Origin of the sequence: Pseudomonas sp. NPDC088885 (genome assembly GCF_044750025.1) — a bacterium.
In the GTDB taxonomy this organism is placed as follows: domain Bacteria; phylum Pseudomonadota; class Gammaproteobacteria; order Pseudomonadales; family Pseudomonadaceae; genus Aquipseudomonas; species Aquipseudomonas rustica.
On the sequence record NZ_JBIVJB010000001.1, the window covers coordinates 402,004 to 455,493 of the forward strand.

Genomic DNA, 53,490 nt, shown 5'->3' on the forward strand with positions numbered 1-53,490 from the left:
CATCGCCATCGCCCACCGACTGTCGACCATTGCGGCGATGGATCGACTGATCGTCATGGACGACGGGCGCATCATCGAACAAGGCAACCACACCGAACTGCTGGCCAAAAACGGCATCTATGCGCGGCTTTGGCACCATCAGAGCGGCGGGTTCCTCGGTGAGGATCAAGGGATTGCCGAGGCGATGGATCAGGATTAAGCGTGAATGGCCCGTAGCCGACAATCGCTACGGGCCACTGTAATGAATGAGCAACGCGATAAACGCCACGAATGGCGCGATCAGAATCACCCCACCCACCGCGACCGCCCAGCCCCAGGCAAATCCACTCTCGCCCTTGAAGCGGCCACCACTGAGCAATCTCAGCACAAACACGCCGATGCGGTGAGCTATCAAATCCAGGATGAAGTCCATTTTATCCTCGCCAAAATTCGCTGCTGCGCTGAGCGTAGCTGACCCGCCAGTGCTTGAACCGCAGACAATTCCAAACTTTTCGCCGCGCCAGGCGTCTTCTCTCTAACACGGCCAACTCGGCCCTCCTCCCCCAACCAGCTGTTCACAGCTAAGGACTGGCGATGACTCTGTTCATTTTTCTACTGGCCTGCGCGGCGGCCGCGACTACCGGCGTGATTTTCAAACCGGGCGAATGGTATGCGTCGCTGAACAAACCGCGTTTCACCCCGCCCAACTGGGCATTTCCGCTGGCCTGGACGGTGATTTATCTGTTGCTGGCCTGGGCCGGTTATCGCTTGACGCTGATTCCTGGCAGTCAGGTGGTTTTGGCGTTGTGGGCGGCGCAGATTGCCTTGAATACGCTGTGGACGCCGGTGTTCTTTGGCGCGCATCAGGTGTTGGCGGCGATGGTGATTCTGGTGCTGCTGTGGCTGGTGGTGGCGGTAATGGTGGTGATGGCGCTGCGGCTGGATGTAATCACTGGTTTGATCCTGTTTCCGTACCTCGTGTGGTTGTGCGTGGCGGCGGCGCTGAATTTCTCCATTCTGCGTAATAACCGTTGATGGGCGGCTTCAGGTCGACTCGAAAAGCACCGTGGCCGCAGGGCGAGCGGGAGTTGGCGGAGGTGCACGCCTTCAATAAAAAACTCGCCTGGTTGCCGCGTTTTCGCATTCGTAATCGGCTTACGCCGAGGCTGATTCAGGGGCTGCTGCGGGTGAGTCAGGTCGGGGGCGGTGCTGCTAAATTGCGCGAGCATGGGCTTACCGCTGAGCGAAAACTGATTGAGGGCGGCAGCGTAGCGGTGCCGGTTCGGATTATCCGCCCCAAAGGCCAGCCGAAAGGTGTGGTGCTGGATTTTCATGGCGGCGGTTGGGTCATCGGCAACGCGCAGATGAACGACAACTTCAACATCGCCATGGTCAACACCTGCGACGTCGCGGTGGTGTCGGTCGATTATCGTCTGGCCGTGTCGACGCCGATTGATGACCTGCTCGAGGATTGTCTGAACGCCGCGCGCTGGTTGCTCAATGAGGACGAGTTTGCCGACCTGCCGGTTATCGTCGTCGGCGAATCGGCGGGCGGTCATCTGGCGGCAGCGACTTTGCTGGCACTGAAACAGTCACCGCCATTGCTGCAACGTATCTGCGGGGCGCTGTTGTACTACGGCGTTTATGACCTGACGGGAACGCCGAGTGTGCGCAATGCGCGGGCAGATACGCTGGTGCTGGACGGGCCGGGGATGGTTGAAGCGCTTCGCATGCTGACGCCGGACTTGACCGATGAACAACGGCGTCAGCCGCCACTTTCACCGCTCTACGGCGATTTCAGCGGCATGCCGCCGGCGTTGCTGTTTGCCGGTGAGCTGGATCCTCTGCGTGACGACACGCTCGACATCGCTGAACGCTGGATCAAATCGGCACCGGTCGAAGTGTACCTGCTCCCATCCTCGCCGCACGGTTTCATTCACTTTCCGACAGCGTTTGCGCAGAGAGTGCTGGCGTACAGTCGTGAGTGGATCACGGCGCGGATCGCGGATAGCGCCGCCGATGTAGAAGGCATCGCCAACCATCCCGCGACTCAAAGGACAACACAGTAACGGTGGTGAGGGAGTCTGCTCCCTCACCACATGACGAGCCTTAAGTGCCGCTTTTAACTTTGCTCCACACCCGCGTACGCACCCGTTCGATCTTCAGCGGCAATGGCTGCGACGGGAACAGCGTCGCCAGTGTCGCGGCTGGCGGATAGATGTCCGGATTGTTCCGCAGGTTCTCATTGACGAAGGCCAGCGCCGTTTTGTTGCCATTCGGATAGCTCAGGTAGTTCGTGCTTTTCGCAATGACCTCAGGGCGCAGCATGTAATTGATGAATTGCATGCCCTGCTCCGGGTGCGGCGCGTCTTTGAGCAGGACGAGGTTTTCAATCCACACCGACGAGCCTTCGCGCGGAATGCGATAGGCCAGTTGTCGGCCATTCTTCGCCCGCTCGGCACTGGTTTTTGCGTCGTACACGCCGCCCGACCAGGCAACCACCGCGCAGATGTTGCCGTTGGCCAGATCGGTGATGAAGCGTGACGAGTCGAAATAGGTGATGTAAGGGCGGATTTTCAGCAGCAGCGCTTCGGCTTTCTCGTAGTCGGCGGGGTTGGTGCTGTCCGGCGGCAGGCCGAGGTAGTGCAAGGTGATCGGGATGATCTCGCTCGGCGAGTCGAGCATCGCCACGCCGCACTGGCTGAGCTTCTTGATGTTTTCTTCCTTGAAGATCAGATCCCAGGAATCCGCTGGCGTCTCGTCACCGAAGATTTTCTTCACCTGATCGACGTCATAACCAATCCCCGTGGTGCCCCACAGATACGGGATCGAGTAGCGGTTGCCGGGATCGTTTTGCGCGACTTTGGCGAGAATGTCCGGATCGAGGTTCGAGCGATTGCTCAACTGGCTGTTGTCGAGTTCCTTCAAGACGCCGGCCTTGATCAGGTTGGGCAACGCGCTGTTGGTCACCACAGCCACGTCGTAGCCGCTGCGGCCGACCATCAACTTGCTTTGCATGACATCGGCGCTGTCGAAGGTGTCGAGCAGCATCGGTGTGCCGGTTTCTTTCTCGAAGTCTTTTGGCGCTTCCGGCGCGATGAAGTCGTACCAGTTGTAGAAGTTCACCGTGGGGCCCTGCGCCGAACTGACGGCCGCCACCAAGCCGCAAACGGTGAACACGCCAAGGTGCAGCAAACGCTTGAGTTTCATAGGAGCTCCTGGGGAATCGGCCAGCGCTTGGCCGTTCGCCGCGACATTGTTGTTATGGATAGCGCAAGGTTCAGGGGATCAGCAGCTCGCGGCGACCGTCCGGGTGTTCGGTGATGTCAGCGGCGAGTTTCAAACGTTTCTCGGCGCGATAATCGTAGAGCGCGCGGGCCGTGGCGATGCGCGTCATGTCCAGTTCGATGACATGCCGGCATTCCTCCGCGCCAGCTTCGAACAGACGCTGGCCGAACGGATCGACGACGGTGCTGCCGCCGGCAAACACTTCGCCAACGCCATCACCGACGCGATTGACCATGGCGGCGAACAGCTGATTTTCCTGAGCTCGGGCGGCCACGGCGGTGTGGTGAACGTGGCCGTAGGGCTGCATGTTGCCGTCGGTGATCAGGATCAGTTCGGCGCCGAGCGCGGCCAGTGCGCAGGCGCTTTCCGGGAACTCGATGTCGTAGCAAATCAACAAACCGATGCGCACGCCCCGCCATTGCACGGTGGCGAAGCGGTCGCCGGGCAACACCAATTCAGGCTCGCCAACCCATAGATGGGTTTTGCGATAACTCAGGGCGATGCCTTCTGGGGTGATGAACAGTGTGGTGTTGTAGAGGCGCTCGCCGGCGCGTTCGATCAGGCCAACCACCACCGCGATATCGCGTTCGCGGGCAGCGGCGCAGATCGTCTTCACGTTTGGCCCGCTGAGGTTTTCAGCGAGTTGGGCGATGTTGTCATGGCCGAGAAAACCGGTAAGGTACGCCTCGGGAAACACCACGATGTCGGTGCCCGGCTGGCAGTCGGCGATCGTTTGCAGAATGCATTGCAGATTGTGCGCGGCGTCGCCATCGCGTCCTGCCAGCTGTACGAGTTCTAGTTTCATTGTCAGACCTTTCGGAAAATAGCGTCCTGGCCAGGAAGCAAGGCTTTGTCAAAGGTGCGACCAGTATGCGGATCGTGGCGAAACTTCCTATCACGCTGAGGGAGTACCCCCAAAGGGTTAGATACCGATCCATGCAGGAGCTGCCGAAGGCTGCGATCTTTTGATTCACCCAACACCCGGCTATGATCCGACGTGCCCCTCTGCCAAGAATCAGCCCCTATGCCCGCCACACAAACCCGCCCTACCCCAGCGCCCTTGCTGCAACCCGGTGAAACCGTGGTGCTGTTCGATGGCGTGTGCAAACTGTGCAACGGCTGGGCGCGTTTCTTGATTCGTCATGATCAGCAACGCCGCGTGCGGCTGGCGGCGGTGCAATCGCCCGAGGGTCAGGCGCTGCTGGCGTGGGCGGGTTTGCCGATTGATCAGTTCGACACCATGGCGGTGATTCGTGACCGGCATTACTGGGAGCGTTCGGAGGCCTTTTTCGAAGTCATCAGCCAGTTACCCGGGCGCTGGCAATCGCTAAGGCTGTTGCGCGTCATTCCGCGTGCGTTACGCGATTGGGCCTACGACGGCATTGCGCGCAATCGCTATCGACTGTTCGGCAAGTACGACACCTGCCTGTTGCCCAGTGCCGATCACGAACGGCGTTTCCTCAAAGCCTTCAACGCAGGCGTAACCCACCGCATCGCGTTATCGGAGGATATTCAAAAGCCTTATTAACCCGCACGAACCTTGGTTTCTGCCGGCGAACCGCTATACCCAGTGACTCATGTCACGACAAGGATCAATACCATGGAAGATTTCACCGCCAGCAACCCCGATTACGACAAGCACGTGCCCGCCGCTGTGCTCAGCATGCCGGCGGCGAAACTGCTGGGTTTTCACTTCAACTACCTCAAACCCGGTCACTGCGAAATCGAGCAGCCGACGCGCAAAGAACTCACTCAGCACAATGGTTTTTTTCAGGGCGGGATCATTGGTGCGCTGGCGGACTTTGCCGGCGGTTCGGCGGCAGGCACCTTGCTGCCGCCGGGCTGGATCAACATGACCACGGACTTCACGGTCAAGTTGATCGCGCCCGCCGACGGCGAAAAACTGCTCGCCCGAGGGCGCGTGATCAATGCCTCGAACAACACCACCGTGGCGGCGGCTGATCTGTTTGCGGTCAAGGATGGCAAGGAAACGCTCTGCGCCACCGCGCTGGTGACCATGCGCAATCTGCCGTACAAGGGCTGATCACTGCACCCGCGCCGCCACCCATTTGCGGTACTGACGGGTGCGCAAGGCATTGGCAATCTGCTGCTGAATCAACGCGCGCAACGGCGACACCTTAGGATCGGGGGTTCGGTTCTGGCTGAGTTTACGCAACTGGAACTTGACCACCGCCATGTTGGCCAGCGAGGCCATGGCTTTGTTCTTCCAGGTAATCGGCGGCAATTCGGGCGCGCTGTCCTGCCCTTGCAACCAGTCACGCGGCAGGTTCGGATCGATGGCCAACGCTGTGCCGATGCCGACCATGTCCACGCCACTCTGCACGACCATTTCAGCAATCGAACGACGACGCACGCCACCGGTGACCATCACTGGCATCTTCGCGACGGTCTGAATGTCGCGGGCGAATTCGACGAAATACGCTTCGCGCGCCAAGGTACGACCATCACGCGCGTCGCCCTGCATCGCCGGCGCTTCATAACTGCCACCAGATAACTCAACGAGATCCACGCCCAGATCGTTGAGCAACGCCACCACTTGCCGCGCGTCCTCGGCACTGAAGCCGCCGCGCTGGAAATCGGCGGAATTGAGTTTCACCGCGACGGCATAAGACGGAGAGACCACTGCGCGCACGGCTTTGACGATCTCGAGCAATAGTCGCGCGCGGTTTTCCAGTGAGCCACCCCATTCGTCTGTGCGCTGATTGGTCAACGGCGAAAGGAACTGGCTGAGCAAATAGCCGTGCGCGGCGTGAATTTCTACGCCAGTAAACCCGGCCTGCTCACCGAGTCGTGCGGTAGTGGCGAAACGCTGAATCACGTCGGCAATCACTTCCGGCGTCATCGCATGGGGCGTAGCGAAGTGTTTGGACAGGCTGCCCAGTTCCAGCGCAATCGCTGACGGTGCCCAGGTTTTCTGCCCGAGGTTGGCCTGCATCTGTCGGCCCGGATGGTTGATCTGCAACCAGAACTGCGCGCCACCGGAACGACCGATCTGCGCCCAGCGCTTGAACTTGGCCAGTTGCTGTTCGTCCTGCAACACCACGCCACCCGGCCCGGTCATCGCACGGCCGTCGACCATCACATTGCCGGTGATGATCAGTCCAGCGCCGCCGTCGGCCCAAGCTTGGTAGAGACGCATGAGTTCGGTTGAAGGCGCCTGATCGGCGTCGGCCATGTTCTCTTCCATGGCGGCTTTGGCGATGCGGTTTTTGACGGTGGAGCCGTTGGGAAGTGACAGGCTGTCGAACACGTTCATGGGCAATCCTCGTTTAACGTGGGATCACCATAAGATTGAAGTCAACTTTAAGGTCAACCGCTTTTTTTGGTGTCGATCAAACATCAGGCGTTAACGGGAAGACTCAACCGCGGCCTTGCGCATGCGCTTGAGTAATAGCTGCGCATTGTCCGCGCAGCCAACGTTTTCTGGCTTGCTCTCGATGCCTTCGATCACCTGTAGCAATTGCGCTTTGTTGTGCGCCAGCCGCTGCTGAAGCACTTCGATTTCCGCAACCTTGCGCTTGAGCCCTACGAGCATTTCTTCTGGGCGCCAGTCATCGGCCCCTGTCGGCAGCAACTGGCGAACTTCATCCAGCGAAAACCCCGCCGCCTGCGCACCGGTGATGATCTGCAAAATCCACTCGGTTTCCGGCGCGTAATCCCGATAACCGTTGGCCTTGCGCGCAACGGACTTGATCAGCCCGCTCGCCTCGTAGAAGCGGATGCGCGACGTCGCCAGACCGCTGATTTTTGCCAGTTCACCGATTTTCATGTTTCACCCGAGCAGCGTTTGACCTTGAAGGGCACTTTAAACCTTTGGCGGTTTTGTGGCCAAGGGCTGAAAGGTTGTGGCCCTGCTCAAATCGCTCTCGCGGGCCCGAAATTGGCTCCTGCAGTTTGCCGCGCGTGTCTGATGCAGCGAACTTTTTTCAAGCTTTCATTTCACGATAAAGACTATAAGTAACCGTTCTAAAAAACTGTAATTTATGACAGTGACAGGGTGGATTTCGAAAAATTATTCTTGACCCACAAATCACCTCCCCCCGTCACACAAGGAAGTAAATCATGTCAACGGAAATAAAAAAAACAGAAGCCAAATATGATTGGCATGTAGTAGAAATGAATGTTTCTGTTCATGGTTACTCAGGCGACTTGAAGTTGCGCTACCGTAGGGTCGGCCCCGAATTTACTGTTGATACACTTGAGTACCGAATCAACAAAGGTGGTCATACTGGGGGGAACAAAGCCAATATCAATTTCAAAGTAACAGGTGGCAATGGTGCAACTATCATCACCGATTCTCCTGATAGCATGATTCAGGATGGAAACTGGAGACCGTATGCTCGAAATGTAAAACTTAATGTAGGTAACGCGACGACGGCCATCATAGAAGTTGAATTTATATTTGACAGAACAGCAGGCGCGGACCCTCGTGGGATGGCAATCAGACACCTTACAATTTAGTTGCATCAAAATCTTTCCAAGCAGGCGACCACCTGTAGGAGTGAGCCTGCTCGCGATAACGCAATGCCTGTACCCAAAGATGCCGGCTGACTCACCGTATCGCGAGCAGGCTCACTCCTACACAGCTTGCGTCAACGACGCAGCCCCCCCGTGGGAGCCGGGCTTGCCCGCGAAGGCGATAGCACATTCAGCATCAGTGTTGCAGGACGACCGCTTTCGCGAGCGAGCCCGCACACAGTGGGTGCACCCTAAAAATTAATCTTGAACCCCAACATAGCGTCGTACCCATGACTGTCGCCATCAAACCCTTGGCGATACCCCGCCGAAGCGGTAAACGTCGTGCGCCGATTCGCCTGATAATCCACCCCGACATTCACCTCGCCCCACGTGCCCTGAATATCCGACTCGAACGGGATGTAACCCGTCTCTGAAGAAAACTCGGTCTTCGGCTGCCCCTTGAATTCGTGCCACACACTCGGACGAATCCACGCATTGGTGCGCCGTGCGCTTTTGTCGACGCCTTCGGTGTCCCAATCCTTGGCGATGCGCACACCCGCGCGGCCAATCAATGAGTCGACGTCGCGGAAGCGGATTTTTGCGCCGGCGTCGTCGCTGCTATCGAGGTCGACGTAGCTGTAGATCGCCTGCAATTGCGGTTCGATGTACCAGTTTTTGTCGAACTCATACGGGTAGCCGTTCTCCAGCGAAGCGGTGTAGCCCCAGCCCCGCGTTTTCAGTTTCGGCAGGTTGCTCGGTTTGGCTTCGACGTCGAAGCGATTGACCTGGAACACGCCATCCAGATACCAACCGGACGGGCCGAAGTGCGTCCAGTAGGCGCCCAAACCATAAGCACGCAAGGTGTCCTCCCCGGCGTTGCGACGGGTGTAATGGCTGACGCCCGCGTCGATGGTGCCCGCCGACAGCGAGATACCGGCCTGCTCATGACTGCCGTCAGTTCTGACCTTGCGATAGAGGTCAGTGCCGACCTGAAACGCCGTCAGGTCATAGTTGTATTCAGGCGTGTTGCCCAGGGCGTTTTTGCGATCGCCATCCTGCTTGCCGCTGCGATAAATCACCCGGCCCCAGCCCATGGACGGTGTCGTCGTCGATTCATCTTCCTTGGGCAGTGGATCGCCGGCGTTCAGGCGTTCTTCGCCCACGCGCTCGTGCAGGGTGTCGACCATCGTCCGCCCGTAAACCAGCGCCAATGCGGGTACCGCACCGTACAGAGAAACTTCCGGGCGATAGTTGGGCACCGGGGCAGGTGAAGGTGCAGGTGTTGGATCGGGGTCTGGCGTCGGGTCGGGATCGGGCGTTGGATCCGGATCTGGAGGCGTCGGAGGCGCAGGCGGCTCTGGCGGCCCATCCGGCACGGGCGCATCGGAACGCAGAAACCAGCTGTTGCGCGCACTGCCATCATCGCCGCCCTGCTGCAGGCGATACTCATACGGCCCGGCGACCACGCGGCTGGCCAGGCGAAACGCGTTGGCATCACCGGCCCCGGCGCTGTTGTTGAGCGCCTCGACCACCGCGATACCGTTGCCCTGCGTCACCGCGCCCTGCCCGCCAACATTGCGCACCGCAAGCCCCGTGGCGCCGCCGCTGCCGGTCGCGATCGAGTCGACCACCAACATGTCAGAACGACTGTCGGCACCTCCCGCATTCAGCGTGGTATTGAGCAGCAAGCGACCGCCATTGGAGACGAACACCCCGCCACCGTTAGTGCCCGGCGTGGATGCGCCGCTGATCAGCAGCACATTACCGACGGTGTTGCCGCCGCCCGGAAGATCGAGGGTGCCGCTGTTGGTGAAGCGATTAACGCCGAGCAACTGCCCCTGCACCGCACCGCTCGCGGTCGGCGTGTTGAACGTCTGCCCAAACGGCAGATACGCACCGCTGGAATTGAAATTGACGATACCGCTCGCCGGTTGCTCTGCCAGACGGATCACGCCGCTGTTGTCGATACTGTTGGCGCCCGAAGTACCGAGGTTGCTGGCCGCCACTCCCCACGTGTCCCGCGTGCCGCTGCCGGTTGAATCGGTAAAATTGCGCAGCGTCCAGGTGCCGCGGTTGGCCACCGTGCTCGCCGCACTCACAGCGTTCACCGAGCCGTTCATCTGCCCAATGTTGTCGAGGGTAAATGTCGTGCCGGGCGTGGTCGCATCGCCGCGCACCGCAACATCGCTGAGCGCACCGATGACGCCTGTGTTGTTCAGCGATTGCGTCGCACCACCCAAGGCGATACCGCTGCTGTCGGCCCAGCCCCCCTGAATCGTTGCGCTGTTGCTGACGTTGGCCACGCCGCCATCGGTCAACGCGGCGATGCCCGATGAATTCGTCCCTCGCGAGGTGATCGCTCCGCTGTTCGTGACCGAAACATTCGCCGCACCCGACGCTTCAGCCAGAATCCCCTGACTGTTGCTGGCGCCCTGCGTTTGAATCGAGCCGGTGTTGACGATGGTCTGTGTACCGTCGCCGGACAAGGTGCGAATGCCACGCTGCTGATCACCGCGAGCGATCAGTTGCCCGCTATTGCTGATATTCACTGTGCCCGCGCCCGTGCCGCCGTTGAACGCGCTACCGGCAAGAATCGCCGCGCCAGCCCCGTTGACGTCAATCAGCGTCCCGGTGAACACCGCGCTGACATTTCCGCCCAGCGTCAGCGCCTGCAATCCAAAGGAGCCAATGCCACTGCCGTCACCCGTCCCCGCGTCGGAGTGCGTGATGATCGTGCCGCTGGCGGCGATGTCTACGGTTCCTGTTGGGGCTTGAGTCGTGGCGTAAATACCGTTGGCATTGCTGTTGAAGGTTTCGATTCGATCGCCAGAATAGTTGACCCGGACGTTGCCCCCCGTTGAGTCCACCCGAATGCCGCCCGCGCCAAAACCGCTGGCGGTGATGTTGCCGGAATAATCGATCAACACATTATTCTGTTCGGCGCTGACGATGATGCCGTAAGCGCGATTGGTGCTCTGCGCGCCGAGCACGGTGAGATCGCCACTGCCCGTGACGGTGACATCGCCGGTACCGCGCTTGATGATATAGATCGCCCGCGCACCGACATTACTGGCGATGTTGCCGACGTTGATCGACGCATTGTTTTCGATACTGATCGAACCCAGCCCACCAGTATTGTCGTTGGCGTAAATCCCGTGGCCACCGCCGCCGGTGGTAGTAATGGTGCCGTTGTTGACGACATTGATACTGCCAACGGTCGAAATCGCACGAATGCCGAAGCCGTTGAGGCCGTCGGTATTGATCGTGCCACTGTTGCTCAGAAGCGTATTGCCAGCGCCGCCTTCAGTGAAGATGCCGAAGGCGTTCATGCCCAGTCCCTGAACACTGGCCGCATTCACCACGGTGGTGTTGCCATTGATCGCGCGGGTATGCACCCCGGCGTGGTTGCCGACGCCAGCGGTCGGCAAGGTGTCGTCGATGATCGGCAGACCGGCCGACAGCGCATCGTCGTTGTTCACCAGAATGTTCACCCCGGCACCGACGTTGACGTTGTTGTCGCCGCTGCCCGTGGCCTTCGTCCAGATTCCGTTACCCCCCAGCAGGGTGATCTGCCCATTGCCCTGGTGGCTGACATTGATCGCCCCGCCGCCGCTGCCGTTGACGTCGATGCCGTCATGCTCGTTGCCGACGACCGTGTTGAGGATGTTCAGGGTGGTGCCGGACGTCACCGTGACCGTCGAAGAACCCGCGCCGGCATTGGTGATCGCCAGCGCATCGAGGCCGCTGCCGCCGATGTTGACGGTGTTGGTGCCGCCATCGACGGTCAGCGTCGCGTTGCCGGTTGTGCCAATGACATTGGAAAACACTGCGTTGGCGGCGGTCGGTGGTGTGCTGTCGACGGTCGTGCCGCTGAGGCTGAGCGCCGAGTTGCTGTTGTTGCCGCGAACGAGCACGGAAGAGCCGGCCGTGGTGGTGATGCTCGTGCCCGCTTGCGTGCTGATCGTGGCGTCGATACCGGCAGTCGGCATGCAGGTTTGCGAGACGTTATAGGCGCCAGCAGCCAGCGGCCCACAGGCCGCGTAAGCATCGGTCAGGGTCAGGGCATTGGCCATGGCGACCAGCAAGGCACTGCGAAGAAAGTGCGGGGCATGCCCGCCGAATGGATGCACACAAGCGCTTTGCATGAAAACCTCCTTGTCCCAGCGTTTTCCCCCGTGGCAGGCGACTGACGGCACCACCGGAGTCTTGCGTGGTAAATACAGCTTTAAACCTTAGTAGCTATTTCGAAAGATGGCGGAAAACCCGTGGCCTGCGCAGTGTTTCTGCACGGCTTTATCCATTCAGCTGACTTTTTGATCCACAGCAATATTTGCCCGCCAGCGCCGCCGTAATCTGTCTTTGCTGGAAGACAGCCGTGCTGTGCGCACGTCACAGGCCTTGGGCCAAGGTGGCGACAAATGAACAAAAAACGCATCGTCTGGGGGAGCATTCTCCTGGGGTTTCCGTGTGTCTTGCTTCCCGTATTGTTGATGGGCTATCTGGCTTGGGTGCTCAATCTGCACGCCGCGCAACAACGTCTGGAAACCCTCGCGGCCGTCGCCTCCAGTCGGGCCAGCGGCACGTTCAACGAAGCCGCCGGTGCATTGAAAACCATCGCCGGATCGCACCTCGTACCCTGCACGCCCGAGAGCATTGATGAGATGCGTTTGCTGACCATCAATACCTTCTCGGTGAAGTCGGTCGGTTATGTCGAGCAAGAGATTTACGCCTGCGGTTCCTGGGGCCCGGTCGGACACCACGCAACGCCATGGCCGGAGGACTTCACCACCACCGACGGCGTGCGCGTGTCGCTCGGTGTGCAGTCACGCATCGTCCCGGCCAAGCCGATGATGGCGCTGCAATACGCGGCGTTCAATGTGCTGGTCGACCCCGCACAATTTCTTCATGTGATGCTCGAAGAGGATATGCACCTGACGGTCGGCACCGCTGCCGGCCAGTTGGTCAGCGCCTCGCGACCGGGAGCGGAGCATTTTCTCAGCCGCGTGCACTCGGGTTCGCATTCGGCTCTGGACGGAGGTTACCTCTACACCCTCGTGCACAGCGGTGACTGGGTGGCGATTGCCGCGATCTCCCGGCATGAATTGATGCAGGGGCTGGTTCGCCGGGAAATGCTGCTGTTGCCCATCGGCGGTTTGCTCGCCGGCCTGCTGGTGTTGCTGATTGTGCGCCGCACACGCCAACGCCTGTCGCCGCTGGCCGAGCTGAAACTGGCGGTGCGTAATCGCGAATTCGTCGTTCACTATCAACCGATTGTCAGCCTCAGCGATGGCGCCTGTGTCGGTGCCGAAGCCCTGTTGCGCTGGCAGCATCCCGACGGTTCGATGGTCTGCCCCGACGCGTTCATCCCGCTGGCCGAACGCAGTGGCCTGATTCTGCCAATCACCGATCAAGTCATCGATTCGGTGATGCGCGACATCGGCCCCTTGCTGGTCAAGGAGCGCAGCCTGCACGTGGCGATCAACCTCGCCGCCAGGGACGTCAGCAGCGGGCGCTTCCTGCCCGGGCTGGAGGCTGCGCTGCACAAGGCTGGTGTGCAGCAGAATCAGATCTGGCTGGAGGCCACCGAACGCGGTTTCCTCGACATCGACGCCGCCCGCGCCACGGTCAATCACGCCCGCGAACTGGGTTATCTGGCCGCGATCGACGACTTCGGCACCGGATTCTCCAGCCTGCAACACCTGCAACGGCTGCCGCTGGACGTGCTGAAAATCGACAAGTCGTTCGTCGACAACATTGAACAGGATGCAGCGACCGGATCGGTCACCGGCCATATCATCGAAATGGCCAAGAGTCTGCAATTGAAGATCGTCGCCGAAGGCATCGAAACCGAGGCACAACGGGATTACTTGCGCGCCAATGGTGTGCACTTCGGTCAGGGCTGGCTGTTTGGCAAAGCGATGCCGGTCGAGGATTTTTTGCGCTTTCAACACGCGCGGGCAAACGTGGTCAGCGACCACGCTGCGCTGGAGTCGACCGTGTGATCAGGCATTCCACAAAATAAATGAACCCAGCGCACCTCTTGCCACCTAACGCATAGACCATCAGGAGGTAGCCAATGCATATCGAAACCGTGTGGATCGTACTGGCGGCAGTTCTTCTGCTTATCGAGCTTTGGGCCATCAATCGGGTGCGCAAAAGCGAGGGGAAATCGAGTACCAAGGGCGTGTGGATCGTGCTGATCGTGTTTGTGCCATTGTTCGGTTTGATTGCCTGGGCGTTGGCGGGGCCCAAGCACATCACCCATGGCGCGACCTCTAATTCCAGCCGCTGAACCGATAAAGGGTGAGGGAGATTGCTCCCTCACCCATCGGGTTCATTTACTGTCTTCAGGCTTGTCCTGCTGTATTTGCAATGACGCTTTGCTCTTGTCGCCTTCCTTGTTGGGAGCATCGTTGGAACCCTCGTAACAACCTTGCAGCAGCATCACGCTGCAGATCCCCAGACACGCGCAGATTTTCCTCATGATCGTCTCCTGAACACTGAATTTGCCATCGCCGCGAATGTGCGCGCGATGCGTTGCCTCTGTGGGTGGACGCTACAATCACCCATCAGTTCGAACTTTTTCGTTGATTGCAGGGACGTTGAAATGGGTAATGGAGCAGCAGGCAAACGCGTCGTGGTGATCGGCGCGGGCATTGTGGGTGCTTCTGTGGCGTATCACTTGGCGAGCAAAGGCGCAAAAGTCATCGTGATAGAGGCTGGGGAAATTGCCAGCGGCGTGACTGGACATTCGTTCGCGTGGCTCAACACGACACATTCCGGGTCTGATCCCATCGCATCATTACGCGGCGCCGCCATCGCCGAGTATCATCGGCTCGAAGCCGAGTTGCCCGACCTGAACGTGCAGTGGACTGGCGCTCTGACGTACGGCGCGGCGCTTCCGTATGCGGCATCGCTGCTGAATAGGGACGATATCCGGCGTCTTGAACCCAACCTGAAAAATCCACCAGAGCAGGCGAGCTATCGAGCCGAAGAAGGCGCAGTTGATGCTGTGCAAGTGACTCACGCGCTGCTCTCCGGCGCCAAGACTCACGGGGCGACAGTACTGACTTACACCCGAGTGCTTGGCTTTATTTCCCGCGATTCAACCGTTACCGGCCTTAAAACCGAAACAGGCACAGTCGATGCTGATGTAGTGGTGCTGGCCGCCGGCACAGCGATCCCGGGGTTGGCGGCGATGCTCAACGTTACGTTGCCGGTGGACGCATCACCCGCCATTTTCATTCGCTACAAGACTCAGCCCAGCCTTGTGAACGGCGTCATCTCCAACTCCGCGATGGAAGTTCGGCAGCGCGTCGACGGCACGTTGCTGGCGGCGGAAGATTATTTGGGAGAAGCCTTCGGAAACCAGCCAGCGCAGATTGCGTTGCGCACAGCCAAAGGCATTCAAAGCGAGTTGGACGGGGTTATTTCTATTGAGCCGGACGGCGTTTTCGTCGGCCTTCGACCCATGCCTGTCGATGGCGTCCCCATCGTTGGATTCTTGCCGAATATCAACGGCGTCTATGTTTGCGCGATGCATCCGGGGGTGACACTCGCCGCCATCGTCGGCCGACTAGCGAGTGAAGAGATCAGCGAGGGCCGCGTATCGGATGCATTTGAGGCGTGCCGTCCCGATCGGTTTTGCCGCTCACGCTAACAGTTCAGTAATCCAGCGAACCTGTCGGGCGGTGTCCTGCACTTTCGCCTCGGGCACTGCATCGCGGGCGTGGGCGAACTGGGCCAGTGTTTTCTGTTTGTACTTCAACTTGCGCTGCCACTTACTCAGAAACGCCGCGCTGCGGGCGCGCATTTGCAAGGGACCGAAATACAGTTCTTCGTCGGTGTAAGCCACTGGTCCAGCACGTTCGGCGACGATGATTTCGTAGTAGAAACGGTTTTCGTGCAGCAGTTCTTCACAGCGGATGGTGTAGCCGTTGTCCATCAACCACTGACGCAGCGGCTGCTCGCCGCCGTTGGGTTGCAGGATCAAACGCTCTTCACCGCTCAGATGGGTTTTACCGCTGTCGAGGATGTCGCGAATCGTCTCGCCGCCCATGCCGCAAATGGTCAGCGCAGTGATCGCGTCGCCCGGTTTGATCGCCGCCAGACCGTTGGCATGGCGCACGGTGATGTGTTGCTCAAGATCGTTTTCGCGCACCGTGCGTTCAGCGGCGCGAAACGGCGTCAACGCGACCTCCCCCGCCACCGCCGAGCTGATCGCGCCACGACGCATCAACGCCACCGGCAAGTAGCCGTGATCGGAGCCGATATCGGCCAAGCGAGCGCCCGCCGGCACGTGCGCAGCCACGCGCTCCAGGCGTTGGGACAAGGTGTTGTGGTTCAACAAAAGACTCCTTCGAGCGACGGTTTTTGGCGGTTTGCGACCCTTCGCGAAGGTGTGGCAGCCAGTCAAACGACGGAGTTTGCCCAACGGTTGCGGACATCTCAAGCGCAGCGCCGATCAGGCTGACCAAGTGACGCCTTTTGCTGCGCCTTCGATCAAGGATTGCTTTAGACTTGCGCGCTTTTTTTCAGCAAGGGATTTGCACATGCAGCGCGTTGTGATTTTGGGTAATTCGGGCAGCGGTAAATCCACCCTCGCCCGCGAGATTGGTCATCGACTGTCGCTGCCGGTGGTTCATTTGGACACACTGTTCTGGGAGCCCGGCTGGATCGAACCGGACAATGAAATTTTCCGCGAGCGAGTACGTCAGTCTGTCGCCGGCGATGCGTGGGTGTGCGAGGGCAATTATTCGCGGCGCACGTTTGATTTGCGATTGCCTCGCGCCGACCTGGTGGTTTGGCTCGATACACCCCGCGCTGTTTGCATGAAGCGAGTGATTCTGCGCAGCGCGCTGAACAAGCCTCGGGCGGATCTGCCGGCGGGTTGTACGGAGCGGCTGGACAAGGCGTTTGTGGGATTTTTGAAGTTTGTCTGGAATTACGACCGGGTGAATCGGCCGAGCATCGAGGCGAATCGGCTGGCGATTGCGCCGCAGGTGCCGGTGGTTCGGCTTTGCGGGGCGCGGCAGATTTCGCGGTTTTTGGATGGATTGGGGGGTTGAGGGGGATTTCGCGGTGGCCCGACTGTCCCCTTCGCGAGCAGGCTCACTCCTACAGGGGAACGCATTTCAAACTGTAGGAGTGAGCCTGCTCGCGATAGCTTTTTCAGCCGCGCCGCATCAACCCGCCGGCACCTCAAGCCCGACCTTCACCCGATCCAGCGCCACAATGGTTTTGAACCACGTTACGTTGGTGTTCTCGGCAAACAATCGCCGCGCCAGCGCCTGATATTCCTGCATGCTGGCGACCGTCAGTACCAGCACAAAATCCACCTCGCCGGTGACGTAATAGCACTGCTGAACCTCGGGCACCCGGAAGTGCGCCTTCATTGCCTCCAGCGCCTCAATGCTGGTGCGCTCTGCCATCACTTCAACAATGATCGTGATCGGGCGACCCACCGCATTCGGATCGACAACCGCGACATTGCCGGTGATCACGCCCGCCTCTTCCATCCGCTTGATGCGGCGCTGAACCGCCGCCGTGGACAAATTGACCTGCTCGGCCATCAGGCGCAGCGGCATGGCGTTGTCGCGCTGGACGAGTTCGAGGATGGCGCGGTCGAATTTATCCAGTGATTGGGGTGCAGCGGCGCTTTTAACCATGTCAGGCTCGCGAGAAAATTTCTCGAAAACTAGCAGAAAACTGCGCACCTTTATCCAGTCGTGCGAAATATTATCTTGCTCGCAGTCGGCATTCGCCGGCTGATCGAGAATTTGCACAGGGTAATGTTGGCCATGGACGCACTGTTTCATCTCTCCCCTGTTTTGCTGGTGACCGCCATGTTGGTCGTGCTGCGCCGGCCTCCGGTTCAGGCCGCTGTCGCCGGCACGCTGCTGGTGATGGTGCTCTGGATTGCAGGCGCAGCTGATGCCTGGCAATCGAGCAGCCTGCTGGCCGCCGCTCAAGACACCGCCGTGTTGTTCGCCAGCACTGCATTCGTGATTGTGCCGGGGCTGGCGTTTGTGATGGTGATCGAGCGGCTGGGCGTGAATCTGGCCGTCAGCCGATGGGTGCGTTCGCTCGGATTGGGACGCGGCGATCAAGTGGTGTTTATCGTGCTCGGGCTGGCGCCATTGCTGGAGGCGATGACCGGTTTCGGTGTGTCGCTGATTGCGACGGTGCCGCTGCTGTTAAGTCTGTTCGAACGCCGGGTGGCCTTGCGCATCGCGCTCACCGGCATGGCGATCATGCCGTGGGGCACGTTGGGCCTGGCCTCGGTGATCGGTGCTTCGCTGGCGCATCTGGATGCCGCCGCGCTGGCGCAGACGTCGGCGCTGACCAGTGCGCTGGTTTTCCTCGGATTGGCAGCGTTGGCGTTGTATCTGGCGGGTGCGCGGCAATGGCAGGAATGGCGGGCGCTGGGCGCGTTTTGGTTGATCTTCATCAGCGTGTTGTATAGCACCAGTCGCTGGCTGGGGCCGGAAGTCGCCGGTGTTGCCGCAGGTCTGGTGACGGCGACCGCTGCACTGGCCGCCGGCCTATGGCGACGGTCTCGCAACATGAGCGAACACGATGAATTGCATTGGCCACGTCAGGCTTGGCCGTATCTGTTGTTGATCGTCAGCATCGTCGCGTTGAAAGTGTTGTGGGCAATCACTGATTGGCAAAATCACTGGGTGGTGCAAGGTGCTCAGGTCAGTTGGAAACCGTTGGCCTCCCCCGGTGTGGCGTTGATTCTGGTGTTGATCGGGTTAGGCTTTCACACGCGAAAAAACGTTACCGACAGCGGCATGCTGAGCGGATTGGCTGCGCGCGCCAAACGGCCGTTGCTGACGATTTTCTTCTTTCTGGCGATGTCGCAGATGATGGTCAAAGCGGGTTTTCTCGCGGGCCTGATGCAATTGCTCTCAGGTCTATCGCCCAGCGCCGCGACCTCGCTGGTTGCACTGCTGGGTGCGCTGTCAGGCTACATGACCGGGTCGAACGTCGGCGGCAACGCGATCTTCATGCCCGCCATCGCGATGCTGCCCGAGTCTTCGCGTTTGTTGTTGGCAGCGGTGCAAAACAGCGCGGCCGGGCATGCGGCATTAGGCTCGTTGTCGATCGTTATGTTGATTTTGGGGTTAGCCAAAACACAGGCCAAAGAAGAGAGTGAACTGGTCAGGTTTGGCTTTGCGCTGGTGTGTCTGAATACGGCGCTGGTCGCTTTGACTGCCGGGGTGTTGAGTGTGTGGATTGGATAGCGATTCGGGATAAACTCGCGACGAAATATTCAATGAAACGGAATTCACCTCATGTTCAAACGCAACACGCTCGTCCCGGAATTGATGGTCACCGACCTGCCGGACAGCCTGAGTTTCTAATGCCAGGACACCTGGTGCCGGGCGGCGGAAGTCGAGGTGGGTCAGCGCGAGTTTATTGTTCAGGATCCGGACGGGTATCTGGTGAGGCTGGTGGAACGGTTGGGTGAGCGGGCGGTTTGAACGCAGGTACCTCAATCAACGCTGATCCCTTGTAGGAGCCGAGCTTGCTCGCGAAGGCGGCGTAACTGTCGATAGGAATGTTGAATGTGCCGGCCTCTTCGCGAGCAAGCTCGGCTCCCACAGGATAGGTGATCAACAATGCTGTCCCGTTCACTTCCGCGATCCGAGTTCAGGTGCTGATGATGCCTAGAGTACAGACTGTAACCATTGATTTGAGTGAAGTGACGAGTTCCGCCGAACTTCACGCGTTGCTGCGCGAAAGCCTGGGTTTCCCTGATTGGTACGGCTGTAACTGGGATGCGTTCTGGGACGCGATCACTGGGCTGGTTGAATTGCCGCTCAAGCTGCAGATTTCAGGATGGCAGGCGTTCTCCAGCCACTTGCCTAGGGATGCGCGGCTGATGCAAAAATGCCTTGAGCAGATGACGGCCGAATTCCCGGAGCAAGCCGCCACTGTCATGTTTGACTAAAGTACGGCCTGCCCCCTCCCCTCGCTAATCAAAAGCCCCGTTGAGGACTTCGTAGATGAGACCCGTCGCCAACGCGACGAGAATCAGATCCGTGCCCGCTTGCTGCCATTCATAGCCGTCGTAATGCGGCAGATGGCCGACAAGGCGTCCATCCAGTTTCTTCGCGATCCCCGGTGGCAGGGGCTTGCCGCGTGCGAGGTTTTTCTGGATCCCGGGCGGCAACGACGGCCCTGGGCTCCAGTAATCGCGATAACCACCGACAATGCCGAGCACGTTGCCGCGGTCGATGCTTGGGCCATTGCCCCAGTCGCCACCGGACTTCTTGCCCTTGTTGCCGTGCCCGTCCTGTCCACCCTGGTTCTGCACGTTTTGCGAGTTGCCTTTACCGTTGCCCTGGCCCTTTCCGTTACCGGGATCGGCCAGCGCGGCGGTAGAACCGACAATCAGCGCGACGCATGAAAGCGCTGCAATCGTTGAGCGTAATCTGAACATGAGAGGTTCCTTCATGGTTGCGTGCTCCTGTGTCTTCCGGACGCTGCACGTTCAGCTTAGATGATTGAACGGGCACAAGTTCAGGAGGCGACTGCACAGCGATTTGACGTCCCTGACCAGCTTCTGGCTGTCGGTTAAAAACCCTCCTGCCGCCATGGATCCGTCTACGCTCACTCCATTCCCCCAACAGCGCCCCCGCATCCGGAGCCACCGACATGATCCGTCCCTTGCTGACCGCCCTCACCCTGCTCGCGCTGAGCCTCCCAGCCCACGCCGACATCACGCCGTTCCCCGCAGGCTTCAAGACGCAGGACATCAAAGTCGAAGGCGCGACGATGCACGTTCGGGTCGGCGGCAAAGGCCCGGCGGTAGTGCTGTTGCATGGTTTTGGCGATACCGGCGACATGTGGGCGCCGCTGGCAACGGATCTGGCGCGCGATCACACGGTGGTGGTGCCGGATCTGCGTGGCATGGGGTTGTCGTCGATCCCCGAGGGTGGCTATGACAAGAAGACACAGGCCGGCGACATTCGCGCGGTGTTGAGCGCGTTGAAAATCGAACACTCGGTGGTCATCGGCCATGACATCGGCACGATGGTCGCGTTTGCCTACGCCGCACGCTATCCGCAGCTCACCGATCGTTTGGTGGTGATGGACGCGCCCGTGCCCGGCATTACGCCGTGGAACGACATCGTGCGCTCGCCGATGCTCTGGCATTTCGATTTTGGCGGCAAGGACATGGAGCGCTTGGTGGCTGGCCGCGAGCGCATCTACCTTGACCGCTTCTGGAACGAGTTCGCCGGCACCCCGGCCAAGGTCGATGAACAAACCCGTCAGCACTACGCCAAACTCTACGCGCGCCCGGGTGCCATGCACGCCGCTTTCGCGCAATTTCGCAGCATTCGTCAGGATGCCCTCGACAACGAGCCTGTCCTGCAAAAACACTTGAGCATGCCGGTACTGGCGGTGGGCGGCGAGAAATCCTTCGGCAACAACGAGGCGATCGTCATGCGCAATGCCGCTGACAACGTCACGGAAGTGGTGATTCCTGCGGCAGGTCATTGGCTAATGGAAGAGGCACCGGTGCCGACGATTAAAGCCGTTCGGGACTTTATATCGCTGTGACCCCAGTTGTTGATTGCCTGGACTCGATCCATAGGTCAGGATTCACCCCTTTTCCAGCGGAGAGCAAACGTGGAGCGTCTATTCGTTTATGGAACCCTGGGCCCGGGGCGACCGAATGAGCATGTCATGCTGAAGATCGGCGGCGTCTGGGAAACTGCCACGCTCAAGGGCCGCTTGGCCGAAGCCGGTTGGGGTGCGGAATTGGGTTATCCCGGCCTGATCATTGCCGACGATGGCGACGACATTGCCGGCTACGTGTTCTCTTCCGAGAATTTTGCCGAACACTGGGCAGCGCTCGACGAATTCGAAGGTTCTGAATACCAGCGCCTGCAGACGCAGGTGACCTTGGCAGACGGCTCAACCATCGACGCTTACGTGTACGCTCTTCGCTAGTTGCTATTGCGCCTTTAAAACCGAGTAAAACCGATGAACCGTCAAAAGAAACTCAAGCAGTTGTTCAAGGAAAAGGCCAAAAAGGCCAGCGCCAAACTGGCGCCAAAAAAGCCGAAATACATCAGCAAGGCTGATCGCCTGAAGCTGGACGCCGAGGCCGCTGCAACCCCAAGCGAAACCGCCGAAAGCTGATCCCCGCGTTTCAGGCCCGATCGCAGTGTTGCAACGCACACTGCAATCGGCGCCGCCCTCATCGCGTTTGATTGACCACGCGAATCTGCGTCAACCCTACCCGCTCGGCCTGCTCCAGAATTTCTTCCGGAGTGGCGTCTGCCGTGGGCATCAGCAAGCCGTTTTCGGCATCGCCCAAATGCAACTCCAATAGATGCATGGCCGCTTCATGCTCGGCCAGATGGGTGTCTTTGAGTTCGAAGGTGTGGCTACGCGGCTCGCCGTTAAACAGGTATTCCAAGGTATAGGTGTGCATGCGGATATCCGTCAGTGGTTGAATGGACAACTTAATATCCTGACGAGCCGGTCAGCTTTTAGTTCAACCAAATCACAATAGAGCCCCTTGTGGCGAGGGGATTTATCCCCGTAGGGGTGCGCAGCGCCCCCTTTTTCAAACTCCCAACGGCAACGGCCGATCCTGCACCACCCGCTTCATCACCAACGTCGATGTCAGCCGCTGCACATTGGGCAACGTCGACAGGCTCTCGTCGTACAAACGCTGAAACGCCGGCAGATCCTCAGTGATGACGTGCAGCAAATAATCAGGCTCACCAAACAGCCGTTGCGCATCCACCACGTGTGGAATCTCCACCAGCGCCGTCTCAAACGCTTCGACAGCCTGACGATTGCCCTCGCGCAGGGTGACGAACACCATCGCGGAAAAGTTGAGGCCCAGCGCAGCAGGATCGAGTTGCGCGCGATAACCCAGCAACACCCCCGACTCCTCCAACGCCCGCACGCGGCGATGACAGGGTGAAAGGCTCAACCCGACGCGATCCGCCAGTTCAGTCACCGACAACCGACCATCCTTTTGCAGCTCAGCAAGAATATTGCGATCAATTCTGTCCATTCAGTAAAACCTTCCAATTTGCGACGCCACAACGATCATCTTTGAAAGAAGATTCTAGCCGGTTTTCATTATTCTTCCTTGGCACAAAACACTGTTCAGGAAGCAACGATGATCAAAACCACCTCCAATCAACGACCCTGGGTGACGCCATGACTTTGAGCATGTTTGCCGCGTTCTGGGCGGTGTCGATTCTATTTGTCATCACACCGGGTGCCGATTGGGCGTACGCGATCTCCGCAGGCTTGAAGCATCGCGTCGTTATGCCTGCCGTGGCGGGGCTGTTGTCCGGGCATTTGCTCGCAACCGTCATTGTCGCGGCGGGTGTCGGAACACTGGTCGCCAATCATCCTTTGGCCTTGTCGGTGCTGACGGTGGCCGGCGCCGGTTATCTGCTGTGGTTAGGCGCTAATCTGCTAGCCCGCCCGCCCACGCCGCACGCTGATGCAAGCCAGAGCACTGATTCGTGGGCGCGCTGGGCCTTCAAGGGCTTTTGTGTCAGCGGGTTGAATCCGAAAGTGTTCTTGCTGTTTCTCGCGCTGCTGCCGCAATTCACCAGCACCGCCGCAGCTTGGCCAGTGCCTGCGCAGATGATCGCGCTCGGGCTGGTGCACACCGTCAGTTGCGGAGTGATTTATCTGCTGGTGGGTTTCGGCTCGCAAGTCGTGCTTCAGGCCCGTCCGGCCGCCGCACGCGTGGTCAGTCGATTGGCCGGGGCGATCATGATCGTGATCGCGCTGGTGCTGCTGATTGAACAACTGCGTGCCTGACCTATCCTTCGAGCCAATGCCTATTCAAGGAAGCCTATGAAAACGCCGAGAGAACGTGCCGCCGAGGGCCTGAAGGTCGGAGACAGTTTCAGCGTTGTCCGCTGTTTCTCCTACGACGATATCCAGCAATTTGCGCAGATCTCGCGGGATTACAACCCGGTGCACTGCGACGCTGAATACGCGCAATTACGCCGGTTCAAGGCGCCCGTCGCCCACGGCCTGCTGACGGCCAGCCTGATGACCGAGATTGGCGGGCAGATTGGCTGGCTGGCCAGTGGAATGAGTTTCGAATTCAAGCGCCCGGTGTACGCCGAAGAACAGATCACCTGCCAGTGGTTGATCACCGACATTGCTGAGCGCGGGCACGCGAGAGCCGAGGTCAGCGTCGTCAATGGCGAAGGCGTCACTGTACTGCTGGCGACAACCACCGGTGTGTTGCCCGGCGCGCCGGAGCGGGAATGCCTGAAGCGCATGTTGGCAGAAGGTGATCCAAGCAACCGCTCGCGCCAGACCCGATGATCGAGCTCAACGAGGTTCCTGCATCGGACAACCATTGTGCTCCGCGCGAAACCCGGCCGACATTTCATAGGCCGGTTTACGTACCCGCATGACTCCGCCCAACGGCCGATGCGCAGCCAAACCATGCCACGGGCTGAACGACATACCGTCGTCAATTGCTTCGACGTTGTCGCTGGCCCAGGCGTCCTGCGCATCGACTTCGATTCGCGCGACGGTGAGGTAAGGGCTGAGTTTCTCCGGCCACTCGACCGAGGCGTCTTCGATCGGCATTTTCTCAAGGTCTGTGGCCAGTTGTACCCGCACTTCCCACACCCCCGAGTTCTGCGCGAAATACGCTTTGACCGCTGCGCGCAGGCCATTGGGGTTGTCGGCAAAGTCGACGTGCTGATGAGTCAACGCCGTCAGTGAGGGAGAAATCGGCACGACTGCAATTTTTGCGTAGTACGCGCCATACAGTAATGGCGCGACCGTGCTGAAACTCTCGCCGAGAATGTGAGTTTGCGGGTGGCCGCCGAGACTCTTCAGCGTGCCACTTTCGCCGCCGGCTGACTCAATCGCCGCCTCAACACCGCGCAGTAATGCAGAAAACGCTTTCTTCAGACCGGGCGCTTTATCGGTCGTCTTCGCCAGCAACTTCAGTGATTTAAGAAATGCTTTGGGCGTGGCCGACGTAAAGGCTTTGGCGTTGATCATCACAAAATCCTGCGTCACCACCCCATCGCTGCCCGGCAGCCGTGGGCCGTCCACGCCAATGATCTTCAGCGCCAACCCGCGCGGGGTCGACACCTTGTCATCAAGAATGTCGCCCGGATTGGTTGAGAAACGCAAAACCACCGGCAACGTTCCCGGCGTCGCAAAGGCGCCTTGAGCAAGTTCGGCCGGAAGATTATCGAGCACCGTGATCCGCCCGCGCAGCACGCCATGGGCCTTGGCGTGAACGCTGCGCGTGGCGTGTCCATTGTCCTTGAACGTAGTTTCCATGATGGCATGCAGCGCTTTGTTCAGTTCCTCGCTGGTCTGTGCCTCGTCGTCGGGGATCTGCTCGAAAGCAGGCTCGAATGGCAACGGCCTGGCGGCAATGCTCACTACTGGAAGGTCATTCATGGAAGGTCTCTCCGCTCGATCGAATAGCGAAAAACGCCGGCCGTGTTACAGCTGGCGAAGGCAACGCGTGGAGCGTCAAGCCGTTGGTTTGAGTACCACTTTTGTCCAGCCGTTATCACGCGCATCGAAGTGCTTGTACGTTAGCCAGACGACGGAAAAATTCGTCGGCGCAGACTTATCTGTCAGGGGAGCAAGAACGTATGTTCAATCGAGTGAGCGGCAAGACGACGGACGGTCAGCGACGATACTGAACGTCGAAAACAATGAATTATTTGAGGATGGTGCTTTCTATTTCCGCGCTCGCTGCCCGGTTCAAAAAAGCACTGCGGCGGCTTCGCGCATAAAAATCTCGACGGTCTTGGGCCCGATCCCTTCGAATTCACCCAGACGTTTTTCGAAGGCCTGACGATCGGCGCTCGCCTCAACGATGTTGCCGATCTTGCCGTCGTATTCGGCGTTGAGCTTGTGCGCCAACGCCAGCAATCGCGATGCCGTTGATTCGTCGTAACGCACGTAGTGAGCCTGGCCGAGCATCACCACCAATTGTCGATGGCTGCAGTGCGCCAGTTTCTGCGGCGTATCGCGCTGGTGCTGCTCAACGATCACCTGATAGGCCTTGGCCGCGATAGCGCCCTGAATCCTCTTGCCCATCAAGAAACTGGCGAGCAGCCATTTGAACAGGGCCGTTTCTTCACCACCCTGCAGGTCGATGTTCAACTCGTGTGCGTTGATTGCTTTGTTCACCTGTCTGGCCCTTTGCGATATCTCTCAGTCAGTATCTAGACCCGACACGACTGCGAACGATCCAGTGGCGAGAATCGGTGAAGGAACCCTTATTCGTGCAGGACGCCTAAGGTTTAGCTACAGGAAGGTGGTCAAGCCCAAATGCATAAACCGTACTGTGCCAGGAGGATATTTTGGCTGATCTGGATTGGGTGCAATGGCCAGCGATGGTTGTGACCGTTCTCGCCGCATGGCTGATTGGATCGCAGCGACCGGCAAAGCGAATGTTCGGCTTTATCTGCTTTAGCCTGAGCAACGTGTTGTGGGTGATTTGGGGCGCCTACGCCGGGGCGTACGCGTTGATCGTCTTGCAGATTTGCCTGTTTCTGATGAACCTGCGCGGGCTGAGGAAAAACGCGAAGGGCAAGGAAGCCGAACCCCCTCAAGACTGACGGTGGCCGTCGAAATTCTTCTTGAAGCCTCGGGCATTCATCCCCAAAAGGATGCACTCAAGGAGGATCAGCGCGTAGGCATCGGCGTGCAGCCCCCAAATCACCCAGAGCGCATTGCTGAGGATGAATCCCCAGAAAGCGATCATTCGCCGGTAGGCTCGTTGCGATCCGATAAACCAGGCAGAGGCTACCGTAATGACCATGGCCGGCCACTGCATCCAATCGATGTACTGCAATTTCCGCTCCCGCCTACATTCGCGTCAAAGAGAAACACCGGTACTGACTTGTTGATCAAGCACAGGCACGGCCAGTGACGTACTCAAATTGGCCAGGTACTCACCAAATCCGCCGCGACACTTGTAATCCTTGCGAGCGCTGGTGATCACCGGATTTGTCGCTGTCCAAACGATATGAGCACCAATCCGCGTGAGATCACCCACCAGATGGACGTCTTCGTGGGCAGTGAGATGCTGGAACCCACCCGCGTTTCGGTAGGCCTCGGCACTCAAGCCGAGATTGGCACCGTGGATGTGCCGATGGTTTTCGATGAACTGATAATGCTCCAGGTACTTTGAGCGAACCGACTCACCGTGCTCGTTCCAGCTGTCCACCTCGACGGTGCCACAGACGGCATCGGCTTTGAATTCAATCTGCCGTGCCAGCCAATCGGCGGGCACTGCGGTGTCGGCATCGGTGAAGGCAAGCCATTTCGCGCCAGCGGCCAGCAAGTGCTCTGCGCCGGTGGCTCGCGCCTTTCCCACGTTCTGGAATGACGCCACGATCGTGCTCACGCCCAGCGCTGAAACGATCCGCCCGGTGTGGTCAGTGCAATCGTCGAGGACGACCACTACCGAGACCGACTGGCCCGCCAATGCAGGATGTTGCGCCGCGAACAGAACCGACTCAAGACAGGCCCTGATATGGCGCTCTTCATTATGTGCAGGGATCACGACACCGATCATTAACGCTACCTCCGACTGTCAGAGTTACAGGCTCCTGCAGTCGACCGGTGGCTAAGCCATTAGGTTTAAAAAATCGCACAAGTGGCCGCGTCGGCGACCGCCAGTCATTTGTGTCCCTGAATCTATGAACTTACGTTCGCCGTTCCTCCTCTCCCGCTTACCATCCAGCTGAAGCGGGTAAGACGTCATGAGAGCACTCACTTATCACGGCGCGCACAGCGTCAAAGTCGACACGGTTCCTGATCCGGTTATCGAGCAAAGCGACGACATCATCCTGCGCGTGACCGCGACAGCGATCTGCGGCTCCGACCTGCATCTGTATCGCGGCAAAATTCCCACCGTCGAGCACGGCGATATTTTCGGCCATGAGTTCATGGGCATCGTTGAAGAGACGGGGTCAGCGGTGACTGCCGTGCAGCCGGGCGACCGCGTGGTAATTCCTTTTGTGATTGCCTGTGGCAGCTGCTTTTTCTGTCAGATGGATTTGTTCGCCGCTTGCGAAACCACCAACACCGGCCGTGGCGCGATCCTCAATAAAAAGGCCATTCCTTCCGGAGCGGCGCTGTTTGGATACAGCCATATGTACGGTGGCGTGCCCGGTGGCCAGGCAGAATACGTGCGCGTCCCCAAAGCCAACACCGGGCCGTTCAAGGTGCCGGGCACCTTGTCGGACGAGAAGGTTTTGTTCCTTTCCGACATCTTGCCCACCGCTTGGCAGGCGGTCACCAATGCAGACATCGGACCGGGTTCGAGCCTGGCGATCTATGGCGCCGGCCCGGTGGGTCTGTTGAGCGCGGCGTGTGCGCGGATGTTCGGCGCCGAGCAGATTTTCATGGTCGATCACCACCCCTATCGCCTCGCCTATGCGCAGAAAACCTATGGCGTGATCCCGATCAATTTTGATGAGGACGATGACCCCGCCGACACCATCATCCGCCAGACCAAGGGCATGCGTGGCGTTGACGGCGCCGTGGATGCGGTGGGTTTTGAAGCGAAAGGCAGCACCACCGAAACCGTCCTCGCCACCCTCAAACTCGAAGGCAGCAGCGGCAAAGCCTTGCGCCAGTGCATCGCCGCCGTGCGACGCGGTGGCATTGTCAGCGTCCCGGGCGTTTACTCAGGGTTCATTCATGGCTTTCTGTTCGGCGACGCGTTCGATAAAGGCCTGACCTTCAAAATGGGCCAGACCCACGTTCATCGTTTCCTCCCGGAACTGCTCGGGCACATCGAAACCGGCCGGCTCTCCCCCGATGTGATCATCAGCCATCGCATGTCGCTGGAGCAGGCGGCCGAGGGCTACAGGATTTTCGATAAACGTGAGGAGGATTGCCGCAAGGTCATCCTGACGCCGGGCGACAGCCACATTGCCTTGCCTGAGCTCGATGACGGCGTTGCGGTTCTGGCTACGTAAGCTTCATTCAGCGGCTAAAAAAGGAGCAGAGGATTCAGAGTTTTTGCGAGTCCTCTGGTTCCTTTTTTTAAGCAGTTTGCGTTGATTTCGCGGCGCTGTTATCCGCGTCGTTCGCATCGTAAAAATTCTTGGAATTTTTTTCTCTCGACACCACTCATTGGCGTATGAGCGTAAGGAGTAACTCATGAGCCAGACAGACATTTTCGTCATTGAATACAAGCTTCACGGGCAGCCGAAGTCTTTCGTCATACGCGCGAAAACCATGCGCAATGCCGATGCCTGGCATTGGGCGAGTTGTGATGCCGGCATCGCGCCGATTCCGAAACCGGGCAAGCCGCCATTGAAAGTCGTATCCAAGCCTCAGGCCGAGCGATTCGGCGTCACGGAGGTGAAGTGGCGTGAAACGGCGACCGTGGACTGGACAGAGGCTTGAGCTTAATGCGGCAGACCAGAGAGGTGGACTGCGATGCTTAAACAAATCGGCAACACACACATCCGCGTCGATCACCGCGCCAGCTGTCACTGTGGCGCGGTGATTCTTGAGCTGCACTTGCCTGACGGTCTCCCGGCCCCGCACCGTTGCGATTGTTCGTTTTGCAAACGCAAAGGCGCGGTCGTGGCAGCGGTTCCGGCGGTGGACTTAAAGGTGATCCGGGGCGAATCGGCGCTCCGGACCTACCAATTCGGCAAGCACGTAGCCGAGCATTTTTTCTGTGGCAACTGCGGGATCTACACGCACCATCGGCGCAGTACAAACCCGCATGAGTTCGGCTTCAATGTCGGCTGCCTCGAAGGGGTCAACCCTTACGATCTCGACGAAGTGCCTGTCGCTGAGGGTGGGGTTTGGCAAACACCTTGATTGGAAGCGAAGAAGGATGGTACTCATCGGTCGGTCGAGAACCAGAATGGAATCTCACCCTGAGGACATACGGACATGAGCGCACGAAAAATATTAGTCACGGGTGCTGCCGGCAAGATCGGCGGCGCCTTCTACAAAGCGTATGGCGATGAACTGGTTCTGCGCTTAGCCGATATAGACGTATCAAAACTTGCCGATTCCAGCGAACGTTTCGCCCTCGACATCACCGATTTATCCCGTTGCCATGAAGCCTGCGAAGGCATCGACACCGTCATTCACCTGGCGGCCGATCCGAATCCGGACGCGGATTTCATGACCTCCGTCCTGCCGGTGAATATCGTCGGCACTTACAACATGCTGCTCGCCGCGAAGACGCAAGGCTGCAAGCGCTTCATCTTCGCCAGCAGCGCTCAGGCCATCGAAGGCTACCCCAAGGATGTACAAGTCCACGAAAGCATGGCGCCCCGGCCCGGCAATCTTTACGGGGTCGGCAAAGCGTTCGGCGAAGCACTGGCATCGCTGCATGCCAACGACGGTGCGATGACCACCGTCGCCGTGCGCATTGCCAACGTAAACGAGTTTCACCCGGGTGAAGCGCACAGCCACAGGGACGTTGCGGCGTTTATCAGTGTGCGGGATGTCGTCGCGTTGCTGCGCGATTGCGTGGATGCCGAGCTGAACGGATTCCACGTTGTCCATGGCGTTTCGGACAATCGATACAAGCGCCTTTCGATTGATGAAACGCGAAAAGTCGTCGGCTATGCGCCGCTGGATGATGCCTTCAAGATTCTTGAGGGCAAATAACGCGCGCTAACCCAACGCCGTATCGAGAAACATCATCACTCCAAAACCGAGCATCAATCCAAGGGTCGCGGGCGTCTCGTGACCATTGCGATGGGTCTCCGGAATGACTTCATGAGACACCACAAAAATCATCGCGCCAGCCGCCAGACCGAGAGCGATCGGATAACCCAACGCGAAGCTGCTGGAAACACCCAAACCGACGATGGCGCCGATGGGTTCCATCAGACCTGAAGCGACGGCGATCAGCGCCGCACGCAATGCCGAGAGCCCCGTTACACGCAGTGCCAGCGCAACCGCCAGCCCCTCGGGAATATCCTGAATGGCGATGGCGGTTGTCAGCGGCAACCCCACCTGCATGTCGCCGTTGGCGAAACTCACACCAATCGCCATGCCTTCCGGCAGGTTGTGCAGAGTGATTGCCAATACAAACAGCCAGACTCGATTGATGCGCTTCGCTTCAGGTCCGCGCCGACCGCTTTTTTCGTGTTCGTGCGGCACGAAGCGATCCAGTCCGACCATCAGCGCCACGCCCAGCGCCAACCCGGCCACCACCACGCAGGCCGCCAGCAACTGATTGCCGCACAAGGCCTGTGCCGCTTCGATGCCCGGCAGAATCAGCGAAAAAGAACTGGCGGCAAGCATCATGCCGGCCGCGAACCCAAGCATAATGTCTTGCGTACGCGCAGCAATGTCGCGCAACGCTATCGCCACCACCGCCCCTAATGCGGTGGCGCCAAATCCGGACAGTCCGCCCAGAAAAGCAAAATAAAGATTCGCCTTGTTGGCGCCGACAAATGCGCCATAGCCGCTGACCATCAACAGAACAGCCACACACGCCAGCGCTAGCCAGAAGGCGCGACCTCCCCAACCAGCGTTTGTGAGATGGCTAAACCAGTGTCGAGAAGACGTTTCAGAAGGCGTTGCAGGTTCGGACATCATTCCCACCATTCAATGTGTTTTCACTGATCAAGCGACGATCATTACCCCCGGCAAGGAGGCCCATTGCGGGCCTCCGGTTCTCCGCGATCAGGAGGTGCCCAAGCCTTGGGAAAGGTCGGCGGACGGGGCCGACGACGTTGCAGTCGAGGAGTCTGAACGGGCGGCGACAGCCTCTTGTTCAGTGGTTTTCGTCACGGTATCGCGAACCGCTTCGTAGCCTTCCTGCGCCTGTTTTTTGACTTTATCGACCAGCCCGGCGCTGGTTCGCCCCATCATGCGCTGCTCGGTGCTGGTGGTTGGCAACGCGGCACCGAGCAAGGCGCCCAGTGCGATGCCGGCGGCGGCGACTACCAAGGGTTGTTCCTTGAGCAGTTGATTGAACTGCTGACCCAATACCTGTGAGTTGCGCGCTAACCGATCACCGGCATCGTGCATCGCATGGCTGAGGTTCTCACTGGCGGCACCAACGTTGTCGCCCAAGTGCGCGGCTTTGCCTTTCAGCGATTGGTAACCTTCTTTCAGCGAATCGGCCGTCTGGTGCAAATGGCCCCGTGCACTGTCGATACCGTCCGCCAAACCATCCGCCCATTCCCCGGCCCTGTCCTGATCGGGCCCGGTTCGATAGACCGGTTGCGGCACCGGCGGCCGGTTCTGGCTCATCATCAGCCACAGCAGACCCACCGAGGTCAGCACCGCAGGCACGGGGTTGTTGCGCACGCTGGTGCCAAGGTTAGTGATAAACGTCGAGCCATTGTTTTGCATCAGGCCCCAGGCCTGGTCGAACATCTGACCGGGGGTGAACTTGCTCTCCAACTGGTCGACGATGTTGCCGATGCTGGCGCGCTGCGCGTCGATTTCCCGTTCGATCTGCTCGGGACTCTTTTGCGATTCGATATCCAGTTCAGTGTTCATGAGACTTTCCTCCGCAGCGCTTCCTGATCTTTGTTCAGAGCGTCCAGCGTCCGGTCAGGTTTGAAATGGGACGGCTCGAATTGTTTTTTGCCGGTTTGCAACATGGCGAAGCCGATGATCATCACCACAACACCGACGATCAACGCTGCCAGCCACGGCGCCATGAACAGGCTCAAAGCGTAGACCGCCGACATCAGCAGGATGATGAAACCCGCCAGAAAAACGATGGCACCGCCCGCCACTGCTGCAATGCCAGCCTTCAGCGTGGTGAGGCTGGTTTGCAGCTCGGCCTTGGCCAAGGCCAGTTCCTTGGTGAATAACGCGGGCACTTCGCGGGACAGCTGTCGAAGCAGACCGACGACAGAAGCGTCGTCAGGTTGCGCAAGAGGCCTTGTGCCCGGCAGATCCGGATCGTCTCTGTTCATCACAGTTCTCCTTTCGCGACTGGCGCAACGGGGGTCGGTGCGGGCGACGTTTCATAAGGCCGATGGGCGCCATAACCGTCTGATGGCGGCATGGAGGAACTGCCTGCTGCCGGATCGTGATGAGCGCTGACGGTGACCGCCGCGCCCGTGCCGGCCTTGAGGAATCGCGATAATCCGAACCCCACGGCAATGGTCCCGGCAATGAACAGCGCGGGATTGCTGCGCGCCAGATCCGCCGCATCGTGCAAGAGCTGTTCGGCACTCTTGCCGCGAAGATTGCCGGCCAGCCCCGTCATCGACTCCGCCATGTCGCTGAGGTAGTCGGACATGCCCAGTGAGTCCTTGTCCTCCAGTTCCGACACAAAGCTTTTCGCACCTTGCGCCAATGCCTCGATCTGATCGGCGGCGGTGTCGCGATATTGGCCAAACTGCGCATCGGCTTGATGCCTCGCGCCGCCCAACGCCTCTGTGACCTCTTCCTTTAAATGCTCAAAGTCGTGCTCAGGCTTGCTGCCTGCCGGATCGCCGGTCTGAGATCCTGCTCTGCTGTCTGAAGTATTCATGTCGTCCCTCGCCTTCTGAATGAAAACGTTTAACGGGACTGCGCAGCAAGGATTGCCCTGAGCCCCTCACTGCAGAGGACGGGGGAGTTTGGCGCAGAGTTCAAAGAGGATGATGGGCGACCTGCAAGAAGGTTTTCCAGCAGCGACGGTCGCGCGCAAACATGGCGACGAGCGGTCTAAATGTAAAAAAGAATTTCAAGAACTGGCTGCGGTCAGACTCGTTACATTCAACGAGAGCTCGCACTCATGACTTTTGCACGTTTCTGCCAAGGCCTTTCAAACTGGGCCGGCAGCTCGAAAACTTTTCTCCTCGCGATCGTCTTGATTGGGGTTTGGGGACTGACCGGGCCGTACTTTCACTACAACGATACCTGGCAACTGATCATCAATACGTCGACCACCATCATCACCTTCCTGATGGTGTTTCTGATCCAGAACACACAAAACCGCGACAACGACATTTTGCATCTGAAGATTGATGAACTGATTCGCGCGACCACGGCGGCGCAGAATGCGACGTTGGGGCTGGATAAAATGGGTTCACGGGATCTGCGCAAACTGCGCGATCGCTATAGCTCGCTGGGTGAGCGTCACCAGGTCAATCTCGACCCTGAAGCGCATGAAGCGTTTGTTGATGGCGTGCCTGTCAAAGCTGCCGCCACCGAAGTGGAGCCGGGTGAGACGCAACGCTGACGCAGCGGTTTTGAGGCGCGCCCCGAAATGTGTGCATGACATTACGAACTGTGGGAGCGGGCTTGCTCGCGAAGGCGGTGGGTCATTTAACAATGCATTGACTGGGCTGACGCCTTCGCGAGCAAGCTCGCTCCCACAGGGGCGTTGTGGCGTGCCGCGGGTTTTGTGTATGGCAGAAAACTTGTAGGAGCAGAGCTTGCTCGCGAAAGCGATGGGTCATTCAACGATGCATTGCCTGGGCTGACGCCTTCGCGAGCAAGCTCAGTTCCTACAGGGGTTTGGGGCGTGCCCGGGGTTTTGTGAGCGACAAAGAAACCTGTGGGAGCGAGCTTGCTCGCGAAAGCGGTGGGTCATTCAACAATGCATTGACTGGGCTGACGCCTTCGCGAGCAGGCTCACTCCTACAGGGATTTGGGGCGTGTCGGGGGATTTGTGTACGGCAGAAAACTTGTAGGAGCAGAGCTTGCTCGCGAAAGCGGTGGGTCATTCAACACTGCATTGCCTGAGCTGACGCCTTCGCGAGCAAGCCCGCTCCCACAAGGATTTGGGGTGTGCTCCGGAATTTTGTGGGCGACAAAGAAACCTGTGGGAGCAGGCTCACTCCCACAAGGATTTGGGGCGTGCCCAAGGTTTTGTGGGCGACAAAGAAACCTGTGGGAGCGGGCTTGCTCGCGAAAGCGGTGGGTCATTCAACACTGCACTGCCTGGGCTGACGCCTTCGCGAGCAAGCTCGGCTCCTACAGTGAACGATGGGGTGTTTGAGGGGGATTTGGCTCGGCATAGTTTTTATGCCTGAAAGGCATTGCTGTCCCAAGCTATGCGTTGTCGCTCATATGCCCAAAGCGACTAACCAGCACATTTTTAATTATTTTATTTCTACGTGTGTACGCCGCTATACCTGCGCCTTCGATCCGGCACCTCGCTGGAATTTGCAGGAGCATCCGTGTGAGTCGAACGACGTCGTTTAGCAGAACTTCCCTTCCGAAAGCCGCGCTCACCCTCGCCGCTTTACTCGTTTCCAGTCTGGCGCTGGCGGATACGGTCAAGGAAATCCGTATCGCCGTGCCTGACATCAGCGCCGGGCCGACGCCCAGCGGCGCCGGGATTGTCGATGTGTTACGCGATCGGCAAACCCTGGAAAAGGAGTTCGAAAAGGACGGCATCAAGATCCGCTGGGACTTCTTCAAAGGCGCGGGGCCGGCGATCAATGAGGCCTTGGCCAACAACCAGGAAGACTTCGCTTACCTCGGCGACTTGCCGGCGATCATCGGCAAGGCCGGTGGACTCGACACGCGTTTGCTCAGTGCGACGGCCCGTGACGTCAAACTCTATCTCGCCGTACAGCCGGGCTCGGGCATCACCACCCTCGAAGCGCTGAAAGGCAAACGCGTCGCTATCTTCCGAGGCACCGCCACGCAACTTTCGTTTGCCTCGGCACTCGCGCACCAAGGCTTGAAAGAGAGCGACTACAAAGTCGTCAACCTTGACTACAACGCCGCCAACGCGGCACTCGCCGCCAAGCAAATCGACGCGACCTGGTCCGGCGCCGGCGTGATTGCGCTGAAGGCACGCGGCCTCGCCGAATTGCCGCTGACCACCGTCGACCTCGATGGCGCCGGCAGCATGCAAGCCGTGCTGTTGGGCCGTGGCGCCTTTGTCGACGCACATCCAGAACTGGTCGCGCGCCTGATCAAGGCGCAACAACCCGCCATCACATGGCTGCGCAACGACGACCACAAACAGGACTACATCAACCTGGTTTCAAAACTCGCCAGCTTCCCCGCAGACATCCTCACCACCGATGCCAAAGACCAATCGCTGGTGAAGATTTTCGCCCCGCAGTTCGACGCGCCGTTCCTCGATAACTTGCAGCGCAGCGTCGATCTGGCGCTCCAGGCGAAACTGATCCGCAAAGGTTTTGAAGTGAAAACCTGGGCCGAGCCGCGCTTCATCGAGGCTGCCCTGCAACACACCGACACCGCTTCGCAAACCCCACAAGCCAGCCGCTAAAACAAGGACTCTCCATGACCACGTTGTTCATTTTCCCCGGTGCCTGCTCGTTCGCTGCCCATGTCGTGATCCACGAATTGCAACTGCCGATCAACGTCGAGCGCGTGACCCTTGGCGACCCGAACTCGCCCTATCGCCAGATCAACCCGACCGGTCGCGTGCCTGCGCTGTTGCTGGATAACCAGACGCTGCTCACCGAAAACACCGCGATCCTGCCGTACCTCGCCGACCTCAAACCCGGCACAGAATTATTCGCACCGGCAGGTTCGGTCGAGCGCGCGCAGATTCAAGGCTGGCTCGGTTACGTGGCGACGGAAGTACACGTCGGCGCGTTTCGCCCGATCAACCGCCCAGAGCGTTACAGCGCTGACGAAAGCGCATTCGCCGGCATTCGCCAGCGTGCGCTGGAACAACTGACCAACGCACTGAAACCGATCGAAGCACGACTGGCGCAAACCGAGTATCTGGTCGGTGATCGTTTCACCGTGGCGGACGCCTACCTCGGCGTGTTCCTTGGCTGGAGCGCTCGCGTCGGTGTGCTCAATGATTTCCCTGAGCTGCAGGCCGCACTCGGTCGCTTCCGCGCGCGGGAATCAGTGGTGCAGACCTTGGCCGCCGAAGGCCTCGCCTGAATCACCCCGAGGACGGATAACCGAACACGCCGGAGAACCACCATGCCAAGCACCGATACCATTGCCACCTGGGCCCAAGTCATCGCCCGCACGCTGGAAGCACAGGGCATCGACGCCGCCCCGCTGCTGAGCGAGGCCGGTATCAGCCGTTGTCATCTGCATGACCCTGATCAGCGCATCGCCCTCCCCGCCATGAGCGCATTCTGGCGGGCGGCGCGGCGCATCAGTGCTGACGAATGCTTCGGCCTGCAAGTGGCGCAGCACAGTTATCCGACCGATTTTCACGGGTTGTTTTTCGCCGCGCAAAGCAGTTCGACGGTGATTGAAGCGTTGCAACGGGGCGTGCGTTACGCCCCGGTGATCACCACGTCGGCGGCAATGAGTCTGGTGCGCGGGCCGCACACCACGCGCATGGTTTACGGCGTGGCCGACGGCGCGGAGGTGGAGCAGATCGCCACCGAAGCGTCGATTGCCTGCGCGGTGCGCTTCACCCGGCAAACCTGGGTGGATTTGCCGATCGTGCACGGCGTGCGCCTGGCCCGCCCGGCCCCACAAGATCCGCTGCGCTGGACACGTTTGCTCGGTTGCCCGATCCGCTTCGACGCCGGCGAAAATGCCATCGAATACAGCAACCGCTGGCTGGATGCGCCGCTGACCACGGCCAATCACGCCGTGGCCCAAGGACTCGACGGCGTGCTCAACGACTACCTCGAACGGCAACGACGCCTGAATCTGCCGGAGCGGGTTCGCGCGGCGATTATTCGTTACTTGCCTCTGGGTGAAGTTCAGCAAAGTCGTGTCGCCGACGAGCTCGGCATGAGCGTGCGCAATCTGCATCGGCACTTGCTCAAACACGACAGCAGTTTCAAGGCGTTGCTCGACGATTGCCGGCGACAACTGGCGTTCAGTTACCTGCGCCAGACCGACTGCTCAATCAACGAAATCTGCTATCGACTGGGCTTCAATGAGCCGAGCAGTTTCAATCGCGCGTTCCGTCGCTGGACCGGCGAAAGTCCCGGTAAATGGCGGCGTGACGATGTGCCGTTGCAGCCTGAACGCTACGTGCCTCGGCCCGGCACTTTCGCTGCTGAGCGGGCACTGTCGATCGCGGTTTGAGTCCCTTGTCTGCGCCGGACCATAGGTTGTCCGCGCAGGCCCCTTTTCCCACCTTCACACGCTCTAGCATGGCACTCCTACCGAGCCCGACCGATTGCGTCGCGCGGCAAAAAAAGGAGCTCTGCGTCCATGCTTTTACGTTACTCGGCCACCACGGCCCATCGCCTCAAGCCCCTGAGCTTTTCCTTATGGCTGGCGCTGCCCGGTGTCCTCTGCTCGACCCAGAGCTTCGCCGCAGATGAACCCGAAGCGTCCACACCGACGGCAACTCAGGCCGACAACTCGACGCCACGGCTTGAACAGGTCACCGTGACCGCGCGCCGTCGCGAAGAACAGTCGCAAGACGTACCGACGCCGATCACCACCCTCAGCGGCGCCAACCTGGAAACCCAGCGCATCTACAAGATTCAGGATCTGCAACAGGCCTTGCCGAGCGTCAACGTTGCTTATGTCCATGCGCGGGTTTCCAGTTTTGCCGTGCGCGGGATCGGCAACAACCCGGCCAGCGATGGCCTCGAAGGCAGCGCCGGGATTTACCTGGATAACGTCTACCTCGGCCGCCCCGGCATGGCCGCGTTCGACATGCTCGACGTCGAGCAACTGGAATTGCTGCGCGGGCCGCAAGGCACGTTGTTCGGCAAAAACACCACGGCGGGCGTGCTCAACATCACCACCCGTGGCCCGACATTCACCCCCGAGCGCAGCCTCGAAGTGTCGGGAGGGCAGGACGGCTACTTTCAAGGCAAAGGCACAGTGTCCGGGCCGTTGACCGACACCCTCGCCGGTCGCCTGTCGTTCTATCGCACCCGCGATGACGGCTACCTGAACAATCGCCACGACGATCGCACACTGCTCGGCGGTGAGCGCGAAGGCTTGCGTGGGCAATTGCTGTTCAAACCCAACGACGATTTCAGCCTGCGCTGGATCAACGAATACAACAGCGAAAACTCCAGCAGCGGCAGTAGCGTGATTTACGGTGCGGGGCCCGTGTTTTGGCGCCGCGCGGCACTCGTTGGCGCGAATCCGCAGGTGGGCGAGAGCAACATCGATGGCCGCCAGAACGTCAGCGTGCACCAGAATGCGAGCTCCGTTGAAGCCAACTGGAACCTCGCCGGTGGCTACACGCTGACCTCGATCAGTGCTTATCGCAGCTGGCACTTCAACCCGGCCAACGACGCCGACCAACTGGAAGTCCCGGTGATCAATGACTTCGGCTACGAAGTCCACGACCGGCAGTTCTCGCAGGAAGTGCGTCTGGCTTCGCCTAAAGGCGAGTTCTTTGATTACGTGGTTGGCGCCTACGCGTTCAAGCAAGACCTCGGCAACCGCATCTTCACCGACCTCGGGCCGCTGGCGGATCTCAACCTGATCGGCGCCAATCTCAATGCGCTGAACAACGTCAGCAGCAAGGTCAACGGCAAGATCGACACCGAGAGCTACGCGCTGTTTGCCCAAGGCACCTGGCACCTGACCCAGCGCCTCGATTTCAGCGCCGGCATCCGCGGCACCTATGAAGAGAAAGAGGCCAACGTCAAGCGCTTCGCCCCTGTGGGTGGCGGCACACCAGTGGTGATCCCGGGCGTGGTCGACGGCAACGCGATCCGTGCCGGCCAGGTCGGCGCCTACGACACCGGTGACCTGCACCTTTACAACGCCGCACCGTCGTTTCTGGCCAGCTTGAGCTACCACTTTAGTGACGATGTGTTGGGCTACACCTCGTTGTCCCACGGTGAGAAGTCCGGCGGCGTCAACCTCGCAGTCGGCTCGGCACCGAGCGCTGGCGCAGAGTCGTTGCTGGTCGGCCCGGAGCGGGCGAACGATGCGGAACTGGGGATCAAAAGTCAGCTGTTCGACCAGCGTTTGCAACTCAACGCGAACGTATTCTGGACGGGCGTGAACGGCTATCAAGCCACCACTTACTACCAACCGCCGGGCTCGTTGACCGGTTACCAATTGCTGACCAACGCCGGCACCGTGCGCTCACGCGGACTCGAATTTGAGGCCACCACAGTACCGGTTCGCGGGCTGACGCTGAACGTCAACGGCTCGTTCAACGACGTCACCTATCTGTCGTTCAAAGATGCGCCCTGCCCCTCGGAAAACCCCGGCCAGACCAACTGCGACCTCAGCGGCCAGCGTGTGGCCGGCGCCTCGCGCTGGATCGGCAACATCAACGGCGAATACAAGTGGCCGCGCATTGACCGCATCGAACCTTACGCCACCGGCAGCTATGCCTATCGCTCCGAGAGCGAAGGCACCCTCGACAACTCCGACCTGGCGAAGATCGACGGCTACGGCCTCGCCAACTTCTCGGTCGGCGCGCGCATGGACTACGGCGACGGTTTGCTGGACGCCTCGCTGTGGGTGAAAAACGCCTTCGATCGTGAGTATTACCTGGCTGTTGGCAGTGGTTCCAACGGTCTTTACACCGCCTCGCCAGGCCAGCCGCGCACTGCCGGCCTGACCTTGCGCTATGACTTCTGAGGACACTATGACAACAGCAAAAATGAGCCTGGGCGCGTTTCTCATGAGCAGCGGCCATCACCTTGCCGCCTGGCGCCACCCGCGTGCCTGGGCCGGCGGCGGACTGGATTTCCAGCACTTCAAAAAACTCGCCACCACCGCCGAACGCGGCAAGTTCGATGCGATATTCTTCGCCGACAACCTGGCCTTGATGGGCTCGCCGGAACTGGGCCAGTTCACCACCGCTGGCGATGTCTTCGATCCACTGGTGCTGCTCTCGGGTCTGGCAGCGGTGACCGAGCGCATCGGCCTGGTGTCGACGGTCTCGACCAGCTACAACGAACCTTATTTACTGGCGCGCAAGTTCGCCTCCCTCGATCACTTGAGCGGCGGGCGCAGTGGCTGGAATCTAGTGACCTCGGCGACCGATCTGGAGGCGCTGAATTTTGGCCGCGACAAGCATTTCGAACACGGCGACCGTTATCAGCGCGCTGAAGAATTCATCGATGTTGTCACCGGCCTGTGGGACAGTTTCGAAGACGACGCTTTCATCCGCGACAAAACCAGCGGCGTGTTTTTCCAACCGGACAAACTCCATGTACTCAATCACCACGGCGAAAACTACCGGGTGCGCGGGCCGCTGAACATTCCGCGCACGCCACAGGGTTACCCGGTGCTGATTCAGGCTGGCTCCTCGGAACCGGGCAAGGCCTTGGCCGCGCGCACCGCTGAAGTGGTGTTCACCGCACAACAGACCCTGAGCAATGCCCAAGCCTTTTACGCCGACGTCAAAGGTCGACTTGCCGGCTACGGACGCCGTCCTGAGCAGTTGAAAGTCATGCCGGGGATTTCGCCGGTGATTGGCCGCACGCAAAGTGAAGCGGAAGACAAATACCAACAGTTGCAGGATCTGGTCGAGCCGCGAGTTGGGCTGGCGATGCTCGCGGGCATGGCCGGTGGTTTCGACCTGTCGGAATATGATCTGGACGGCCCGTTGCCAGAGCTGCCGCAGAGCAATTCGATGCAAAGCCGTCAGGCCTTGTTCATCGATCTGGCGCGCCGGGAAAACCTGACGATTCGCCAGTTGTACCTGAAAGTCGCTGGCGCTCGCGGCCATCACACCGTGATCGGCACGCCGAAAACCATCGCCGACACCCTTGAAGAATGGTTCGTCGGCCAGGCTGCTGACGGCTTCAATATCATGCCGCCGTTCCTGCCGGAAGGTCTGGATGACTTCGTTGACGGCGTGGTGCCGTTGCTGCAACAGCGCGGGTTGTTCCGCACTGAGTACAGCGGCAGCACGCTGCGGGATCATCTGGGATTGCAGCGGCCGGGTAATCGTTACCAGCGTTAAGCCGGTCGCTCACGTACCGAGAACACCGCCGCCACGAATGGAGCGGTGAACTCGGTACGCCACCATTAGCCGAAACGATTACAACGAGATCGGCAATCCACGTTCACCCTGTTCGTAAACAACATTGGCACGCCCCACCACCAACGGATCAAGCGAACCAATATTCTTCAAGTCTTTACCCGCGTACGGCAACTTGTGCAGCACGTAACGCATGGCGCTGAGCCGTGCGCGTTTTTTGCAGTTGGACTTGATCACCGTCCATGGCGCATCGACCGTATCGGTGTGCGTGAACATGCCCTCTTTGGCTCTCGTGTAGTCATCCCACTTGTCCAGCGAAGCCAGATCGATGGGGCTGAGCTTCCACTGTTTGAGCGGATGTTTTTCGCGCTCCGCAAAACGCCGACGCTGTTCTTCCCGACTGACCGAAAACCAGAATTTGATCAGGTGAACGTTGTTGCGCGCCAGCATCCGTTCGAACTCGGGGGCCTGACGAATAAACTCGAGGTATTCATCGTCAGAGCAAAAACCCATGACGCGCTCGACGCCGGCGCGGTTGTACCAGCTGCGGTCAAACATCACGATCTCGCCCGCCGTCGGCAAGTGTTTTACATAGCGCTGGAAGTACCATTGGCCGCGCTCGACTTCGCTGGGTTTCTCCAGCGCGACAATCCGTGCACCGCGTGGATTCAAATGCTCCATGAACCGTTTGATCGAGCCACCCTTGCCGGCCGCATCGCGACCTTCAAACAACACCACTACTTTCTGCCCGGTCTCCTTGACCCAGGCCTGCAACTTGAGCAGCTCAACTTGCAGACGATATTTCTCGCGCTCGTAACTGCGCCGCGACAGCAAGTTTTTATAGGGATATCCACCCTTGCGCCAGTCAGGCGCCAATTGATCGTCCGGATGCAGCAGTCGTTGGTCGGCCAGCAAACGGTTTTCCTCACTGACCAGCACGTTGCGCAACACCACCGCATCGTCGGGAGGCAGCCCCGCCATCAATGTGCACAGGGTTTTGATCAGCCCGTCGGTATCACCCTCGGGGATTTTTTGCAGAATGTCCTGCACCGCGGCCTCGGTTGCTGCCTGCCGCGCCTGAGTCTCTTCCTCGACAACAAAGCGCTCCAGTCGCGCAGCACTTTGTGTGGGGGCAACGTCACCGGCCTGACTACGCCGAGGACGCGGCGCCCGGCGAAGAGTTTTTGCAGCGGAGCCATTGCCGGTAGTGGGCGTGATCACGTCGACCATCGTATTTCCTTAAAAGACCAAAGATATTCCAACACGCCGCAAGCCCTGCTCTGCTCCCTGCAAAAAGTCCTTTTGCAGGGAGGCAGCGAAAGACTGAGCGCGCTACGCCTGACCGAGCTGTTCCGGCGCTTTCACGCCTTTGTGGTATTCCTTGTAAACAATGACGTCGACGTTCAAATCCCCCAGATACTTCGCAATCAGCGGTTTGACCTCGCTCCAGTCCAGCGCGCCCACCCCCGTTGCCAAGCGCGGCAACGCGACACTTCTGATGTTTTCACTGACGATGTATTTCGCCAGATCGCGCAATGCGTGGCTGACGTTTTTCAATGTGGCTTTGCCGGGTTTGGCTGCATGCCCCGAATGCAGGGAATCCTGCGTCAGCAAGTTAACGATACAGCGCACCTGACCCTGCTCATCAACACCGGCCCAGCACCAGATCTCTCCCGGCTTATGGGCCTTGGCGTGAGCGGCGTGACGGTAATCAACGACCAGCGACGGCCAGCGTTCACGCAAGGCGAGCGCCAGCCCGGAATCAAACGGATCCTGGGGCGCGATGCCATGCGCAATCACCTGAGCGTCGCTCAATAAAATATCGCCTTCAACTTCGCGAATCATAGGCATTGCCTCGTTAAATGATTAACCCGAGTTCAGCCACCCGGTCGGCGTTCTTACTTTCCTGTCATCAGCCTAGGCATGGGCCAAACCGCACAACTTGATCCAGATCAAGTTTCAACACGCCTGACAAGGTTCCAGACGTTTTGTTTAAAGCCCTGCTTGTGTTGATCAATTCAATTAACGGAATACTGAATTTCATGGGTTTTCAGGAACGCCTGATTGCTCCCGCCGACCATTTGAGGCTTGGTAAACCCATTGATATTTATTGGAGAATGCAATGATAAGAAACATCAAGCTTTTGCCTCGAACCTTACTCAGCTTCGGCTTGCTGTGCTTACTGCTGATCGGATTGGGAGCCCAGTCTCTGTGGACGACAGACGAGTTGCAGGACGGCATAGACAGCCTGGCCAGCGATGCCATCCCCGGCATCAAGCAAGCCGACATGATCGAATTTGCCGCGTATAAGATGCGTGTCGGGATTCTGACTTATGCACTTAGCGACAAAAATGAAAAAGAAGTAATCGGTGAAAAACTCCGCGTACAAAAAGAAGAGTTACTCGACAGTGTCAAAGGATACGAGAAACTGGTCAACAGTCCGGAAGAGCGCAAGATTTTCGAATCCGTGGAAGCCAACGTTAATACTTACTTTGAAATAGTCGACGTTATTCTGGCGATGGACAAAACGACGCCATTAGAGATTTATCGCCATTACATCAACTTGGTCAGTGCCCCGGCCGCGTTAGCAGTACTGTCGTCTGCTGACAAACTCAACAGTTTCATGATCAGCGAAACTGAACACTCCACCGCCGTGTCTCGGCATTCGGCGGAGCACGGTTACACGACGACGGTTGTCATCATCGGCGTGGCCCTGACCTTGGCCTTGGTCATCACGGTTTTCTTTACTAAAAGCCTGGTCACGCCCCTGCGCCAACTGCTGCTCGCCACGCAGAAGATCTCTTCAGGCGACTTGCGCGGCACGATTGCGGTCACCGGTAAAGATGAATTGAGCGAACTGCAAACCGCGACGGCGATGATGCTTTGCAACCTCAAAGACACCATCCACCGCATCGCGGAGTCGTCCTCCGTGCTGGCGTCTTCGGCCGAAGAGATGAACGCGATCACTCGAGAATCCAACGAAGGCATCCAGCAGCAACGTGTTGAAACCGAGCAGGCGGCGACCGCCGTTAACCAAATGACCACAGCGGTTGAAGAAGTCGCGCGCAATGCCGTGGCCGCGTCACACTCGACTCAACAATCCGAAAGCTCCGCCCACCGTGGCCTCGAACGCGTTGCCGAAACCATCACCTCGATTGAAAACCTCAGTTGCGCCGTGGAGAGCACCAGCGTGCAAATCCAGCATTTCGCCACGCAAACCCAAGGCATTGCCAAAGTACTGGATGTCATTCATGCCATTGCCGAACAAACCAATTTACTGGCATTGAATGCGGCCATCGAAGCCGCGCGAGCGGGTGAACAAGGGCGCGGCTTCGCGGTGGTGGCCGATGAGGTGCGGGCACTGGCGCATCGCACCCAAGTGTCGACGCTGGAAGTCGAGCAAATGATCGGCAGCGTCCAGGCAGGTTCAGAAAAAGCAGTGTCATCGATGCATGAAACCAACAACGGCGCGATCGCTGCACTGGCGATCGCGCGTGAAGCGGGACAGGAAATCTCGGAGATTACTCACGCGGTCTCAGAGATCAATGAGCGCAATTGTCTGATCGCCGCCGCGTCCGAACAGCAAGCGTGCGTGGCGAAATCGGTGGATCAGAATTTGATCACCATCCGAAACCTGTCGATGCAGAGCACCAGTGCTGCCGAGCAAATCTCGGTCGCAAGCAACGAGTTGTCGAAAATGGCGACTGAACTGAGTCGGGTGGTGGCGCGGTTTTCGCTCTGACGGTCTGGTAATCCCGGAGCATTTAACGATGGCTCCCTGAAATACCGATCCATTGGATCTTTCCTTGATCAGCCTGCGCCCTAGACTGGTTTCTTTCTCAGGACTCACCTGACAAGGAAACCCGTCCAGTGCGCGACTTTGATAACCAACCCGATTTAAGCGGCAACACACTGCAACTGCGACCGCTCGCCGACAGTGATTTTGAAGGCATGCTGCTGGCGGCGAGTGACCCGCTGATCTGGGCCGGCCACCCGGCCACGGATCGCTATCAACGACAGGTCTTCGCGCCCTACTTCGCCGCGCGCCTGGCCAGCGGCAAAGCTCTCGCCGTCATCGAGATTGACTCCGGGCAGATCGTCGGCATGTCGAGCTACTACTCGCCGCCCGACCAGCCTGGCGCAATCGCCATCGGTTACACCTTTCTGACGCGGGCGAAATGGGGCGGGCCGGCCAATCGCGAGCTTAAGCGATTGATGCTGGAGCATGCGTTCAAGGCGTACGACATCGTCTACTTCCACGTCGCGCCTGATAATCTTCGTTCGCAAAACGCCATGCTCAAGCTGGGCGCAACGCATTTGTATGACGCCGAACTGGATCTTTCCGGTGTGCCTGCAATGTGCAAATGCTATGGGCTTTCCAGAGCGCAATGGGGCTAGCCTGCGCTTTGCCAATCAACGACGGCTGATCACGGTCAGCCGTTCTTCTCTGCTCCCTTCTCCAAACATATGAAATTCCAGAACCCAGCCTACAAACATATGAATTTTTATCGATGTTTGCCTGGCTTAAGCTCCCTTCACTCCTCATGAAGGAGGCCGTTTCGTCGGTACGCCTGAGACAAGGCGATCCTAAAAATAATGTGTCTGCCGACCAAGGAATTTCTTATGTCCGCCCTGCTCGCACGCTGCCGTGCCAGTCATTGCGCGCTCTCCAGCGCCAGCGCTTCAATGGGAGGCCGGCAATGACCTCGCCTCTTTCCCGCCCAAACGCCGACGAATCGTTGCTGCACAGCCAGGGCTATGCCCAGGAACTGCATCGCGGTCTGTCATTGTGGTCTTCATTTTCTGTCGGGTTCGCTACCGTTTCGCCGGTGGTGGGCATTTATTCGGTGATGTCATTGGGCGCGATGAACGCCGGGCCGTCCTGGGTCTGGATCGTTCCGCTGTGCCTGGCGCTGCAGTTTCTGGTGGCGCTGGTCTATGCCGAACTGGCCTCGCAATACCCGCTCGCCGGCGGTTGCTATCAATGGGTTCGGCGACTGGCGGGCGATCGCTGGGCGTGGTTCACCGGGTTCATGTATCTGGCCTCGGCATTGGCTTCCTTGACCACTGTCGCCTACCTGGGCGGTTTCTGGTTGTGGCTGTTTTTTACCGGCGCGCCGCCATCGGCGAATGCCCAAGTGTTCAGCGGCGCCGTGCTGTTGCTGCTCGGTTTGGGGGTGAACCTGTTCGGCATCAACCCGCTGAAGTACTTCGTCAACGCCGGGATCATTGCCGAGGCGATCGCCTCCATCGGCATCGGCGTGTTGTTGCTGTTGTTCTTCCGTAACCATTCGCTGTCGCTGGTGTTTGAAGGACTGACCTCCAGTCAGGGTGGCGACGGCTCGTACCTGCCAGGATTTCTGACGGCGATGGCGGTCGGTGGCTGGGCCTTCCTCGGGTTCGACGCCTGCTCGCAGGTGTCCGAAGAAACTGCCGATGCGCGGACGTCGACGCCGCGGGCGATTTTGCGCTCGATGATTCTGGTCGGCCTCACCGTGATGCTCACCGCATTCGCCGTGACGCTGTCGTTTACCGACACCGCAGGCATGGTCTCCGGGCAAATCGTCGACCCGGTGACACCTGCTGTCGTTGATGCCTTCGGTAGCTGGTCGGAACGACCTTTCGTGGGCATCGTGTTGGTGGCGTTCATCGCCTGCATCGTCTCGGTGCAGACCTACATCGGTCGCGCCGTGTTCGGCATGGCCCGCGACTCGATGCTCCCGGCGTCGGCCCTGTTGCGCAAAGTCGACAAGCGCAAAGTGCCTTTCGCGGCGATGGTTTTCAGCACCTGTTTCGCCAGTCTCGGTCTGGCGCTAGGCCTCAACGCAACGGCGGTCGGCACGTTGATCGCCTTCGGCAGCGGCGGCTTTTTCATGGTGTTCCTGATTGTCGTCAGCTGCGCCCTGCTCGCTCGTCTGCGCGGCCAATGGAAACCCGAGCCCGGGACTTTCAGCCTTGGTCGCTGGGGTCTGCCGGTCAATCTTGCGGCGTTCTTCTGGCTGGTGTTTGAAAGCATCAACGTCGCTTGGCCACGGGAGTCGCTGGCGCCACCGGGTGCGCCATGGTTTCAGGTGTGGGCGGTGATTCTGGTGTTCTCGATCCTCGCGCTGCTGGGCCTGATCTACCTGTTCCGCGCCAAGCCTTATCTGCGCAGCAGCCTGCAACTGCGCACCGAATAACCCCCCGCCTTGTCATGCGGGGCCCTTGCGCCCCGCGAATCTGGAGTTCAGATGTCTTCTCTTCATTACTGGAATTACCCCACGGAAATCTTCTGCGGGCCCGGCGCGCTGGATGTGTTGGCCGAACGCTGCAAATTGTTGGGAATGCGCAATCCGCTGCTGGTCACCGATCCGGGGATGCTGGCGCTGGAACCTATGGCGCTGATCAAAGCGCATTTGCAGCACGCCGATATTGCCTTCGCGGTGTTCAGCGACATCGACAGCAACCCGAGCCTGAATGACGTCGCCCGAGGCGTGGCCGCTTTCAAGGCTGGCCGGCATGATTCACTGATTGCTCTGGGCGGCGGCAGCGCGATGGACGCCGCCAAGGGCATCAGCCTGGCATCCGTCGATGCTCAAGGCCTCGAGCAATATCAATGGTCGAATGTCATAGCCAGCTATCCAACATTGGCGGACTTTCCGCACCTCGATCTGCCACGTCTGATCGCGCTGCCCACCACGGCGGGCACGGGTTCGGAGCTTGGTCGCGAAGCGGTGTTGACCCTCAGCGAAGAAAACATCAAGCGTGTGGTCAGCCACCCGGAATTACTGCCAGCCTGCGTGATCCTCGACCCGGTGCTGACCCGTGGCCTGCCCGCCGCACTGACCGCCGCCACCGGCATGGACGCGTTGACCCATCACATCGAAGCTTTCTGTTCGCCGCTGTATCACCCGATGTCTTCCGGTGTCGCGGTGGAAGGTATTCGTTTGATTCAGCAGCACTTGTGCAACGCACATCGCGATGGCCAGAACATGGTTGCCCGCGAAGGCATGTTGATCGCTTCGGCCATGGCCGCGGTGGCATTTCAGAAAGGTTTGGGCGGCGTGCATGCCCTCGCCCATCCGCTGGGCGCGCGTTATCACAAACACCACGGGTTGCTGAATGCGATCCTGCTGCCCTACGTGTTGGTCGCCAACCGTCAGGCAATCAGCCAGGACATCGCGCGACTGGCCCGCTATCTGGAGTTGCCGCAGCCTGATTTCGACGGTTTTCTTGATTGGGTCTTGCAGCTGCGCGAGCAGTTAGGGATCGCCCACAGCCTGGGCGAGATGGGTCTGGACACCGACGCGGCGGATTGGGTTGGCGAACAGGCGCTGGCCGATGTTTCTTCATCCGACACCAACGCCTGTGTCCTCAGTGCCGCCGACTACACGCAAATCTTCCGCAATGCCGTGCAAGGCGTGCTGCCGAGATAAAACTCACAAACCGTGCTCAGCCAGCAGATCTGCGATAAAGGCACGCACGGCCTCGCTTTGCGGGTGCCCGACGTGGGTGATCATGCTGTGCTGCACGTCATAACGCAGCGTCTGCGGGTGCAGCGCGCGCATCTTGCCGCTCTGTAACCATGGCCGCGCGTAGTGCGCAGGCAAATAGCCCAGATGCGTCCCGGCGAGCACGCCGTGGGCCACCGCCTCCATATGGTGCGCGGTGGCTGAAGCTCGATCCGGCGCAATGGGCAGCACCTGATCGGCCGGCAAGAAACCATGGCAAATCCAGTCACTGGCCTTGAGCTGTTCCAGCGTCGGCGCCTCGACGGCGAACAGCGGATGCGCCTGCCCGCAGAAGATACCGATCTCCTCGCTGTACAGCGGCTGGTAATTCAAGGTCGGTAAAGGACGGCTGAAATAGGAAATGGCGACGTCCAGTTGCCCGTCGATCACCGCGCGTTCGAGCTCTATTGGTGAGTTAACGAAGATATGCAGGTGCATGTCGTGTTCGCGCTGATAAAACCGTGCAATGGCCGCGTCGATGCGCGCGGTCGGCAGGGTCGCGATATTGTCCGCCAGCCCCAGATACAGATCCCCGACCAGACGCCCGGATAAATCCTGCGCCTCATCACGGAAGGCATCCACCGCACCAAACAACGCCGCTGACGCTTTGAGAATCCGCTGACCTTTTTCGGTCAAGCGAAAGCCGCCCTTGCCGCGCTCGCAAATCCGGTAGCCCAAACGTTTTTCCAGACTGGAAATATGCGTGCTGATGTTCGACTGACTCATGTTCAGCTCAGCTTGCGCAGCGGTGAAACCACCGCACTTCACCACGATGGCGAAAATCCGCAGCAGGCGTAAATCCATGTCCGTAATGTTTCTGATCACCTTGGGTATCCTGTTGAATGTGCTGAATCGAGCCTTGGCTCGATGTCATCAACCCTTCGAAATCACGCTATTCATGTACCGATTCAGATCACGAAAATCCTCAACACTCCAGGCATGCGGCGGCACCTTTACGCCGTTCTCACGCAACGTTCTTGGGATCAAATCTCCGTTGGGACGCAGGATGATCGACGACACAATGACGCCCGGGTAATCGCTCAGCCGTTGCTTGAAAGCGGCTGTTGTCAGATCCGGCGTCGGCGGATTGCTTTTATGCGCCAGCGGCCCTGTACCTTTGATATCAGCGCCGTGACACATTGCACAGCGCTGCACGAAGAGGTTTTTTCCGTTGCTGTCGCCCGCCAGAGACGGCGATGTTTGAGCCAGCGATAAAACGCTCAGCGCAGCGATGAAGACTGATTTCATGTCCATATGCTCGTGTTCCATCCATTGAATCTGTATCGAAGTAGACGCTACGGGCCTTGTTGACCTTCATAACGCGGCAGCTCGATCGCGTCTGCTTTCGGTGAAAGAATTTTGCCAAATACCGTCTTGAAGCCCGCTGCGGTGGCCAGCCTTAATACCGCGTGACCGAGGGCGATGCCAAGCTGCGAATGTGGCGAGGCCAGTCGGGGCGCGAACTTGGGCACGCTTTGCGCCTGATTGACGTAGGGGCGCATCAGTTTTTCGTAGGCCGCGAACGCTTGGGCATGATCGTCGTGACGACTCAGTTCGCCCGGATCAGCGCCTCAATGCCCATGCGCTGAACCACCGTACGACCGGCGCCGCGCACATCGTTGCGCGTCAGAATGGCGATTTGTTGTAGCTGCTGGCCGACGACATCGCTGGCAATTTGTAGGCTGCGTGGATCTTCGACTGGCGTTGAGGGTGCGCTCATGCGTAATCCTGTCCGGAATTCAGGGCTGATCGTGACGAGTCGGGGACATTAACCTATAGCTAACTTGCTTAGCTACTTTCCAAATTCATCGAGGATTCAAGCCGCCCTACCCTGATATCCTGCTCGCCGTCAGCCGCCGCATGGCTGGATAAGACGGACTATCGAATAGTATTCACGGAGGAAAAATTGCGGATCTACATTACAGGTGCTTCGTGCGCAGGCGTGTCGACCTTGGGTGCCAACCTCGCGCCCTCGCTCGATTTAAAACATGTCGATGTCGATGATTTTTACTGGGCGCCCACCAACCCGCCATTCACAACAAAGCGGCCGCCTGAAGAACGCGTTTCGTTGATGCAGCAGGAACTGGGCGCCGACAACTGGGTGCTGACCGGCTCTTGTATGGGCTGGGGCGATGCGCTGATAACTCATGCTGATTTGATCGTCTTCGTTGTGACACCAACGCCTGTTCGCCTTGAGCGTCTGGCCGCGCGTGAAAGGGAGCGATTTGGCGACCGGATCGCCCCAGGGGGCGACATGCATGAGATACATGTGGCTTTCCGAAAATGGGCTTCGCAGTATGACGATCCGAATTTTTCCGGGCGTAATCGAGCGTGGCATGAGGCGTGGTTGAGCGGGCAAACGATTCCGGTTTTACGGGTTGATGGGGTGCGTAGCGCGGATGAAATGGTGGCGGATGTTTTGGGGCATTATCGCCGGTAGCAATTCGGCCAGAAACGTCACTCCAATCGGCTCGGTCAGGGAAAAATCCCATTGCGCAACTACGGCTGTTCTTAACACTCAATCCGCTAAAAGAGTGAAATACTCCACGACAAAGTAGCCGACCTGATAGATCAGGGTAAACAGCGCAAGTGTCAGCTGCACTCGCCGCCGTTTCTGTGTGATGCCAATCAACACGATGCCGAGCATGATGGCGGTGTGGGCGGTATACGCCGCTCCGAGCGTATGCCAGCGGGCATTGCCTTTGAGGGAGGTGTCGATGAGATCCATGGCCGTGATGAGCGCGATGAGCCCGAAGAACCAGGCACGTCGCTCGAGCAGGTAGTTTTCGTAGCTGCCGAACTCTCTCACGTCTGACGGAAACAGCATCGTCGACACCATGAAATAAAGGGCGCAATAGCAAACAATGAAAAAGTAGGACTCGAACGTCCACACCGGCACCTGCGTAAGACGAAACTCCCACCACCAAAACGTCATGATTGAAATGAGCGCCCAGACCACCCAGCTCATGTGTATCCACGACCATCCAAATTGGCGCGGGTGTTCGATGATCGAAGCGATCCCCTTGAGTAACGTCGTTATACCCAGCCCCAGGATGATGCTGAGGACGATGCGGATATGCGAATAAATCTGGTCTGGGGTCATCTCACTGCGCCGGATTTCAAGCGGCCCTACGTGACTTGATCGTTGATTTCCGGGGTTTCCAGGAAATAAACCACTCAGGTCAGGTTCCGCCTGTACCAATGGGTTGCAATCGCAAGCCTTGGATCGCTGCTGCACGACGATCGCAATGGCCTGAACGGTCTTAGCGTAGGTGGACATCAATGATGTATGCGGCTTTTTGCAGATAATTTTGTCATCCATCCAATCTTAAGCCCCCTGGACACACAAACCACAGAGCGCTAGCGTCAGCTCATTCAACTCAAGAGCCGCGCCATGGACGTCATTGCCAACTATTCAAACAACGCCGAGGACGCGCTGATTGCGCGCGGTTGCATGAAGATCAATCTGCAGATCATCAGCGCCAATGCGAGCGTGGCGGCTTTTTATGAAGCGTTAGGTTATTCGATCGAACCGCGCATCAGCATGGGCAAGAAGATTGAAGCGAATATCGTGATGTCGGGAGAGGCATAAGTTGAGTACACGGCAGATGGAAATTGCCCCGGGCTTTATCGTTCATGAAACCGAGCACTGGATCATCAACCATCATCTGGCGAGCGCCCTCCCCGGTTATCTGATGTTGGGCACCAAGGTCGCAACCACTTCGCTGGCAGATTTATCGCCGGATGCCTTGGCCGAAATGGGCGGTCTGCTCGCCAAGACTCAGCAGGTCATGGAGCAACGGTTGAAGCCCAAGCACCTCTATATCGGGCGCTTTGGTCATCAACCGGGCCTGCCCATTCACTTCCATTTCATTCCGGTTTATCACTGGGTTGAGGAGCTGTTCTGGAAGGATGAGCGTTACCGGTTGCTGGAAAACTTTGCCTACGCTGAAAACGCTCTTTCGGCGACTGATGGTGCCGAGTTGACGTTGTTTATCTGGCGGGAGTTCGGGGAGAACCCATTCCCGCCAGAGACTCAGGGCATGACGATCGAAGAATCGATCATGGCGCTGCGTGCAGCGTTCTCATGACTCATCCGTCTGAAACCGTTTACGCAGCAAATTGATCACCAACAGCATACTCGCCGCCATCCCCTGCGAGCCGCACATCAGTCCGAGGATGTGATCGTCAAACAGCCACCAGGCGAACGCGCCGAAGAACAGCGTCAGCAACAGCCCAAACACCAATAACGTCAAATGCCGCACGCTCGGAATGTCTTCCAGCACGTCAGCAAAAATGCTCCAGCAGGCCCACTGCATAAACAGCAACAGCGTCACCCACGGCAGTGTCTGTAGAAAAGCGCTCGGCGGCAGCGAAGTGACAAAGCTGAACGGCACCGCGAAGACGAAAAACAGTGTTGCGGCGATCGTCGTGCAGGTGGGCACGGTATAGGCCGGCAAGGCGATGACCAGTTGCATC

Annotated in this window: 63 protein-coding genes and 1 pseudogene (2 of these 64 cut by a window edge); 36 read left to right on the forward strand and 28 right to left on the reverse strand. The window is 58.9% G+C overall.

Annotated features, from left to right (window positions below; all coding sequences use genetic code 11):
- Nucleotides 1-199, forward strand: the 3' end of a protein-coding gene (locus ACIP1X_RS01585) for an ABC transporter ATP-binding protein (RefSeq protein WP_400748662.1). Its footprint begins 1,661 nt before the window's first position; the window shows 199 of its 1,860 coding nt (coding positions 1,662-1,860); the start codon falls outside the window, past its left edge; its stop codon occupies nt 197-199.
- A gap of 27 nt (nt 200-226) precedes the next feature.
- Here the strand turns inward: ACIP1X_RS01585 and ACIP1X_RS01590 are convergent, their stop codons facing one another.
- Nucleotides 227-412, reverse strand: a complete 186-nt coding sequence (locus ACIP1X_RS01590; RefSeq protein ID WP_053119766.1) for a hypothetical protein — start codon at nt 410-412, stop codon at nt 227-229.
- Between the two features lie 161 nt (nt 413-573).
- Here ACIP1X_RS01590 and ACIP1X_RS01595 point away from each other — a divergent pair, with 161 nt between their 5' ends.
- Complete coding sequence (locus ACIP1X_RS01595; protein WP_053119764.1) at nt 574-1,014, forward strand: TspO/MBR family protein; 441 nt, start codon at nt 574-576, stop codon at nt 1,012-1,014.
- On the forward strand, nt 1,014-2,048 hold the full coding sequence (locus tag ACIP1X_RS01600; RefSeq protein ID WP_400748665.1) for an alpha/beta hydrolase: 1,035 nt from the start codon (nt 1,014-1,016) through the stop codon (nt 2,046-2,048). The genes ACIP1X_RS01595 and ACIP1X_RS01600 overlap by 1 nt, the downstream gene beginning before the upstream one ends.
- A 40-nt stretch (nt 2,049-2,088) precedes the next feature.
- Here ACIP1X_RS01600 and ACIP1X_RS01605 read toward each other — a convergent pair whose 3' ends face one another.
- A complete protein-coding gene (locus ACIP1X_RS01605; protein WP_212546009.1) occupies nt 2,089-3,189 on the reverse strand; it encodes a polyamine ABC transporter substrate-binding protein in 1,101 nt (366 codons plus the stop codon).
- Nucleotides 3,190-3,259: 70 nt separating this feature from the next.
- Nucleotides 3,260-4,072, reverse strand: a complete 813-nt coding sequence (locus ACIP1X_RS01610) for a carbon-nitrogen hydrolase family protein (protein ID WP_400748668.1) — start codon at nt 4,070-4,072, stop codon at nt 3,260-3,262.
- A 219-nt stretch (nt 4,073-4,291) separates the two neighbouring features.
- Between ACIP1X_RS01610 and ACIP1X_RS01615 the strand changes: the two genes are divergently transcribed.
- On the forward strand, nt 4,292-4,795 hold the full coding sequence (locus tag ACIP1X_RS01615) for a thiol-disulfide oxidoreductase DCC family protein (RefSeq protein WP_400748671.1): 504 nt from the start codon (nt 4,292-4,294) through the stop codon (nt 4,793-4,795).
- A gap of 72 nt (nt 4,796-4,867) precedes the next feature.
- Nucleotides 4,868-5,311 carry a PaaI family thioesterase gene (locus tag ACIP1X_RS01620; protein ID WP_053119755.1) on the forward strand — a complete coding sequence of 148 codons (444 nt, stop codon included), beginning with the start codon at nt 4,868-4,870 and terminating at the stop codon, nt 5,309-5,311.
- Here the strand turns inward: ACIP1X_RS01620 and ACIP1X_RS01625 are convergent, their stop codons facing one another.
- Together ACIP1X_RS01625 and ACIP1X_RS01630 are read right to left on the reverse strand one after the other, a co-directional pair.
- Nucleotides 5,312-6,544: an NADH:flavin oxidoreductase/NADH oxidase family protein gene (locus tag ACIP1X_RS01625; RefSeq protein ID WP_400748674.1), complete on the reverse strand. Its 1,233-nt coding sequence runs from the start codon at nt 6,542-6,544 to the stop codon at nt 5,312-5,314.
- A 90-nt stretch (nt 6,545-6,634) separates the two neighbouring features.
- On the reverse strand, nt 6,635-7,057 hold the full coding sequence (locus ACIP1X_RS01630; protein WP_400748677.1) for a MerR family transcriptional regulator: 423 nt from the start codon (nt 7,055-7,057) through the stop codon (nt 6,635-6,637).
- A gap of 293 nt (nt 7,058-7,350) precedes the next feature.
- On the opposite strand from ACIP1X_RS01630, the gene ACIP1X_RS01635 reads away from it, so the two are divergent.
- Nucleotides 7,351-7,749, forward strand: coding sequence for a hypothetical protein (locus tag ACIP1X_RS01635; protein ID WP_400748679.1), 399 nt, complete (start codon nt 7,351-7,353; stop codon nt 7,747-7,749).
- Nucleotides 7,750-7,997: 248 nt separating this feature from the next.
- Here ACIP1X_RS01635 and ACIP1X_RS01640 read toward each other — a convergent pair whose 3' ends face one another.
- Nucleotides 7,998-11,891 (reverse strand): autotransporter outer membrane beta-barrel domain-containing protein, encoded by a 3,894-nt coding sequence (locus tag ACIP1X_RS01640; RefSeq protein ID WP_400748682.1) that lies wholly within the window; start codon nt 11,889-11,891, stop codon nt 7,998-8,000.
- 273 nt (nt 11,892-12,164) lie between these two features.
- Between ACIP1X_RS01640 and ACIP1X_RS01645 the strand changes: the two genes are divergently transcribed.
- Complete coding sequence (locus tag ACIP1X_RS01645; RefSeq protein WP_400748684.1) at nt 12,165-13,748, forward strand: EAL domain-containing protein; 1,584 nt, start codon at nt 12,165-12,167, stop codon at nt 13,746-13,748.
- A 74-nt stretch (nt 13,749-13,822) separates the two neighbouring features.
- Nucleotides 13,823-14,038 carry a PLD nuclease N-terminal domain-containing protein gene (locus ACIP1X_RS01650; RefSeq protein WP_053119696.1) on the forward strand — a complete coding sequence of 72 codons (216 nt, stop codon included), beginning with the start codon at nt 13,823-13,825 and terminating at the stop codon, nt 14,036-14,038.
- Between the two features lie 42 nt (nt 14,039-14,080).
- On the opposite strand, the gene ACIP1X_RS01655 is transcribed toward ACIP1X_RS01650, so the two are convergent.
- Nucleotides 14,081-14,230, reverse strand: coding sequence for a hypothetical protein (locus ACIP1X_RS01655; protein WP_400748687.1), 150 nt, complete (start codon nt 14,228-14,230; stop codon nt 14,081-14,083).
- A 123-nt stretch (nt 14,231-14,353) separates the two neighbouring features.
- Between ACIP1X_RS01655 and ACIP1X_RS01660 the strand changes: the two genes are divergently transcribed.
- A complete protein-coding gene (locus ACIP1X_RS01660) occupies nt 14,354-15,406 on the forward strand; it encodes an NAD(P)/FAD-dependent oxidoreductase (RefSeq protein WP_400748689.1) in 1,053 nt (350 codons plus the stop codon).
- On the opposite strand, the gene ACIP1X_RS01665 is transcribed toward ACIP1X_RS01660, so the two are convergent.
- The gene (locus ACIP1X_RS01665; protein ID WP_400748692.1) at nt 15,398-16,093 is read right to left on the reverse strand and encodes a tRNA (adenine(22)-N(1))-methyltransferase; all 696 of its coding nucleotides are present in this window, start codon (nt 16,091-16,093) and stop codon (nt 15,398-15,400) included. The genes ACIP1X_RS01660 and ACIP1X_RS01665 overlap by 9 nt on opposite strands.
- Nucleotides 16,094-16,298: 205 nt before the next feature.
- Here ACIP1X_RS01665 and ACIP1X_RS01670 point away from each other — a divergent pair, with 205 nt between their 5' ends.
- Entirely contained in the window at nt 16,299-16,814 is a 516-nt protein-coding gene (locus ACIP1X_RS01670; protein ID WP_400748693.1) for an AAA family ATPase, read from the forward strand.
- A 117-nt stretch (nt 16,815-16,931) separates the two neighbouring features.
- Here ACIP1X_RS01670 and ACIP1X_RS01675 read toward each other — a convergent pair whose 3' ends face one another.
- On the reverse strand, nt 16,932-17,414 hold the full coding sequence (locus ACIP1X_RS01675) for an Lrp/AsnC family transcriptional regulator (RefSeq protein WP_212546016.1): 483 nt from the start codon (nt 17,412-17,414) through the stop codon (nt 16,932-16,934).
- Nucleotides 17,415-17,546: 132 nt separating this feature from the next.
- On the opposite strand from ACIP1X_RS01675, the gene ACIP1X_RS01680 reads away from it, so the two are divergent.
- From ACIP1X_RS01680 to ACIP1X_RS01690, 3 genes and pseudogenes are all read left to right on the forward strand, one after another.
- Nucleotides 17,547-18,995: an L-lactate permease gene (locus ACIP1X_RS01680; RefSeq protein ID WP_400748695.1), complete on the forward strand. Its 1,449-nt coding sequence runs from the start codon at nt 17,547-17,549 to the stop codon at nt 18,993-18,995.
- A gap of 120 nt (nt 18,996-19,115) precedes the next feature.
- A pseudogene (locus tag ACIP1X_RS01685) lies at nt 19,116-19,235 on the forward strand (VOC family protein); the annotation flags it as partial.
- 182 nt (nt 19,236-19,417) lie between these two features.
- A complete protein-coding gene (locus ACIP1X_RS01690) occupies nt 19,418-19,705 on the forward strand; it encodes a barstar family protein (protein WP_400748977.1) in 288 nt (95 codons plus the stop codon).
- Nucleotides 19,706-19,729: 24 nt separating this feature from the next.
- Here the strand turns inward: ACIP1X_RS01690 and ACIP1X_RS01695 are convergent, their stop codons facing one another.
- Nucleotides 19,730-20,197, reverse strand: coding sequence for an anti-virulence regulator CigR family protein (locus ACIP1X_RS01695; RefSeq protein ID WP_282353371.1), 468 nt, complete (start codon nt 20,195-20,197; stop codon nt 19,730-19,732).
- Between the two features lie 215 nt (nt 20,198-20,412).
- On the opposite strand from ACIP1X_RS01695, the gene ACIP1X_RS01700 reads away from it, so the two are divergent.
- The 3 genes from ACIP1X_RS01700 to ACIP1X_RS01710 all read left to right on the forward strand — a co-directional run bounded on the left by ACIP1X_RS01700 (nt 20,413) and on the right by ACIP1X_RS01710 (nt 21,906).
- Complete coding sequence (locus ACIP1X_RS01700) at nt 20,413-21,321, forward strand: alpha/beta fold hydrolase (protein ID WP_159811401.1); 909 nt, start codon at nt 20,413-20,415, stop codon at nt 21,319-21,321.
- A gap of 69 nt (nt 21,322-21,390) precedes the next feature.
- Nucleotides 21,391-21,714: a gamma-glutamylcyclotransferase gene (locus ACIP1X_RS01705; RefSeq protein WP_400748698.1), complete on the forward strand. Its 324-nt coding sequence runs from the start codon at nt 21,391-21,393 to the stop codon at nt 21,712-21,714.
- A gap of 33 nt (nt 21,715-21,747) precedes the next feature.
- Complete coding sequence (locus tag ACIP1X_RS01710; RefSeq protein ID WP_159811403.1) at nt 21,748-21,906, forward strand: DUF2986 domain-containing protein; 159 nt, start codon at nt 21,748-21,750, stop codon at nt 21,904-21,906.
- Nucleotides 21,907-21,964: 58 nt separating this feature from the next.
- Here ACIP1X_RS01710 and ACIP1X_RS01715 read toward each other — a convergent pair whose 3' ends face one another.
- Nucleotides 21,965-22,201, reverse strand: coding sequence for a hypothetical protein (locus ACIP1X_RS01715; protein ID WP_159811468.1), 237 nt, complete (start codon nt 22,199-22,201; stop codon nt 21,965-21,967).
- A 135-nt stretch (nt 22,202-22,336) separates the two neighbouring features.
- Nucleotides 22,337-22,795, reverse strand: coding sequence for an Lrp/AsnC family transcriptional regulator (locus tag ACIP1X_RS01720; RefSeq protein ID WP_053119684.1), 459 nt, complete (start codon nt 22,793-22,795; stop codon nt 22,337-22,339).
- Between the two features lie 149 nt (nt 22,796-22,944).
- Here ACIP1X_RS01720 and ACIP1X_RS01725 point away from each other — a divergent pair, with 149 nt between their 5' ends.
- Together ACIP1X_RS01725 and ACIP1X_RS01730 are read left to right on the forward strand one after the other, a co-directional pair.
- Nucleotides 22,945-23,562: a LysE family translocator gene (locus ACIP1X_RS01725; RefSeq protein ID WP_212549387.1), complete on the forward strand. Its 618-nt coding sequence runs from the start codon at nt 22,945-22,947 to the stop codon at nt 23,560-23,562.
- Between the two features lie 36 nt (nt 23,563-23,598).
- Nucleotides 23,599-24,081: a MaoC family dehydratase gene (locus tag ACIP1X_RS01730; protein ID WP_053119680.1), complete on the forward strand. Its 483-nt coding sequence runs from the start codon at nt 23,599-23,601 to the stop codon at nt 24,079-24,081.
- Nucleotides 24,082-24,087: 6 nt separating this feature from the next.
- Here the strand turns inward: ACIP1X_RS01730 and ACIP1X_RS01735 are convergent, their stop codons facing one another.
- Both ACIP1X_RS01735 and ACIP1X_RS01740 read right to left on the reverse strand, forming a co-directional pair.
- Nucleotides 24,088-25,185: a catalase family protein gene (locus ACIP1X_RS01735; RefSeq protein ID WP_212546023.1), complete on the reverse strand. Its 1,098-nt coding sequence runs from the start codon at nt 25,183-25,185 to the stop codon at nt 24,088-24,090.
- A gap of 312 nt (nt 25,186-25,497) precedes the next feature.
- Nucleotides 25,498-25,929, reverse strand: a complete 432-nt coding sequence (locus ACIP1X_RS01740; RefSeq protein WP_400748702.1) for a DNA methylase — start codon at nt 25,927-25,929, stop codon at nt 25,498-25,500.
- 206 nt (nt 25,930-26,135) lie between these two features.
- Here ACIP1X_RS01740 and ACIP1X_RS01745 point away from each other — a divergent pair, with 206 nt between their 5' ends.
- Nucleotides 26,136-26,360: a hypothetical protein gene (locus tag ACIP1X_RS01745; protein ID WP_400644693.1), complete on the forward strand. Its 225-nt coding sequence runs from the start codon at nt 26,136-26,138 to the stop codon at nt 26,358-26,360.
- Here ACIP1X_RS01745 and ACIP1X_RS01750 read toward each other — a convergent pair.
- The gene (locus ACIP1X_RS01750) at nt 26,351-26,596 is read right to left on the reverse strand and encodes a hypothetical protein (protein WP_053119674.1); all 246 of its coding nucleotides are present in this window, start codon (nt 26,594-26,596) and stop codon (nt 26,351-26,353) included. The two genes, ACIP1X_RS01745 and ACIP1X_RS01750, sit on opposite strands and share 10 nt — an antisense overlap.
- 24 nt (nt 26,597-26,620) lie before the next feature.
- Nucleotides 26,621-27,322, reverse strand: coding sequence for a glycosyltransferase (locus tag ACIP1X_RS01755; protein ID WP_400748705.1), 702 nt, complete (start codon nt 27,320-27,322; stop codon nt 26,621-26,623).
- 187 nt (nt 27,323-27,509) lie between these two features.
- On the opposite strand from ACIP1X_RS01755, the gene ACIP1X_RS01760 reads away from it, so the two are divergent.
- The 4 genes from ACIP1X_RS01760 (at nt 27,510) to ACIP1X_RS01775 (ending at nt 30,396) form a co-directional block, all read left to right on the forward strand.
- Complete coding sequence (locus ACIP1X_RS01760) at nt 27,510-28,733, forward strand: zinc-dependent alcohol dehydrogenase (RefSeq protein WP_400748707.1); 1,224 nt, start codon at nt 27,510-27,512, stop codon at nt 28,731-28,733.
- 184 nt (nt 28,734-28,917) lie between these two features.
- Nucleotides 28,918-29,166, forward strand: coding sequence for a DUF6555 family protein (locus ACIP1X_RS01765; protein ID WP_159811412.1), 249 nt, complete (start codon nt 28,918-28,920; stop codon nt 29,164-29,166).
- A 33-nt stretch (nt 29,167-29,199) separates the two neighbouring features.
- On the forward strand, nt 29,200-29,592 hold the full coding sequence (locus ACIP1X_RS01770; protein WP_400748709.1) for a GFA family protein: 393 nt from the start codon (nt 29,200-29,202) through the stop codon (nt 29,590-29,592).
- A 75-nt stretch (nt 29,593-29,667) separates the two neighbouring features.
- A complete protein-coding gene (locus ACIP1X_RS01775; protein WP_400748711.1) occupies nt 29,668-30,396 on the forward strand; it encodes an NAD-dependent epimerase/dehydratase family protein in 729 nt (242 codons plus the stop codon).
- A gap of 6 nt (nt 30,397-30,402) precedes the next feature.
- Here ACIP1X_RS01775 and ACIP1X_RS01780 read toward each other — a convergent pair whose 3' ends face one another.
- The 4 genes from ACIP1X_RS01780 to ACIP1X_RS01795 all read right to left on the reverse strand — a co-directional run bounded on the left by ACIP1X_RS01780 (nt 30,403) and on the right by ACIP1X_RS01795 (nt 33,235).
- A complete protein-coding gene (locus ACIP1X_RS01780) occupies nt 30,403-31,332 on the reverse strand; it encodes a ZIP family metal transporter (protein ID WP_400748713.1) in 930 nt (309 codons plus the stop codon).
- A gap of 90 nt (nt 31,333-31,422) precedes the next feature.
- Nucleotides 31,423-32,247 carry a DUF3618 domain-containing protein gene (locus ACIP1X_RS01785; RefSeq protein WP_400748716.1) on the reverse strand — a complete coding sequence of 275 codons (825 nt, stop codon included), beginning with the start codon at nt 32,245-32,247 and terminating at the stop codon, nt 31,423-31,425.
- Nucleotides 32,244-32,672: a phage holin family protein gene (locus ACIP1X_RS01790; RefSeq protein ID WP_159811416.1), complete on the reverse strand. Its 429-nt coding sequence runs from the start codon at nt 32,670-32,672 to the stop codon at nt 32,244-32,246. Before ACIP1X_RS01790 ends, ACIP1X_RS01785 begins: the two co-directional genes overlap by 4 nt.
- Nucleotides 32,672-33,235 (reverse strand): hypothetical protein, encoded by a 564-nt coding sequence (locus ACIP1X_RS01795; protein WP_400748718.1) that lies wholly within the window; start codon nt 33,233-33,235, stop codon nt 32,672-32,674. Before ACIP1X_RS01795 ends, ACIP1X_RS01790 begins: the two co-directional genes overlap by 1 nt.
- A gap of 246 nt (nt 33,236-33,481) precedes the next feature.
- On the opposite strand from ACIP1X_RS01795, the gene ACIP1X_RS01800 reads away from it, so the two are divergent.
- The 6 genes from ACIP1X_RS01800 (at nt 33,482) to ACIP1X_RS01825 (ending at nt 41,503) form a co-directional block, all read left to right on the forward strand.
- Entirely contained in the window at nt 33,482-33,928 is a 447-nt protein-coding gene (locus ACIP1X_RS01800; RefSeq protein WP_400748721.1) for a low affinity iron permease family protein, read from the forward strand.
- 945 nt (nt 33,929-34,873) lie between these two features.
- The gene (locus ACIP1X_RS01805; protein ID WP_400748723.1) at nt 34,874-35,938 is read left to right on the forward strand and encodes an ABC transporter substrate-binding protein; all 1,065 of its coding nucleotides are present in this window, start codon (nt 34,874-34,876) and stop codon (nt 35,936-35,938) included.
- Nucleotides 35,939-35,952: 14 nt separating this feature from the next.
- Nucleotides 35,953-36,570, forward strand: coding sequence for a glutathione S-transferase C-terminal domain-containing protein (locus ACIP1X_RS01810; RefSeq protein WP_400748725.1), 618 nt, complete (start codon nt 35,953-35,955; stop codon nt 36,568-36,570).
- A gap of 42 nt (nt 36,571-36,612) precedes the next feature.
- Nucleotides 36,613-37,686: an AraC family transcriptional regulator gene (locus tag ACIP1X_RS01815; RefSeq protein ID WP_400748728.1), complete on the forward strand. Its 1,074-nt coding sequence runs from the start codon at nt 36,613-36,615 to the stop codon at nt 37,684-37,686.
- A gap of 129 nt (nt 37,687-37,815) precedes the next feature.
- Entirely contained in the window at nt 37,816-40,170 is a 2,355-nt protein-coding gene (locus ACIP1X_RS01820) for a TonB-dependent receptor (RefSeq protein WP_400748730.1), read from the forward strand.
- 7 nt (nt 40,171-40,177) lie between these two features.
- Entirely contained in the window at nt 40,178-41,503 is a 1,326-nt protein-coding gene (locus tag ACIP1X_RS01825; protein WP_400748733.1) for an LLM class flavin-dependent oxidoreductase, read from the forward strand.
- A 78-nt stretch (nt 41,504-41,581) separates the two neighbouring features.
- Here ACIP1X_RS01825 and ppk2 read toward each other — a convergent pair whose 3' ends face one another.
- On the reverse strand, nt 41,582-42,751 hold the full coding sequence (ppk2, locus tag ACIP1X_RS01830) for a polyphosphate kinase 2 (RefSeq protein WP_400748735.1): 1,170 nt from the start codon (nt 42,749-42,751) through the stop codon (nt 41,582-41,584).
- Between the two features lie 102 nt (nt 42,752-42,853).
- The gene (locus ACIP1X_RS01835) at nt 42,854-43,366 is read right to left on the reverse strand and encodes a macro domain-containing protein (protein ID WP_159811422.1); all 513 of its coding nucleotides are present in this window, start codon (nt 43,364-43,366) and stop codon (nt 42,854-42,856) included.
- 277 nt (nt 43,367-43,643) lie between these two features.
- Here ACIP1X_RS01835 and ACIP1X_RS01840 point away from each other — a divergent pair, with 277 nt between their 5' ends.
- The 4 genes from ACIP1X_RS01840 (at nt 43,644) to ACIP1X_RS01855 (ending at nt 48,936) form a co-directional block, all read left to right on the forward strand.
- Entirely contained in the window at nt 43,644-45,263 is a 1,620-nt protein-coding gene (locus ACIP1X_RS01840) for a methyl-accepting chemotaxis protein (RefSeq protein WP_400748738.1), read from the forward strand.
- Nucleotides 45,264-45,391: 128 nt separating this feature from the next.
- Nucleotides 45,392-45,919, forward strand: coding sequence for a GNAT family N-acetyltransferase (locus ACIP1X_RS01845; RefSeq protein ID WP_400748740.1), 528 nt, complete (start codon nt 45,392-45,394; stop codon nt 45,917-45,919).
- A 302-nt stretch (nt 45,920-46,221) separates the two neighbouring features.
- Nucleotides 46,222-47,700, forward strand: a complete 1,479-nt coding sequence (locus ACIP1X_RS01850) for an APC family permease (RefSeq protein WP_159811425.1) — start codon at nt 46,222-46,224, stop codon at nt 47,698-47,700.
- A 51-nt stretch (nt 47,701-47,751) separates the two neighbouring features.
- Complete coding sequence (locus tag ACIP1X_RS01855; protein WP_400748743.1) at nt 47,752-48,936, forward strand: iron-containing alcohol dehydrogenase; 1,185 nt, start codon at nt 47,752-47,754, stop codon at nt 48,934-48,936.
- Between the two features lie 3 nt (nt 48,937-48,939).
- Here the strand turns inward: ACIP1X_RS01855 and ACIP1X_RS01860 are convergent, their stop codons facing one another.
- Genes ACIP1X_RS01860 through ACIP1X_RS01875 form a run of 4 tightly spaced genes read right to left on the reverse strand, consistent with a single transcriptional unit; the run spans nt 48,940 to nt 50,731 of the window.
- Complete coding sequence (locus ACIP1X_RS01860; protein WP_053120439.1) at nt 48,940-49,836, reverse strand: LysR family transcriptional regulator; 897 nt, start codon at nt 49,834-49,836, stop codon at nt 48,940-48,942.
- A gap of 48 nt (nt 49,837-49,884) precedes the next feature.
- Nucleotides 49,885-50,259 carry a cytochrome c gene (locus ACIP1X_RS01865; protein ID WP_400748744.1) on the reverse strand — a complete coding sequence of 125 codons (375 nt, stop codon included), beginning with the start codon at nt 50,257-50,259 and terminating at the stop codon, nt 49,885-49,887.
- A gap of 47 nt (nt 50,260-50,306) precedes the next feature.
- Entirely contained in the window at nt 50,307-50,513 is a 207-nt protein-coding gene (locus ACIP1X_RS01870; protein ID WP_400748747.1) for a hypothetical protein, read from the reverse strand.
- Nucleotides 50,514-50,560: 47 nt separating this feature from the next.
- Complete coding sequence (locus ACIP1X_RS01875) at nt 50,561-50,731, reverse strand: hypothetical protein (protein ID WP_246542006.1); 171 nt, start codon at nt 50,729-50,731, stop codon at nt 50,561-50,563.
- 186 nt (nt 50,732-50,917) lie between these two features.
- Here ACIP1X_RS01875 and ACIP1X_RS01880 point away from each other — a divergent pair, with 186 nt between their 5' ends.
- Entirely contained in the window at nt 50,918-51,451 is a 534-nt protein-coding gene (locus ACIP1X_RS01880) for an adenylate kinase (protein ID WP_400748749.1), read from the forward strand.
- Nucleotides 51,452-51,529: 78 nt separating this feature from the next.
- Here ACIP1X_RS01880 and ACIP1X_RS01885 read toward each other — a convergent pair whose 3' ends face one another.
- The gene (locus ACIP1X_RS01885) at nt 51,530-52,333 is read right to left on the reverse strand and encodes a hypothetical protein (RefSeq protein ID WP_400748752.1); all 804 of its coding nucleotides are present in this window, start codon (nt 52,331-52,333) and stop codon (nt 51,530-51,532) included.
- A 72-nt stretch (nt 52,334-52,405) separates the two neighbouring features.
- On the opposite strand from ACIP1X_RS01885, the gene ACIP1X_RS01890 reads away from it, so the two are divergent.
- Together ACIP1X_RS01890 and ACIP1X_RS01895 are read left to right on the forward strand one after the other, a co-directional pair.
- Nucleotides 52,406-52,603: a hypothetical protein gene (locus ACIP1X_RS01890; protein WP_371262371.1), complete on the forward strand. Its 198-nt coding sequence runs from the start codon at nt 52,406-52,408 to the stop codon at nt 52,601-52,603.
- A 16-nt stretch (nt 52,604-52,619) separates the two neighbouring features.
- The gene (locus ACIP1X_RS01895; protein ID WP_053119636.1) at nt 52,620-53,102 is read left to right on the forward strand and encodes an HIT family protein; all 483 of its coding nucleotides are present in this window, start codon (nt 52,620-52,622) and stop codon (nt 53,100-53,102) included.
- On the opposite strand, the gene ACIP1X_RS01900 is transcribed toward ACIP1X_RS01895, so the two are convergent.
- Nucleotides 53,097-53,490: the 3' portion of a hypothetical protein gene (locus ACIP1X_RS01900; protein ID WP_400748755.1), read on the reverse strand. Its footprint extends 29 nt past the window's final position; the window shows 394 of its 423 coding nt (coding positions 30-423); its start codon lies beyond the right edge, outside the window; the stop codon is at nt 53,097-53,099. The genes ACIP1X_RS01895 and ACIP1X_RS01900 overlap by 6 nt on opposite strands.

Bases quoted from the DNA above. Each gene is read 5' to 3' on its own strand.
- ACIP1X_RS01590 (WP_053119766.1), bottom strand. From the start codon at position 412: ATGGACTTCATCCTGGATTTGATAGCTCACCGCATCGGCGTGTTTGTG.
- ACIP1X_RS01595 (WP_053119764.1), top strand. From the start codon at position 574: ATGACTCTGTTCATTTTTCTACTGGCCTGCGCGGCGGCCGCGACTACC.
- ACIP1X_RS01600 (WP_400748665.1), top strand. From the start codon at position 1,014: ATGGGCGGCTTCAGGTCGACTCGAAAAGCACCGTGGCCGCAGGGCGAG.
- ACIP1X_RS01605 (WP_212546009.1), bottom strand. From the start codon at position 3,189: ATGAAACTCAAGCGTTTGCTGCACCTTGGCGTGTTCACCGTTTGCGGC.
- ACIP1X_RS01610 (WP_400748668.1), bottom strand. From the start codon at position 4,072: ATGAAACTAGAACTCGTACAGCTGGCAGGACGCGATGGCGACGCCGCG.
- ACIP1X_RS01615 (WP_400748671.1), top strand. From the start codon at position 4,292: ATGCCCGCCACACAAACCCGCCCTACCCCAGCGCCCTTGCTGCAACCC.
- ACIP1X_RS01620 (WP_053119755.1), top strand. From the start codon at position 4,868: ATGGAAGATTTCACCGCCAGCAACCCCGATTACGACAAGCACGTGCCC.
- ACIP1X_RS01625 (WP_400748674.1), bottom strand. From the start codon at position 6,544: ATGAACGTGTTCGACAGCCTGTCACTTCCCAACGGCTCCACCGTCAAA.
- ACIP1X_RS01630 (WP_400748677.1), bottom strand. From the start codon at position 7,057: ATGAAAATCGGTGAACTGGCAAAAATCAGCGGTCTGGCGACGTCGCGC.
- ACIP1X_RS01635 (WP_400748679.1), top strand. From the start codon at position 7,351: ATGTCAACGGAAATAAAAAAAACAGAAGCCAAATATGATTGGCATGTA.
- ACIP1X_RS01640 (WP_400748682.1), bottom strand. From the start codon at position 11,891: ATGCAAAGCGCTTGTGTGCATCCATTCGGCGGGCATGCCCCGCACTTT.
- ACIP1X_RS01645 (WP_400748684.1), top strand. From the start codon at position 12,165: ATGAACAAAAAACGCATCGTCTGGGGGAGCATTCTCCTGGGGTTTCCG.
- ACIP1X_RS01650 (WP_053119696.1), top strand. From the start codon at position 13,823: ATGCATATCGAAACCGTGTGGATCGTACTGGCGGCAGTTCTTCTGCTT.
- ACIP1X_RS01655 (WP_400748687.1), bottom strand. From the start codon at position 14,230: ATGAGGAAAATCTGCGCGTGTCTGGGGATCTGCAGCGTGATGCTGCTG.
- ACIP1X_RS01660 (WP_400748689.1), top strand. From the start codon at position 14,354: ATGGGTAATGGAGCAGCAGGCAAACGCGTCGTGGTGATCGGCGCGGGC.
- ACIP1X_RS01670 (WP_400748693.1), top strand. From the start codon at position 16,299: ATGCAGCGCGTTGTGATTTTGGGTAATTCGGGCAGCGGTAAATCCACC.
- ACIP1X_RS01675 (WP_212546016.1), bottom strand. From the start codon at position 17,414: ATGGTTAAAAGCGCCGCTGCACCCCAATCACTGGATAAATTCGACCGC.
- ACIP1X_RS01680 (WP_400748695.1), top strand. From the start codon at position 17,547: ATGGACGCACTGTTTCATCTCTCCCCTGTTTTGCTGGTGACCGCCATG.
- ACIP1X_RS01690 (WP_400748977.1), top strand. From the start codon at position 19,418: ATGCCTAGAGTACAGACTGTAACCATTGATTTGAGTGAAGTGACGAGT.
- ACIP1X_RS01695 (WP_282353371.1), bottom strand. From the start codon at position 20,197: ATGTTCAGATTACGCTCAACGATTGCAGCGCTTTCATGCGTCGCGCTG.
- ACIP1X_RS01700 (WP_159811401.1), top strand. From the start codon at position 20,413: ATGATCCGTCCCTTGCTGACCGCCCTCACCCTGCTCGCGCTGAGCCTC.
- ACIP1X_RS01710 (WP_159811403.1), top strand. From the start codon at position 21,748: ATGAACCGTCAAAAGAAACTCAAGCAGTTGTTCAAGGAAAAGGCCAAA.
- ACIP1X_RS01715 (WP_159811468.1), bottom strand. From the start codon at position 22,201: ATGCACACCTATACCTTGGAATACCTGTTTAACGGCGAGCCGCGTAGC.
- ACIP1X_RS01720 (WP_053119684.1), bottom strand. From the start codon at position 22,795: ATGGACAGAATTGATCGCAATATTCTTGCTGAGCTGCAAAAGGATGGT.
- ACIP1X_RS01725 (WP_212549387.1), top strand. From the start codon at position 22,945: ATGACTTTGAGCATGTTTGCCGCGTTCTGGGCGGTGTCGATTCTATTT.
- ACIP1X_RS01730 (WP_053119680.1), top strand. From the start codon at position 23,599: ATGAAAACGCCGAGAGAACGTGCCGCCGAGGGCCTGAAGGTCGGAGAC.
- ACIP1X_RS01735 (WP_212546023.1), bottom strand. From the start codon at position 25,185: ATGAATGACCTTCCAGTAGTGAGCATTGCCGCCAGGCCGTTGCCATTC.
- ACIP1X_RS01745 (WP_400644693.1), top strand. From the start codon at position 26,136: ATGGTTGTGACCGTTCTCGCCGCATGGCTGATTGGATCGCAGCGACCG.
- ACIP1X_RS01755 (WP_400748705.1), bottom strand. From the start codon at position 27,322: ATGATCGGTGTCGTGATCCCTGCACATAATGAAGAGCGCCATATCAGG.
- ACIP1X_RS01760 (WP_400748707.1), top strand. From the start codon at position 27,510: ATGAGAGCACTCACTTATCACGGCGCGCACAGCGTCAAAGTCGACACG.
- ACIP1X_RS01765 (WP_159811412.1), top strand. From the start codon at position 28,918: ATGAGCCAGACAGACATTTTCGTCATTGAATACAAGCTTCACGGGCAG.
- ACIP1X_RS01770 (WP_400748709.1), top strand. From the start codon at position 29,200: ATGCTTAAACAAATCGGCAACACACACATCCGCGTCGATCACCGCGCC.
- ACIP1X_RS01775 (WP_400748711.1), top strand. From the start codon at position 29,668: ATGAGCGCACGAAAAATATTAGTCACGGGTGCTGCCGGCAAGATCGGC.
- ACIP1X_RS01780 (WP_400748713.1), bottom strand. From the start codon at position 31,332: ATGTCCGAACCTGCAACGCCTTCTGAAACGTCTTCTCGACACTGGTTT.
- ACIP1X_RS01785 (WP_400748716.1), bottom strand. From the start codon at position 32,247: ATGAACACTGAACTGGATATCGAATCGCAAAAGAGTCCCGAGCAGATC.
- ACIP1X_RS01790 (WP_159811416.1), bottom strand. From the start codon at position 32,672: ATGAACAGAGACGATCCGGATCTGCCGGGCACAAGGCCTCTTGCGCAA.
- ACIP1X_RS01795 (WP_400748718.1), bottom strand. From the start codon at position 33,235: ATGAATACTTCAGACAGCAGAGCAGGATCTCAGACCGGCGATCCGGCA.
- ACIP1X_RS01800 (WP_400748721.1), top strand. From the start codon at position 33,482: ATGACTTTTGCACGTTTCTGCCAAGGCCTTTCAAACTGGGCCGGCAGC.
- ACIP1X_RS01810 (WP_400748725.1), top strand. From the start codon at position 35,953: ATGACCACGTTGTTCATTTTCCCCGGTGCCTGCTCGTTCGCTGCCCAT.
- ACIP1X_RS01815 (WP_400748728.1), top strand. From the start codon at position 36,613: ATGCCAAGCACCGATACCATTGCCACCTGGGCCCAAGTCATCGCCCGC.
- ACIP1X_RS01820 (WP_400748730.1), top strand. From the start codon at position 37,816: ATGCTTTTACGTTACTCGGCCACCACGGCCCATCGCCTCAAGCCCCTG.
- ACIP1X_RS01825 (WP_400748733.1), top strand. From the start codon at position 40,178: ATGACAACAGCAAAAATGAGCCTGGGCGCGTTTCTCATGAGCAGCGGC.
- ppk2 (WP_400748735.1), bottom strand. From the start codon at position 42,751: ATGGTCGACGTGATCACGCCCACTACCGGCAATGGCTCCGCTGCAAAA.
- ACIP1X_RS01835 (WP_159811422.1), bottom strand. From the start codon at position 43,366: ATGATTCGCGAAGTTGAAGGCGATATTTTATTGAGCGACGCTCAGGTG.
- ACIP1X_RS01840 (WP_400748738.1), top strand. From the start codon at position 43,644: ATGATAAGAAACATCAAGCTTTTGCCTCGAACCTTACTCAGCTTCGGC.
- ACIP1X_RS01850 (WP_159811425.1), top strand. From the start codon at position 46,222: ATGACCTCGCCTCTTTCCCGCCCAAACGCCGACGAATCGTTGCTGCAC.
- ACIP1X_RS01855 (WP_400748743.1), top strand. From the start codon at position 47,752: ATGTCTTCTCTTCATTACTGGAATTACCCCACGGAAATCTTCTGCGGG.
- ACIP1X_RS01865 (WP_400748744.1), bottom strand. From the start codon at position 50,259: ATGAAATCAGTCTTCATCGCTGCGCTGAGCGTTTTATCGCTGGCTCAA.
- ACIP1X_RS01870 (WP_400748747.1), bottom strand. From the start codon at position 50,513: ATGCGCCCCTACGTCAATCAGGCGCAAAGCGTGCCCAAGTTCGCGCCC.
- ACIP1X_RS01875 (WP_246542006.1), bottom strand. From the start codon at position 50,731: ATGAGCGCACCCTCAACGCCAGTCGAAGATCCACGCAGCCTACAAATT.
- ACIP1X_RS01885 (WP_400748752.1), bottom strand. From the start codon at position 52,333: ATGGATGACAAAATTATCTGCAAAAAGCCGCATACATCATTGATGTCC.
- ACIP1X_RS01890 (WP_371262371.1), top strand. From the start codon at position 52,406: ATGGACGTCATTGCCAACTATTCAAACAACGCCGAGGACGCGCTGATT.
- ACIP1X_RS01895 (WP_053119636.1), top strand. From the start codon at position 52,620: ATGGAAATTGCCCCGGGCTTTATCGTTCATGAAACCGAGCACTGGATC.